Origin of the sequence: Kitasatospora sp. NPDC101183, from assembly GCF_044767945.1 — a bacterium.
Classification (GTDB): domain Bacteria; phylum Actinomycetota; class Actinomycetes; order Streptomycetales; family Streptomycetaceae; genus Kitasatospora.
In genome coordinates this window covers 56,154-111,631 of sequence record NZ_JBIWOW010000010.1, presented here as the reverse complement: position 1 = coordinate 111,631, position 55,478 = coordinate 56,154, and the positions used below count along the sequence as shown (strand labels likewise).

The following is a 55,478-nucleotide window of genomic DNA, read 5'->3' as shown; positions in this document are numbered from 1 at the left end:
CCGCGGCGGCGCGGCGGTCGCGGCGCGGAGTGCGGTTGTAGACCTGGGCGAGGAGGACGTTCTCCTCGGCGGTGCGGTGCGGGAGCAGGTGGAAGGACTGGAAGACGAAGCCGATCCGGGCCCCGCGCAGCGTCGAGCGGTCCCGGTCGCGCAGGGTGCCGGTGTCGATGCCGTCCAGTTCGTAGCGGCCGGTGGTGGGGGTGTCGAGCAGACCGAGCAGGTGCAGCAGGGTGGACTTGCCGGAGCCGGACGGACCGGTGACGGCCAGGTACTCGCCGCGGTGGACGGTCAGGTCGGTGGGGCGCAGCGCGACCACGGGAGGGCGGCCCGGGTGGGTGCGGCCGACGCCGTGCAGGGCGATGACGGGTAGCTCGGTGACGGGCGGTTCGGTGACGGGCGGTTCGGTGAAGGGCGCTGTCACTTGCCGACCACCACCTGGTCGCCGGCCTTGATCACGGCGCCCTCCGCCGGGGTGACGGCCACCAGGCCGTCGACGGTGACGCCGGTGGTGACCCGGATGGTGGTGCGGGTCCCCGCGGCGTCCACCCTGGTGACGGATGTCCGGCCGGCCGCGTCGGTGGAGACGGCGGCGATCGGGACGGCGGTGACGGGGGAGCCCGCCTTGGCCTTCAGGACGGTGAGCCGGACGTTCTTGCCGCTCATCGCGGCGGGCAGCGGGGTGTTCGGGGTGATCGTCACCGGGACGTAACTCTGGCCGCCGGGCTGGTTGTTGGGCGCTCCGCCACCGGCTCCGGCAGCCCCGGGCTGGGGGCCCGCGCCGCCGCCGGCCGCCGAGCCGCCCGCCGCCGAGCCGCCGAGGGTGATCACCTTGCCGGCCGGGGCGGCGGTGGTCGGGGTGCCGACCTCGGCGACGGTGCCGGGGACGGTGGTGTCGGTGTCCTCGGCCAGTAGTTCGACGGCCATGCCCGGCTTCACGCCCGCCGCCTGGGCGGGGGTGAGCTGCCCGGTGGCGGCCAGACCGCCGCTGGTGAGCGACAGCAGGGGCCCGGAGACGGGCGAGCCGACCGCGCCGTTGACGGCGGTGACGGTCGCCGGGAGGGCGGGCAGGAACAGCACGTGGGCGGCCGGGACCATCGGGCCGTTGGCGGCCCGGGCTTTGGTGAGGGCGGCCTGGTCGGTGGCCAACTGCTTCTTCGCGTTGGCGAGTTGCTGGTCTAGGTCGCCGGTGGCGGCGGGCTGTTGGGCAGGCTGTGCCGCGCCCTGGCCGGCCGGGGGTCGAGCGGGGGGCGGCTGCGCGGTGCCCGCCTTCTTCTGGGCGGTGAGGCCGTCCACCGTCTGCTTGTCGGTGTCCACCGCCTTCTGCGCGGTGTCCACGGCCTGTTGGGTGGTGGCGCCGGTGGTCGGAACGGGGTAGCCGAGCGCACGGTAGAAGGCCGACACGGCGGCGGCCGTGCCCGGCCCGTACGAGCCCTTGTCGTCCTCACCGATCCCGTGCCCCAACCCGGCCAGGGCGTCCTGGAGTTCGGCGACGTCGGGGCCGGAGCTGCCCGGCTTGAGGTCACGGTAGGCGGGTACCGGTCCGGGCAGGGCGAACAGGGGCTGCCCGGACACCTCGGCGAGCAGCTTCCCGGCCGTGACGGCGTCCCCCGGCTTCACGGCCAGTTTGGAGACGAACAACTGGGTGACGTCCGCGGAGGCGGGCACCGGGACCACGTTGTACTGCGCCGGCGGGTACACCACCGCGCGGGCCGCGATCGAGGGGGTCAGCACCTGGCTGACCACCGGCGCCGTGAGCAGACTGTTCGGCGGCGGCGCGCTCTGCGCGGCCCGCTCGGCCGGGGACTTCACCAGCGTCGCCGCCCCCACCCCGCCCACCGCCACCAGCGCGGCGGCCAGCGCCACCCCGAGCAGCACCCGCCTGCGCCGCACGACCCGGGAACGCGCGGGCGGCTCCAGGGGGGTCGGTTCGGCGCTCGTACTCGTCGTTGTGGTCAACAAGGCACTCTCCCCGGGGACTTCACTCCGAATAGTGTCATCGCCCGACTGTCGGGGGGATGTAATTGAACGTACCGCCGTCACCCGTTCTGGCCGGCGGCGGCCTGCCCGGCTCTGCGGAGCAGGTCCTCGGTCCGCTGCCGGTAGGCGGCGAGCTCGGCCGTGTTGGCCTCGATGTACTTCTTGTCGTACGCCGTCTGGACCGCGACGACGACCCCGACGGTGTTGTTGGAGAGTTTGCAGTCGATGTCGGCGGTGGCCGTCGCGATCTCCGCCGTGGTCGCGGTCCTGCTGTCGTGCCACCTGGGGTCGCCGATGGCCGCCACCGGGTCCCGGTAGTCGAACCCCTTGCCCTTCATGCAGGTCGACCAGGCGGCGTAAGCCGCCTTCAGCCGGGGGTCGCTCGGCGGAACCTTCGGGCCGCCGTCGGGCAGCGCGGAGTCGTCGATCGAGAACTCGTCGCTCTTGAACGTCTCCCGGGCCTTTCCGTTGCAGCCGCCCGGTGGCACCGGCTTGCCGCCGACGCTGGTCGCCGGCTGGTGGGTGGTCGGATCGTTGCCGGTGAGCGCGCTCTGCTCGTCCTTGGAGAGCGGCACTGCGCCGGCCGGTTCGGGCGGCATCTCCCGGAACCTGTCGTACCCCTTCGCGGAGGCCTTGGCGATGTCGAAGTATCCGTAGACCCCGCTGCGGGTCAGCCTGGTGACGGGCGCCTCGTCCAGTCCGACGGCGATCGTGGGCCGCGCGGTGAACCCGAAGCCCCTCATGCACTCGGCGCTGATGGCGTCCTGACCCGGGTCCGTGATGGTCGGTGTCGGACCGGAGGCGGTGCGGGTGGTGGCGGCGGTGCTGGCGATCGTGCCGGGCCTGCCGTTGGGGGAGCTGGTGCGGAGGTTGGAAGAGCCCGATGGGGGGTGAAGGTTCCGAATACCGTGACTGTGTACAGGCATATGCTCAAGGTGCTCAGCCGGCCCCCTCACCTGGCTCCGGCCCCCTCGACCCAGGAGCAGCATGTCGACCGCCGCCCACCAGGCCTTCTTCGACCGCACGCACAGTGACGACCTGATCGCGTTCCTCGGGACCTCGCCGTCCCCGTACCACGCGGTCGCGAGCGCCGCCGAGCGGCTGGAGAAGGCGGGCTTCCGGCAGGTCGCCGAGACGGATGCCTGGGATGCCGCGCCCGGCGGCCGGTATCTGATCCGCGGGGGCGCGATGATCGCCTGGTACGTGCCCGGGGGCGCGGGCCCGCAGACGCCGTTCCGGGTCGTCGGCACCCACACCGACTCGCCCAACCTGCGGGTGAAGCCGCTGCCGGACACCGGCTCGGCCGGCTGGCGGCAGGTCGCCGTGGAGATCTACGGCGGCGTCCCGCTGAACACCTGGCTCGACCGGGACCTCGGCCTCTCCGGCAGACTCGTGCTGAAGGACGGCACCGCGCGGCTCGTCCAGTTGGACGAGCCGTTGCTGCGCGTGCCGCAGCTCGCCATCCACCTCGACCGCTCGGTCAACGACGGGATGAAGCTCGACCGGCAGCGCCACCTCACCCCGATCTGGGGCCTCGGCCCGGTCGACGAGGGCTCGCTGATCGCCTACGTCGCCGAGCGCGCCGGGCTGGCCGCCGAGGACGTGGCCGGCTGGGACCTCATGACGCACGACGTGCAGCCCGCCTCCTATCTCGGCCGCGACCGCGAGCTGCTGGCCGCCCCGCGCCTGGACAACCTGCTGTCCGTCCACGCCGCCACCGCCGCGCTGGCCGCCGTCGCCACCGAGCCCGGCGCCGCCGACCTGCCGTACATCCCGGTGCTGGCCGCCTTCGACCACGAGGAGACCGGCAGCGAGTCGGACACCGGCGCGCAGAGCCCGCTGCTCGGCAACGTCCTCGACCGGTCGGTCCACGCGCGCGGCGGCGACGCCGAGGACCGCGCCCGGGCGCTGGCCGGCACGATCTGTCTCTCCTCGGACATGGGCCACGCCGTGCACCCCAACTACGTCGAGCGGCACGAGCCGGGCCACCACCCGGTGCCCAACGGCGGGCCGATCCTCAAGGTCAACGTCAACAACCGCTACGCGACGGACGGCGTCGGCCGGGCGGTGTTCGCGGCGGCCTGCGAGAAGGCGGGCGTGCCGTGGCAGACCTTCGTCTCCAACAACGCCGTGGCCTGCGGGACGACGATCGGCCCGATCACGGCGGCGCGCCTGGGCATCAAGACGGTGGACTGCGGCATCGCGGCGCTGTCCATGCACTCGGCGCGCGAGCTGTGCGGGGCGGACGACCCGTACCTGCTGGCGAGCGCGCTCAAGGCCTTCCTGGAGGGCTGAGCCGACGCTGAGGGCCCGGTCGCCGTCGCGGCCGGGCCCTCTCCGTGCGTTCGGGGCCTACTCCATCCCGGCGAGGACCAGCGGCAGGCGCCGGGTGCCGTCGGCCGTCAGCTTCACCGGCACGCCCCAGTCCTGCTGGTGCACGTGGCAGGCCGGGTACTCGATCTCCGGGTCGTCGTCGCAGGAGGCGGCCATCGCCGAGACGTGCAGCACGCCCTCGGCGACCTCGTCGGAGAGCACCAGCTCGCGGGAGAGCGCCGAGTCCGCGCCGGCGCCGGAGACCAGCAGCTCGGGCGGGGTCGCGCTGACCAGCAGGCGGGTGGAGGGGCCGTAGCGCTCGTCCAGCTTCTGGCCGGTGGGCGCCTCGAAGACCACGTCCAGGCGGAAGGAGCCCGGGGCGACCTCGGTGGCCGCGCGCTGGGTGCGGTGCGCCACCGACTCGACGCGGACGGCCTCCTCGGGCAGCCGCAGCCTGGTCAGCCGGTGCCGGGCCGACTCGACGACCACGAGGTCCCCGTCGACCAGCACGGCGCCGGAGGGCTCGCGCAGGTCGGTGGCCAGGGTGCTCACCTCGCCGGTGGCGGGGTCGAAGCGGCGCAGCGCGTGGTTGTAGGTGTCGGCGACGGCCACCGAGCCGTCCGGCAGGACGGTGACGCCCAGGGGGTGCTGGAACAGCGCCTGCTCGGCGGCGCCGTCGCGGTGGCCGAAGTCGAACAGGCCGGTGCCGACGGCGGTGCTGACCGTTCCACGTGAAACCGAACGCAGGGCCGAGGTCTCGGAGTCCGCGACCCAGAGGCGCTCGCCGTCCGCCGAGACGGCCAGGCCGGAGGGCTGGGCGAACCAGGCCTCGCCGACGGGCCCGTCCACCAGGCCCTCGTTGGTGGTGCCGGCCGCGACCCGGACCGTCCCGGTGGCCGGGTCGTACGCCCACAGCTGGTGCACGCCCGCCATCGCGATCCAGACCTCGCCGTCGAACCAGGCGACGTCCCACGGGGAGGAGAGGTCCACCTCCAGGGCCGGGCCCTCGGTGGTGGAGCCCTGCCACCACTGGCGGCCGGTGCCGGCCAGGGTGGTCACGCTGCCGTCGGCCAGCCGGACCCCGCGCAGGGCGTGGTTGACGGTGTCTGCCACCACCACGTCGTACGGGTGCCCGGGCGGCAGCAGCGCCAGGCCCTGCGGCTCGCTGAAGCGGGGCGCGGCGCCGTCGACCAGCCCGCGCTGCCCGTCGCCGATGCGGCGCACCACCGTCTCGCCGTCCTCGGCCAGCTCCAGCAGGCTGTGGTGGCCCGAGTCCGCGACCAGGAAGTGGCCGTCGGGCAGGCGCACCGCCTTGCCGGGGAACTTGAGGTCCCCCGCCGTCGGCTCCGGCGGCACGTACGGGCCGTCGCCCCGGCGCAGCGTGCCCTTCGCGGCGTGCTCCGCCTCCAGCTCCTCCACCAGCCGCCCGATCGCGTGGGCGTGCCCCTCCCCGGCGTGCTGGGCCACCACGTAGCCCTCCGGGTCGATCACCACCAGCGTCGGCCAGGCCCGGACGGCGTACTGCTTCCAGGTGGCCAGCGCCGGGTCGTCCAGCACGGGGTGGTGCACCTCGTACCGGTCCACGGCGTCCACCACCGCCTGGTGGTCCGCCTCGTGGACGAACTTCGGCGAGTGCACCCCGACGATCACCACGGTGTCGCGGTGCTTCTCCTCCAACTCGCGCAGCTCGTCCAGGACGTGCAGGCAGTTGATGCAGCAGAAGGTCCAGAAGTCCAGGACGGTGATCTTGCCCCGGAAGTCGGCGAGGGTCAGCTCCTTGCCGCCGGTGTTCAGCCAGCCGCCTGCGCCGACGAGCTCGGGGGCGCGTACACGTGCACGAGAGGTCATGCCCCAATCCAACCGCATGCCCGGATTGCGCATTCCGGCGGCCGGGAGTGCGCCGGGAGTGCCCTAGCGGGCGAGCGGTTCGGGGACCGCGGCGGCGGGGGTGTCGGCGGAGGGGTCGGAGGTGGCCTGGGCGGGGACGGCGGGGGCGGGGCGCTTGGGGAGGATGCGCTTGATGAGGGTGCGGCCCGCGTTGATCATGGGCTGCTCCAGGCGCCCGTACAGGAAGTCGGCGAGGAGCACGCTGATCAGGACGACGGCCGTCCCGTGGCGCAGGTTGCCGGCGCTGGCCCAGGGGGTGAGGACGGCGGCCAGGCCGGCGGCGACGGCCTGGAAGAGGTAGAGGGCGTAGGAGCGCTCGCCGACGAAGACGAGGGGCTTGAGCGAGAGGAACCACCGGCCGGGGCCCGGGGCGAGCAGGGAGGGCATGACCAGGGCCAGGACGACCGCGTAGAGGAAGATCGGCTTGGGCTGTCCGCCGAAGTGCTCGATCAGGTCGGGGAGCCGCAGGTGCAGGTAGACGAACCCGGCGGCGAGTGCCACGCCGACGAGTGGGTGGGTGAGCGGCCGCATCACGGCGTAGCCGCGCGGCGAGTGCAGCACCAGGGCGAGCAGCGCGCCGATCAGGAGGATCGAGTAGTGCAGGCCCATGCCCGTCCAGGTCTGCGTCCAGGGGACGAGCACGGCGGCGATGGCGGCGACGGCCAGCGGGATGCGCAGCTTCCGGGAGACGGCGCTGACGCCGACCAGCAGGATCGGCCACACCATGTAGAACTTCCACTCGATGCCGATCGTCCACGAGTGCAGGAACGGCTCGTAGCCGTGGAGCTGGTACTCGTTCATGAACAGCAGGTAGTGGGGGAGGTGGCCCATGAGGGCGTTCCAGCCCCAGCCGCTCTGGTACAGGCCGACGGCGGTGACGAAGAGCGCCAGGTAGTACAGCGGCCAGATCCGGAAGATCCGGCGGAGGTAGAACGCGCGGAGGTCTATTCGCCCCGTGCGGTCCTTCTCGCGCAGCATCAGGGTGGTGATCAGGAAGCCCGAGACCACGAAGAAGATGTGCACGCCGATCCAGCCGGAGAGGCCGTCGGCCCAGGGCCTGGCGTAGTGGAAGAAGACGACCATGACGGCTGCGAGCGCGCGCAGCCCGTCCAGGGCGTCGAACCGCCGCAGCGCGAGGAATTCGGTATGGGTCATGGTGCGCATGGGTGGGCTCTCCGGGCGGTCCTGGTAGACAGCGCCCGGATCGCGTGGAAACCGTTGGGCGCGCAGCGGCCGACATTATGGCCGATCGTCATCGGCCTTTTCCAGTCATTCACAGTCGGATTCGATCGTGATCGAAATACGGATGCTCAGGGCTTGCGGTCGATCAGCTTGGTGACCCGGTGGCCGAGCTTCTGGAAGGGCTTCTCGATCCAGCGGTGGGTCAGGTGGCTGAGGGCCAGGACGGTGGCGCAGAAGGCGAAGCCGAGCGCGACGCGCTTGCCGGTGCTGAGCGCGGTGACGGGCTCGGGGCCGATCGCCTTCAGCAGCACGGACAGCAGCACGGGGTGGATCAGGTAGACCGAGTAGCTGATGCCGCCCAGCCAGGTCAGCGGCTTGGGCATCCGGACGTTGCGCAGCGCCATCCCGATGCCGAAGACCCCCCAGACGGAGAGCAGGGTGACCACCCAGATCCACTGGACGGTCGGGTAGCGCTGCCCGTTCTCGCCGAAGTTACTGCCGACGTACATGCCGGCGCCCAGGGCGACCACGAGGCCGATCCCGGTGTACAGCCGGTTGATCTGGCGCTGCTCGGCGCGGTAGATCGCGGTGCCCGCGAACATGGTCGACAGGATCACCAGGCTGAACCAGCCCGGCATCCGGGAGTGGCTCGCGAGCAGGGCGGCCGACATGCCTCCCAGCATCAGCGCGCCCAGGATCGCCAGCGGACGGCGGCGGCTCATGGTGGCGAGCACGCCGAGGGCCATCACGACGGCGGTGACGACGACCAGGCGCTTCTGGCCCTGCGGGGAGTGGAACAGGGTGATCAGCGGCAGGGAGCCGACGGCGGTCGCCGCGGCCACGGCGAGGCCGGCCGATATCTCGGTGCTGCGGCGGTGCAGGCGCAGGACGAAGAGCGAGGCGACCAGCAGGTAGAAGACCATCTCGTAGGAGAGGGTCCACATCACGAAGATCGTCCCGTGGACGCCGGTGAAGTCGTGCAGCATCGTCGCGTTGCCCAGGGCGGCGATGGCCGGGTGCTGCATGGTGAACCAGTTCACCGGCGGCAGCCCCGGCGTGTAGTAGCCGGCCTTCCAGACGATGACACCGGCCGCGACGACCGCCACGCAGAGCGGGTAGATGCGGAAGAGCCGGCTGATCCAGAACGCGCGGACGCTGCCGCGGCGCTCCAGCGAGGCCGGGACGATGTAGCCGCTCACCAGGAAGAACAGGAAGACGCCGAAGGTGCCGAGGTCCAGGTGGGCCGTGACCTTGGGGAACTGCTCCGGCAGGACGAACTGGGTGAAGTGCGCGACCACGATGATCAGCGCAGCCAGACCGCGCAGGGCGTCGAGCCAGCCGAGCCGGGCCTTCGCGGGGGCGGCGGGCGGCTGCTCGCCGTCCGCCTCCGCCGACTGCGGCGGAGGGGTCTGGGAGATGAGAGACATCTGAGGAGGCTAGCGCAGCGCTCGTACGCCTGATCGGGCCCGGTGCCCGTTGGGGCCCGGCCGCATCCCGTCAGTCCGTGCCCGGGGCCGGTCGGAGGGCGGCCTCCCAGCGGGTCTCGCCGTCCACGGTGTGCGGGGTCGGGGTGAGGCCGAGGGTGCGGGCGACGGCGGCGGAGGCGTGGTGGTCGGGGTGGATGTGGGCGACGGCGGTGGGGACGCCGGAGGCGGCGAGGTGGGCGAGGAGGGTGCGGGCCGCCTCGGTGGCGAGGCCACGGCCCTGCCAGGGGGTGCCGACCACCCAGGCGAGTTCGGCGGCCCCGGGGCGCAGGGTGGTCTGGACGTAGCCGACGAGTTCGCCACAGGCGCGCAGGCGCAGGGCCCAGTTGCCCCAGCCCTCGGCGGGGTCGGGGGAGCCGGCGGCGAGGCGGGTGTAGCGGTCGCGCAGCTCCTCGGCGGTGGACGGCGCGCCGCCGGTGAAGGCGTGCAGGGCCGGGTCGTCGAGGGCGGCGGCCATCGCCTCGGCGTGCTCGGGGCCGATCGGGAGCAGGTCGAGGCGGTCGCTGCGCAGGGGGGTGGTGAGGGAGACGTTCACGGGGGTATCGAACCGTACGCCGAGGCGGCGCCCTCCGGCGGGTGCGGTTTCGGAGGTGATCGCCCGAGCTGCGACAAGTGTCGCTCTGGTGCGTGTAGTTGGCGGAATGTCCGGCCGAAATCGCTGCGCAGCGGCGGCCGGGCCGGTAACGTACCGCCATGGCTGACCTTGAAGAACGCGCCAACGTCGTCGCGTCCGGTCCTCGGTGGTCCGGGGAGGTGGCGTCCGTCCGCAGGCGCCGCCCCGACGACCTCGCCGAGTGCGTCCGGGTGCTGGGCGACGTCCACGCCGCCGACCGCTACCCCGCCGACTGGCCCGACCGCCCCGCCGCCTGGCTCACCCCGGACGGCCTGCTCGCCGCCTGGGTCGCCGAGCGGGACGGCCGGATCACCGGCCACATCGGGCTCTGCCGCAGCGTCCCCGGGGACGCCGGCCCCGAGCTGTGGAGCCACCGCACCGGCGGGCGCCCGGAGTTGACCGCCGTGATCGCCCGGCTCTACGTCGCCCCCTCCGATCGCGGCCAGGGCCTCGGTGAGCGGCTGCTCGGCGCCGCCGTGACGCACGCGCGGGTGCTCGGTCTCCACCCCGTCCTCGACGTGCTGCCCACGGACACCGAGGCCGTCGCCCTCTACCGCCGCCTCGGCTGGACCCTCCTCGGCTCCACCACCCAGCACTGGCCCTCCGGCCGCACCGTCGAGGTCCACGGCTACGCCGCCCCGAGGGCGTAGCGGATTTGCTGAGGCGGCAAGAAGGCTTGCCGCCTCGGCGCGGTCGGCCGCAGCCTGGCCGTGGAGGTGAGCGCCATGAGCGAGGCGACGGACACGGTGACGGGTACGGCAACGGACGCGGTGGTGGACACAGCGACGGACACGGCAGCGGACGAGCGCTACGACGCGGTGGTGGTCGGCGCGGGAGCGGCCGGGCTGAACGCGGCCCTCGTGCTGGGCCGGGCCCGGCGCAGGGTCGCGGTGGTGGACGCGGGCGAGCCGCGCAACGCCCCGGCCGCCCACATGTACGGGTTCCTCAGCCGGGACGGCCTGCCGCCGGCCGCGCTGCTGGAGATCGGGCGCGAGGAGGTCGCCCGCTACGGGGTGGACCTGATCGACGCCCGGGTCGAGCACATCGAGCCGGCCGGCGACGGCTACCTCGTCCACCTGGCGGGCGGCCCGGTGCTCCCCGCCCGCCGGATCGTGGTCGCCACCGGCCTGCGCGACGGCCTTCCGGAGCTGCCGGGACTGGCCGAGCGCTGGGGCCGCGACGTGCTGCACTGCCCGTACTGCCACGGCTGGGAGGTCCGCGACCGCCCGCTCGGAGTGCTCGGCACCGGCCCCGGCGCGGTCAACCAGGCGTTGCTGCTGCGCCAGTGGTCGGCGGACGTGGTGCTGCTCGCGCACACCCTCGTACTGACCGGCGCCGACCGCGAGCGCCTCGCCGCCCGGGGCGTCCGGGTGGTCGAGGGCCGGATCGTCCGGCTGGTCTCCGACGGCGGGCGGCTGCGCGGCGTCGAGCTGGACAGCGGGCAGGTGGTGCCGCGCGAGGCGGTGTTCCTCTTCCCGCAGCCGGTGCCCCGGGACGCGCTGCTCTTCGGCCTCGACTGCGAGCGCGGCGAGGACGGCTGGGTCACCACCGACCGGACGGGACGCACCAGCCTGCCCGGCGTCTGGGCCGTCGGCAACGTCGCCGACCCGCGCGCCCAGGTGGTCGTCGCCGCCGGGGCGGGCGCGGCGGCCGCCTTCGCCCTCGACCACGACCTCGCGGCGGAGGACGTCGAGCGGGCCCTCGCCCGCCACCGCGCGTCCGGTCCCGCCGTTCCCGCCGTTCCCGCCGTATCCGCCGTATCCGCCTGAACCGTCACCCGAACCGGAAGGAAACCCCCATGAGCACGCACCAGCACGGCCACGGCCACGGACACCACCACGGCCACGGCGTCCCCGCCGCCGACCTCGACTGGGACGCGCTCGCCGCGCACCTGGAGCGGGAGGCCGACCTGCGCGGCGCCGCCGTCACCGAGGCCGCCCACTGGCTCGCCGGACTGCACGAGGGCGAGGTGCGCCGGGCGCTGGACGTCGGCAGCGGCCCCGGCGTGATCGCCGCGATGATCGCCGAGGTCTTCCCGGCCGCCGAGGTCGTCGCGGTGGACCAGTCGGCCGCCCTCCTGGAGCGCGCCGAGGCCCGCTCCGGCGGCCGGCTGTCCGTCCAGCGGGTGGACCTCCCGGCCGAGTTCGCCGAACTCGGTGAGGAGGAGGCCGACCTGATCTGGTCCGGCAACGCCGTCCACCACCTCGGCGACCAGCAGGCCGCGCTCACCGCCCTCGCCCGGGTGCTGCGCCCCGGCGGGCTGCTCGCCGTCGCCGAGAGCGGCCTGCCGCCGCGCTACCTGCCGCGCGACTTCGGCCTCGGCCGGCCCGGATTCCAGGCCCGGCTGGACGCGGTGCAGGAGGACGGGTTCGCCGCGATGCGCGCCGAACTGCCGGGCGCCGTCGAGGAGGTGGAGGACTGGGCGGCCATGCTGGAGCGCGCCGGGCTGACCCCGAGCGGCACCCGCACCTTCCTGGTCGAGCACCGGGCCCCGCTCGCCCGGCCGGTGCGCGAGTACCTGCACACCCAGCTCGACCGCCGCCGCGAGCAACTCGCCGAGCACCTCGCCCCCGAGGACCGCTCCACCCTGGACGCCCTGCTCGCCGAGGACGCGCCCACCGGCATCCTGAGCCGCCCCGACGCCTTCTACCTCTCCGCGATGACGGTCCACACCGCCCGCAAGGCCTGAGAACGGCAAGGCCCGAGAACGGCAAGGTCTGACAACCGCAAGGCCTGACAACCGCAAGGCCCGAGAACGGCGCAAGGGCTCAGGCGGGCGGGGCGACGTCGAGGAACGCGAGGACCGCCAGCACCCGCCGGTGGTCCTCCTCCGAGGGCGGCAGGTCGAGCTTGAGGAAGATGTTGGCGGTGTGCTTCTTCACGGCCCGCTCGGTGATCACCATCCGCTCGGCGATCGCCCCGTTGGACCGCCCCTCCGCCATCAGCTCCAGCACCTCCCGCTCGCGCGGCGTCAGCCGGTCGAGCGGCTTGGTGCGTTCGGTGTTGCTCACCAGCATGGCGATGACCTGCGGGTCCAGCGCCGTCCCGCCGGCGGCCACCCGCTGGACGGTGGCCACGAACTCGTCGGGGTCGAAGACCCGGTCCTTCAGCAGGTACCCGATCGCCCCGGTGCCGTCGGCGAGCAACTCCTTGGCGTAGAGCTGCTCGACGTACTGGGAGAGCACCAGCACCGGCAGGCCGGGGATCTGTCGGCGGGCCTCCAGGGCGGCCTGGAGGCCCTCGTCGGTGAACGTCGGGGGCAGCCGCACGTCGACGACGGCCACGTCCGGGCGCTCGGTGAGGAGGGCCTGCAGCAGGTCGGGCCCGGTGTCGACGGCGGCCACGACCTCGAAGTCGTACGCCTTCAACATCCGGACCAGACCGTCCCTCAGGAGGAAGAGGTCCTCCGCGAGAACAACTCGCACGGCAGCTCCATCGTCAGCGTCGTGGGGCCGCCGAGCGGGCTGCGGACGGCCAAGATCCCGTCGAAGGTAGCAAGCCGCCGCTCGATGCCCCGCAGGCCGGTGCCGCGGGAGGGGTCGGCGCCGCCGACGCCGTCGTCGGTGACCTGGGCCTTCAGGACGCCGTCCTGGTGCCAGAGTTGGACGTCGACGTGGTCGGCGCCGGAGTACTTGGCCGCATTGGTGAGCGCCTCGGAGACGGCGAAGTAGAGCGCGGACTCGACGGGCGCCTCGGGCCGGCCGGGCAGTTCGGCGGTGACGGTGACGTTCAGCGGGCTGTCCATGCACAGCGCCCGTACGGCGTCGGCCAGTCCACGGTCGGCCAGGACCGGCGGGTGGATGCCGCGCACCAGGTCGCGCAGCTCGCTGAGCGCCGTCGCGGAGGCCTGCCGGGTCTCGGCGAGCAGCTCCTTCGCGGCCTGCGGGTCGCGCTCGACGAGCCGCTCGGCCACGCCCAGGTTCATCCCCATGGCGACGAGCCGGGCCTGCGCCCCGTCGTGCAGGTCCCGCTCGATGCGGCGCAGTTCGGCGGCCTGGGTGGTCAGCGCGTCGCGCCTGGTCTCGGTGAGGTGGGCGACCTTGCGCTCGGCGGCCAGGGCCTCGGCACGGGCCGTCGGGCCGAGCAGGGACTGGGCGAAGAGGCTGTGGCCGCGCAGCACGGCGGGGGCGAGGGCCAGGCCGGCCGCGATCAGCGGCAGCCCGTACAGGGTGCAGTGCAGGGCGCTGCCGTCGCCGGTCACCTTCACCCACAGGTACCAGTCGTTGCCGCCGTTGGAGACGATCGGCTCCCAGACCCAGGGCATGACCAGGCCGAAGAGGCCGTAGGCGATCAGCGAGAGCGGGACGATCGCCAGGGTGAAGCCGAGCACCGAGTCGGCGAGCAGCCAGGTGATGTCCCGCCAGGTGGCCGGGTCGCCGAGGAGGGCCTGGCAGCGCTGCCACAGGCCCCGGAAGCCCGGCTCGGCCTCGGGGGCCGGCAGGTACGGCTCGCGGATCTCGACCTCGGACCAGCGCGCGGCCAACTCCCGCCGCAGCGTGGTGACTCGGCGCACCGCCAGGAAGGTCGGCGGCACGAGCAGCAGGCCGAAGCCCAGCCCCACCAGCGAGGCGGTGACGGAGACGGCCGTCAGCAGCAGCACCTGCGGCAGGATGAACCCGGCCAGCGCGGTGCTGCGCGCCGTGTCCCGCAGGGCCCGCCCGATCCGGCCGAGCAGGCCCGCCCGGCCCCGCCCCGTGCTCCCGATCCCCTTGCCCACTGTGCTCGTCATGCCGTCCGCCCCCTTGTCGTTCGCCTGCTGACGGGGTCAAGACTGCCGCGATCCCCGCTGGAGATCACTGGGCCCAGGACCCCTGTCACGGGTACCTGGGTACACCATCGGATCCACCTCCGGAGTCCATGTCCACGAACTGTTCCCGTCCGTAGCGTTCTCGGTGTCGGGAAGCGGCCCGCTCCACAGCGTCGGAGCTTCCACAATCACCTTGCCATCAACGGGAGTTGCGATGAAGAAGCGCGTCCGGCTGCTGATCGTCCTGGCCGCGATCGGCCTCTTCCTCTACGGCCTCACCCCGGCCCGCGCCGAGGCCGCCACCCCGGGAACGCCGGCCCCGGGAGCATCGGCCCCGGCGCCCTCCGCCCCGCCGTCCCCCGCCCCGCCGTCCCCCGCCGAGGTCAAGAGGCTGATGGACGAGACGATCCCCAAGCTGCTGGCCGAACACCACGTCCCCGGCGCCACGGTGGCGGTGGTCGGCGGCGGCCGCGAGCTGTACGCCGGGGGCTACGGCGTTTCGGACGTGCCGGCCGGGAAGCCGGTCGACCCGGCGCGGACGGCCTTCTTCATGGGCTCGGACGCCAAGCTGTTCACCGCGATCGCCGTCCTCCAGCAGGTCCGGGCAGGGGCGTTGGACCTGAACGCCGACGTCAACCGCTACCTGACCGCCTTCAAGGTCCGCGACACCTACCCGGGCCACCCCGTCACCGTCGAGAACCTGCTCACCCACACCGGCGGCTTCGACGACACCTTCATGGGCCTGGCCCAGGCCGGCCCCGAGCACGTCGGCGCCCTCGGCGCGACCCTCGCCGCCCACCAGCCCGACCGGGTGCGCGCCCCGGGCACCGCCGCCGCGTACGACAACTACGGTGTGGCGCTGGTCGGTTACCTGGTCGAGGTGGTCTCCGGCCGTCCGTACGATCAGTACCTGACCGAGCACGTGCTCCGCCCGCTCGGCATGGACCGCACCACCTTCACCCAGCCCCACCCCGCCCCGATCGACGCCGAACTCGCCCACGGCTACCGCCCCGAGGGCGACGGCCAGACCGGGACCAAGGGCCTCTACGGCCCGCTGACCCCCACCGGCGCCGCCGCCGTCACCACCGCCGGCGACATGTCGAAGCTGCTGCTCGCCCTGCTCGGGAACGGCTCCGTCGACGGCAGGCAGATCCTCGACCCGGCCACCACCGCCCGGCTGCTCGACCGCCACTACGGCCCCGACCCCCGCCTGCCCGGCATGGCGTACCTGCTGGAGCAGCGCGACCGCAACGGCCTGCGCTTCCTGGTCAAGGACGGCGACGTCCCCGGCTTCCACACCAACGTGGCGCTGCTGCCCCAGCAGGGCGTCGGCCTCTACGTGAGCGTCAACGGCGACGGCGAGGACTCCACCGGCGGCTGGACCACCCAGCAGGTCCTCAACGCCTTCCTCGACCGCTTCTACCCGGCCCCGGCCGCCACCAGCCCCGCCCCGCCCGCCCTCACCTCCGGCCTGGACGCCTACACGGGCGACTACCGCTCCACCCGCACCAGCCAGTCCACGCTGACCAGGGCCGCCGCCCTCATGGGCTCCCTGCACGTCACCGCCGACGGCGGCGAGCTCACCGTCTCCGGCCCGCTGAGCCGCGACCCGCAGGTCACCGAGACGCACTGGCGCCAGGTCGAGCCCGGCCTGTTCCAGGAGGTCGGCGGCACCGCGAGGATCGCCTTCCGGACGGACGCGAGCGGCAAGGTCGTCTCCCTGCTCAGCGACGCCGACCCGACCGTCGCCTACGAGCCGCTGGCCTGGTACCAGGCCCCCGGCCTGCACCAGGTCCTGATGCTGGTCAGCGTGTCCGTCCTCGCCCTGAGCCTGATCGGCCGGTCGGTGGCCGCCGCGGTGCGGCTGCTGCGCCGCCGGGGCCGGGCCGGCCGGCCCGCCGTACGGCTGCTCGCCTGGGCCACCACCGCGCTGCTGGTCGCCGCCACCGCCGGCTTCGCGATGCTGACGGCCGACTCCAACGCGCTCAACCAGACGCTGTTCCTGGGCGATTCGCCGCTGTTGACCCTGGTGCCGGTGCTGATCCTCACCGCGCTGGCCCTGGTCGTCCCGATGACGGTCTGCACCGTGCTGGCCTGGATGAAGGGCTGGTGGGGCGTGCTCGGCCGGGTGCACTACACCGGCGTGACGCTCTCGGCGCTGTTCTTCCTGCTGCTCGCCGGGGCGTACGACCTGGCGAACACCGGGGCGCTGGACCTGATCGGCTGAGGAGGCCGGTCAGTGGGGGAGGGGACGACCGCGGGGCCCGGGAGGAGATCCCGGGCCCCGCGGTCGTCCCCCGTGTGCCCTGTCCGCCGGCCTGTTCAGGACTGGCCGAAGTCCCCGTAGCCGTCGAACTCGCCCGCCTTCACCCCACGGACGAAGGCGGCCCACTTGCGCGGCGTCGTCCGCACGATCACCTCGGGCCAGTCCGACTCGCGGATCTCCACCAGCCCGCCCGTCGCCCTGACCTCGACGCACTCTCCCTGCTCGGTGCTGGTCGACGCCTTTCTCCAGGTGCTCATGAGAAGTCTTTCGCCAAGGCCCGGATGAAGTCCCGGGACTCCTCCGCACCGAGCGCGATCGCCGTGGCCTCCTCCTTGACCCGGCGGTAGGTGGCCAGTTCGGCCTCGGCGTGGATGAACTTCGGCCCGTTGGAGAGGTCGGTCTGCACGGTGTCGAGCTCCGGGACGGGGCCGCGGGCGAGGTAGAGGCTGCTCTCGTTGGAGCCCCGGTAGGAGGGGACGCTGAACGGGATCACCCGGATGTCCAGCCCGGGCCGCTCGGACGCCTCCAGCAGCGCGAGCAGCTGCTCGCGCTGGACCTCCGGCCCGCCGAACTGCATGCGCAGCGAGGACTCGTGGAGGATCGCGCAGTACGGCTTGGGCCGGTCGACGAAGATCCGCTGGCGCCGGATCCGGAACTCCGACCGGACGGGCGCGGAATCCCGCAGCTGCGGGGGCAGGCGCTCGAACACCGCCGCCGCGTAGGCGGGGGTCTGCAACAGGCCGGGGATGAAGGTGGTGTTGAGGATGGAGAGCGACTCGGCGTGGTGCTCCATCTCCGCGATGTCGACGATCGGGCCGGGCATCCGGCCGCGGAAGCCGTCCCACCAGTACTTGCGCCGGTCCTGCGTCATGGCGAGCAGGGCGTCGAGGTACGGCCCGTCGGGGCAGTCGCAGGTCCGGGCCCAGATCCTCAGCCGCTCGGCGCTGATGCCGGACTTCCCGTTCTCCATCTGGGAGATCTTGGGCAGGTCGGTGCCGATCGTGGCGGCCAGGTTCTTGGGCGTCACGCCCACGCGTTCGCGCATCTTGCGCAGTTCGATCCCGAGGCGCTGCTGGCGCACGGTGGGCGACAAGCGGGGTGGCATGTCTCTACTCTCCGGATCGCGGGCTTCGGTCGATGCTTCCGGTGAAGTGTGCCGCGCGTAACCGGACGTAGCTACCGAAATGGGGGATACCCCACGATGGAGTGAACGTCCACGGGCTCGGTAGCAAGTCTTGCACCTCGACTCTATGGTCATCCGTGTCACTCGCTGACTTGTTGTCGGCTGAACAGTCCCACCGGTTCCCATCCGTCACAACAGCCCCAACCCGGCTGTGGAACGCACCGGTTGCATGGTCAATGCGCCCGACATCACCGACCGGAGACTCCCGTGCCCCTTGCCGCGCCTCCCCGCGATCCCGTACCCCGGTGAACGCCCTCCTCGTCGGCGGACTGTCCGCCCTCCTCCTCGCCGTCCTCTTCGTCGGCTGGCTGGTCTGGCTGGTCAACATCCAGCCCCGCGAGCGCCGCTCCCCCAACTCCGACTTCCCCGCCCGCCGTTCGAGCCCCGTCGACCGCAAATGACCCGCGACCCCGCGCCCCCTCGCACGCGAATCGTGCGAGGGGGCGCGGGGTCGGTCGGCGGGCCGGCGGCTCAGCCGCGCGAAAGGCGCTCGACGAGACGGGACTTGGCGGCCGGCCACTCCCCGGCGAGCATCCCGAAGAAGGCGGTGTCGCGCCAGGTGCCGTTGTCGCGGTGCTTGTCCCGCCGGTGGACGCCCTCGAACTGCGCGCCGAGGCGCAGGATGGCGTTGCGGGAGCGGTCGTTGAGGGCGTCGGTCTTCCAGGAGACGCGGCCCATGCCGAGGTCCTCGAAGGCGTGGGTGAGCAGCAGCAGCTTGGCCTCGGTGTTCACAGCGGTGCGCCAGACCGAGCGGGCGTACCAGGTGCCGCCGATCTCCAGCAGCTCGTTCTCCGCACTGAAGTCGTAGAAGCCGGTGATGCCGACGGCCCGGCCGCTCGGCAGGTCGACGACGGCGAACTTCACCGCCGTGCCCGCAGCCGCCGCGGCGATGCGCCTGTCGAGGATCACGCCCAGCTCCTCCCGCGTGGTCGGCGGGAGGAAGGGGATCCAGCGCCACACGTCGGGGTCGGGGCCGACGGTGTCCCAGAGGTCGGGCAGGTGGTCCCGGCTCAGCGGCTCCAGCCGGATGTGGTGGCCGGTGAGGGTGACGGGGGCGGGGAGCTTCGCGGTCATGGGGCCGACCGTAGACCCGTATTGCACTAGAGGCAAGTGATATCTGCACTAGTGCAAAACTCCGAATCTGGACACGGCGAAGGCCCGGCGGGAGTCTCCCGCCGGGCCTTCGCCGCAACTATCCGATCAGATGAACGAGTTGATCTCGATCGTCTCGGTCCGGCCGGGGCCGACGCCGATCGCCGAGATCGGGGCGCCGGACATCTCCTCCAGCGCCTTCACGTACGCCTGGGCGTTCTTCGGCAGCTCGGCGAAGGTCTTCGCCTTGCTGATGTCCTCGGTCCAGCCCGGCAGCGTCTCGTAGATCGGCTTGGCGTGGTGGAAGTCGGACTGGTTGTAGGGGAGTTCCTCGACCCGCTTGCCGTCGATCTCGTACGCGACGCAGACCGGGATCTGCTCCCAGCCGGTGAGCACGTCGAGCTTGGTCAGGAAGAAGTCGGTGAGGCCGTTGACGCGGGTCGCGTAGCGGGCGATCACGGCGTCGAACCAGCCGCAGCGGCGGTCGCGGCCGGTGGTCACGCCGCGCTCGCCGCCGATGCGGCGCAGGGCCTCGCCGTCCTCGTCGAGCAACTCGGTCGGGAACGGGCCGGAGCCGACGCGGGTGGTGTACGCCTTGAGGATGCCGATGACCCGGTCGATCTTGGTCGGGCCGATGCCGGAGCCGGTGCAGGCGCCGCCCGAGGTCGGGTTCGACGAGGTCACGAAGGGGTACGTGCCGTGGTCGACGTCGAGCAGGGTGCCCTGGCCGCCCTCCAGCAGGACGACCTTGTTCGCCTTGAGCGCCTCGTCCAGGACGAGGGTGGTGTCGGCGAGGAAGGGCCGGATCTTCTCCGCGTAGCCCAGGTACTCCTCGACCACCAGGTCGGCGGGCATCGCGCGGCGGTTGTACAGCTTGACCAGGATCTGGTTCTTGTCGTGCAGCGCCGCCTCGATCTTCTGGCGCAGGATCGACTCGTCGAAGAGGTCCTGGACCCGGATGCCGATGCGGTTGATCTTGTCCGCGTACGCGGGGCCGATGCCGCGCCCGGTGGTGCCGATCTTGCGCTTGCCGAGGAAGCGCTCGGTCACCTTGTCGATGGTGCGGTGGTACGGGGTGATCAGGTGGGCGTTGCCCGAGATCAGCAGCTTCGAGGTGTCGATGCCGCGCTCGTTCAGGCCGGCCAGCTCGGAGAGCAGCACGCCCGGGTCGATGACCACGCCGTTGCCGATGACCGGCGTGACGTTCGGGCTGAGGATGCCGGAAGGGAGCAGGTGCAGGGCGTACTTCTGGTCGCCGATGACCACCGTGTGACCGGCGTTGTTGCCGCCCTGGTAGCGGACGACGTAGTCGACGGAGCCGCCGAGGAGGTCGGTGGCCTTCCCCTTGCCCTCGTCCCCCCACTGAGCGCCAACGAGCACGAGTGCCGGCACAGGCGTACACCCCTTCCGGTTGGGGCATCCTGCGTAGGCCGCAGTCTGCCCCGAGATAGACGAAGCCCCTGGCGCAGTAGCGCAAGGGGCTCTTGCACCGAGAGATTACCTGAGGAAGGACCGGTCGTGTCGTCCCAGTCCACGCCCGTGAACGGCGGCCCCGAGCCGATCCTGCTGCTCCTCGACCCGGTGGCCCGGCAGGTCGACGGCGAGTCGGTGCGGATCGCGAGGGACGTGCTCTGCGGAGGTACGGACGTCAAGGTGGCCCATCCGGAGAGCCCGTCCGAACTCGACCGGCTGCTTTCGCACCGGGGTCGCAGGCGTCCGGTCGTGATCGGTTCCGACCTCGCCCTCCAGCGGGTGCTCCAGGCCTTGTACCGCCAGCGTGAGCTGGGCGCCGATCCGGTGGGAGTGGTTCCGGTCGGCCGCCCCGAGGAGGTGGCGGCGGCCCGGGCGCTCGGCGTGCCGACGGAGCCGGTGCGGGCCGCGCGGGCGGTGCTCTCGGGCGTGGCCCGCCGGCTCGACCTGCTGGTGGACGACGGCGGCGGGGTGGCGCTCGGCGGGGTGCGGATCACGGGGGCCGGGGTCCGGCGCCCGGGGGGCCGTCCGGGTGGCTGGCGTTCGCTATGGGCGAAACTGGCTGCGGCCGAGCAGGCGAACGCACTCACCTCCGAGGCCGTCGACCACAGCCCCCGCGTCCGGGTCGAGGCGGACGGGCGGCTGCTCGCGGACGTCCACCGGCCGGTCCGGCTGGTCGAGCTGACCCTGCCCGCCGCCGTACCACCCGCGGCGGGGGAGGGCGCGGGCACCACGGGCGCGGCGGCCGGGGTCCTGGAGGTCGTGGTCCGCGCACCCGGCGCGATGGTGCGCGCCCGGGCGGCCAGCGTCTCGGTGGTCGGCCGGGGCTTCGGCTACGAGGCGGACGGCCACCCCGTCGGCCCGGTCCGCGCCCGGACCTGGACGGCCCACCCCGGCGCCTGGGGCCTGCTGCTGCCCGCCGTGTGACGCCCGGACGGTCCCCGGGTGAACGCCGGGTGAGCAGGCTCACGTTCGCCCCCGCCCCGCCGACCCCCGTCGTACGCCCCCGAATCCCCAACAGGCGCGAACCGCAAGGCCAACCGCCCTGCGCGGGAATTCCCCCCACCCGAATTCCCCGCCCCGTAAGGGGTTTTGTCTACGCGCGTCGCCCGTCCCTGACCCCCTGGTCGCGGCATCCCGGGTTCCGGAAGCCCTGGTCAACTGCCCTAGACTCGAAGGCGTGCCACGTGGTGACGGAAGACTCAACCACGATCTTCTTCCCGGTGAGAAAGGCCCCCAGGACGCTTGCGGCGTCTTCGGTGTCTGGGCTCCCGGCGAGGAGGTCGCCAAGCTCACGTTCTTCGGCCTTTACGCCCTGCAGCACCGCGGTCAGGAATCCGCGGGCATCGCAGTGAGCAACGGCTCCCAGATTCTCGTCTTCAAGGACATGGGGCTCGTCTCCCAGGTCTTCGACGAGGCCTCCCTGGGGTCGTTGCACGGGCATATCGCCGTCGGACACGCCCGCTACTCGACCACCGGGTCCTCGGTCTGGGAGAACGCCCAGCCGACCTTCCGCGCGACCGTCCACGGTTCGCTGGCCCTCGGGCACAACGGAAACCTGGTGAACACCGCCGAACTGGCGGCCATGGTCGCCGAACTGCCCGGCGAGGAGCACGTCTCGCGCTCCGGCCGGACGGCCGCGACCAACGACACCGACCTGGTGACCGCCCTCCTGGCCGGCCACCCGGACCTCTCCATCGAGGAGACGGCCAAGGTCGTACTGCCCAAGGTCAAGGGCGCCTTCTCGCTGGTCTTCATGGACGAGCACACCCTCTACGCCGCCCGCGACCCGCAGGGCATCCGCCCGCTGGTCCTCGGCCGGCTGGAGCGCGGCTGGGTCGTGGCCTCCGAGACGGCGGCGCTGGACATCTGCGGCGCCTCCTTCATCCGCGAGGTCGAGCCCGGCGAGCTCATCGCCATCGACGAGAACGGCATGCGCACCAGCCGCTTCGCCGAGGCCAAGCCCAAGGGCTGCGTCTTCGAGTACGTCTACCTCGCCCGCCCCGACACCTCCATCGCCGGCCGCAACGTGCACCTCTCCCGCGTGGAGATGGGCCGCCGCCTGGCGAAGGAGGCCCCCGTCGAGGCCGACCTGGTGATAGCCACCCCCGAGTCCGGCACCCCCGCCGCGATCGGGTACGCCGAGGCCAGCGGCATCCCGTACGGCTCCGGCCTGGTGAAGAACGCCTACGTGGGCCGCACCTTCATCCAGCCGAGCCAGACCATCCGCCAGCTCGGCATCCGCCTCAAGCTCAACCCGCTGCGCGAGGTCATCGCCGGCAAGCGCCTGGTGGTCGTGGACGACTCGATCGTGCGCGGCAACACCCAGCGCGCGCTGGTCAAGATGCTCCGCGAGGCCGGCGCCGCCGAGGTGCACATCCGCATCTCCTCGCCGCCGGTGAAGTGGCCCTGCTTCTTCGGCATCGACTTCGCCACCCGCGCGGAGCTGATCGCCAACGGCATGACCATCGAGGAGATCGGCCGCACCCTGGGCGCCGACTCGCTCTCGTACATCTCGATCGACGGCATGATCGAGGCCACCAAGCAGCCCAAGGACAGGCTCTGCCGGGCCTGCTTCGACGGCGAGTACCCGATGGAGCTGCCGGACCCGGCGCTGCTGGGCAAGCTCCTGCTGGAGGCCGAGATCAAGGGCGGCCAGCAGCAGCCCGCCGTCCGCGGCAAGCCGACCAGCGGCAGCGACCTGGACGGCGTCCAGTCGCTCCTCGGCGGGGCGGGCGCGGCCGACGCGCTGCGCCGCCCGTAAGAACGCACGGTGGGGTCCCGAGAACCGGGGCCCCACCGCTGTTCCACCCGAACCCCCAGACCCGAAAGGGCCGCACCGCAGTGACCTCCAACCAGAACGGCGCCACCTACGCCGCAGCCGGTGTCGACATCGAGGCGGGCGACCGCGCCGTCGAGCTCATGAAGCAGTGGGTGAAGAAGGCCAACCGCCCCGAGGTGGTCGGCGGTCTCGGCGGTTTCGCCGGCCTCTTCGACGTCTCCGCCCTCAAGGACTACGAGCGTCCGCTGCTGGCCTCGGCCACCGACGGCGTGGGGACGAAGGTCGCCATCGCGGCCGCCATGGACAAGCACGACACCATCGGCCACGACCTGGTCGGCATGGTCGTCGACGACATCGTGGTGTGCGGCGCCGAGCCGCTCTTCATGACCGACTACATCTGCGTCGGCAAGGTCGTCCCCGAGCGCGTCGCCTCGATCGTCAAGGGCATCGCCGAGGGCTGCGCCCTGGCCGGCTGCGCCCTGGTCGGCGGCGAGACCGCCGAGCACCCGGGCCTGCTCGGGCCGGACGAGTACGACGTCGCGGGCGCCGGCACCGGCGTGGTGGAGGCCGACGCGCTGCTGGGCGCCGAGCGCGTCCGGGCGGGCGACGTGGTGATCGCCATGGCCGCCTCCGGCCTGCACTCCAACGGCTACTCGCTGGTCCGCCACGTGCTGCTGAACGAGGCCGGCTGGAAGCTGGACCGCAAGGTCGAGGAGTTCGGCCGCACCCTCGGCGAGGAGCTGCTGGAGCCGACCCGGATCTACTCCCTGGACTGCCTGGCGCTGATCCGCGCCACCGAGGTCCACGCCTTCTCGCACGTCACCGGCGGCGGCCTGGCGGCCAACCTGGCCCGGGTCGTCCCCGAGGGCCTGCACGCCCGCCTGGACCGCGGCACCTGGACCCCGCTGCCGGTCTTCCGCACGGTCGCCGAGGTCGGCCAGGTGGCCACCCTGGAGATCGAGAAGACGCTGAACATGGGCGTCGGCATGGTCGCCGTCGTCCCGCCGCACTCGGTGGACGCGGTGCTGTCGATCCTGGAGGACCGCGGCGTCGAGGCCTGGCTGCTGGGCGACATCGTCGACCGCACCGACGAGCACGACGGCGGCGCGGCGCTCTACAACGCCTACGAGGGCTTCGCGACCCGCTGAGGCCCCGGAACGCCAGGTGAGGCCCTTCCGGAACGCTCCGGAGGGGCCTCACCCGTGTGCGGTCGGCCGCGGTGCGCGCGGGAACGCCGAAGACCGGCCCGGCGCCTGGGCGCCCGGACCGGTCCGGCGAAGCTGTGGTTACGAGCGGCTGCGGGCCTGCGACGGCCCGGGGCCCGGCTCGGTGTCGTCCTCGTCGTCGAGGTCGGCGTAGCGGGCGGCGTACTCCGCGTACGGGTCGTCGTCCTCCTCCTCCTCTTCGATCGGCTCCGGCTCGATCGGAGAGGTGGACGGCGATACGCCCAGCTCGTTGGACAGACGGTTAGCGTCGAACCCGCCGCTGTTGTACTTCAGCTCGCGGGCGACCTTCGTCTGCTTGGCCTTGGCCCGGCCGCGCCCCATGGGTCGACCCCCTCAACGATGGGGCTCACGGCCCCGAGTCTGACACGTGTTCATGTTCAGGACCGGCCGCGCCCGAATGGGAGGACCGTCCCTTGGAGCATTAACGGTACCCGTTTCCGCCGCTGGACGGTACGTCGTCAGTGTGACGTGGCGCGCACCGACCGCATCCGCGACCAGGTCTTCCCAGGTCAGCGGAGGTTTTGCGGCGGTTTGCACGCTGTTCGGTGGTGGCTCGGGTCCGTCGTTCCGAGAACGATTATCCCCCCTAGGGGGGCGTGGGATCACCCGTTCGGGCGGGGAAGTGAGAATCCGGTTCCACATCGTGATGCGCGGGAGGCGGGTGGGGGCCGCCTCCCGCGCAACGCGGTGTGGGGATCAGGCGCGGCGGGCGGCCGGGAGCAGGACGGTGCGCAGGGCGCTGATCTCGCGCATCCGCTTCTCGGCGAGGCGGTCGGCGGCGACGGCCGGCGGCACGCCGTCGGAGGCGGCGCGGGTGAAGATCTCCAGGGTGGTGTCGAAGATCTTCGTGGCCTTGTTCTTGGCCCGTTCGAAGTTGAAGCCGTCGATCTCGTCGGCGACCTGGATCACGCCGCCGGAGTTCACCAGGTAGTCCGGGGCGTAGAGGATGCCGCGGTCGGCGAGGTCCTTCTCGACGCCCGGGTGGGACAGCTGGTTGTTGGCCGCGCCGCAGACCACGGAGGTGCCGAACCCGCCCAGCGCCGCGACGGTCTCGTCCGTCAGCGCGCCGCCGAGGGCGCAGGGGGCGTAGACGTCCAGCTCGGCCTGGAACAGGGCGGCGGTGTCGGCGACGACCTCCACCTCCGGGTGGGCGGCGCGGACGCGGTTGACGGCCGCCTCGAAGGGGTCGGTGACGACGACGGTGGCGCCGTCGGCGACCAGGTGGCCGACCAGGTAGTGGCCGACCTTGCCGACGCCCGCGACGCCGACGCGCTTGCCGCGCAGGGTCGGCTGGCCCCAGCGGGCCTGGGCGGAGGCGCGCATGCCCTGGAAGACGCCGAAGGCGGTCAGGATGGACGAGTCGCCGGCGCCGCCGTGCTCGGGCGAACGACCCGTCACGAACTCGGACTCGCGGGCGATGACGTCCATGTCCTGGACGTAGGTGCCCACGTCGCAGGCGGTGATGTAGCGGCCGCGCAGGGACTCGACGAAGCGCCCGTACGCGCGGAGCATCGCCTCGTTCTTGTCCTTGTTCGGGTCGCCGATGATGACGGCCTTGCCGCCGCCGAGGTCGAGGCCCGCCAGCGCGTTCTTGTAGGACATGCCGCGGGAGAGGTTGAGCGCGTCCTCCAGCGCCGCCTCCTCGGAGGCGTAGGGGAAGAAGCGGGTGCCGCCGAGGGCCGGGCCGAGGGCGGTGGAGTGGATGGCGATGATCGCCTTGAGCCCGGAGCTGCGGTCGTGGCAGAGGACGACCTGCTCGTGGCCGTCGCCGGGGGCGCCGTCCTGCTCGGTGCGGAAGATCCTGCTGAGCACGCCGGGTGCGGGGTGCGAGGCGGGGGTCTGTACGTCGGTCACGGTGGTGACTCCAGTAGTCGCGAAGGCCCGCTGCTGTGGTGCGGGCGTCTACCGCGAAGCGTAGTCGCGCGGGGGTGGCCGATCCCGGCTTCCGTCCGAGGTGGGGGCGGTTGTCCGAGGAGTGAGACGCGAGGGGGTGCGGGGTGCGGGCGCGAACGGTTCGGGCCCGCGCCCTCCCCGGTGTGGGCGGTGCGTGCGACCATGCAGGACGTGACCGTCGTGCGCACGTCCGTCCAGCCGCCCTACGCCGCCCACCTGCGGGTGTACGAGCCGCTGGCGGCCTATCCGGAGCCCGAGCGGACGCACTGGCAGGCCTACGCCGCCGAGCACGGGCCGGACGCGACGGGCGCCGGGCAGCCGGTGGCCCAGGCGGTGCTGGAGGAGCAGCGGGAGGCGCTCGCGGAGCTGGCCGCCCGCACGCCGAGGGCGCTGCCGGAGCGGGAGAGCGGGCGGGCGTTCCTGCGGGTGCTGGACGGCGTTCTCTACGTCTGCCCGTGGGCGACCCGGCTGCGCAGCTGGCAGGCGCTGGAGGGGATGCGCACGGCGGCGCCGGTGGCGCTGCTGGAGACCGCCCTGCCGGCCGCGGCGCGGGAGGCCGCCGAGGCGGACCGGGAGCGCTGGAAGGCCGAGCACCCGGACGCGCGGCCGTGGATCCTCACGAGCCGGTGGGAGGTGCCGGTGCGGTGGTTCCTGCCGTTCGGGGACGAGGACCGCTGCTTCCTGCCGCCGGAGAGCGCGGACGGGCGGACGCGGGCGGCGGCCCTGTACTACCTGGTGCCGATGGCGCAGGCGCGCCGCCGGGTGGCCCGGGCGTACCGGGCGCTGCGCGAGGGGGTGCCGGAGGGGGAGCTGGTGCGGGGCGCCGAGCGGATCGGGCGGTGGCTGGAGGAGTTCCACCCGCGCTCGCTGGTGGAGTTGGACTACGGGGGCCTGGTGCACCTGCTGGGGCCCGAGCGGTTGTCGACGGACCGTTCGGCGGGGGAGCTGGAGGAGGGGCTGCGGGCGCTGCGGGCCGGGGACACCGCCGAGGCGCTGCGCGCGTACGGGGAACTGACGGTGCGCTGGCGCGGGGTGCTGGCCCTGCGGCACGCGAACTGACGTCCGAGCAGGCGTGTTTGACTGTAAGGGCCCTACGTCCTCCGGAGGCGATGACCAAGGTCCCGGTTCGGGTCAATACCTCTCGAACGTGACACTACTCACCGTTGACGCGAACTTACCCCTATGTGCAAAAATGGGACAACCAGCCCAACTTCACGTGAGCGTGCCCACTTTTGGGTGGTTCTGGAGTTGATGCGCGCTTTGCGGGGAAACGGTGGGTCTGGTCCCCTCGTAACCGGACGTCATCGCTGAGTGACTGTCCGTTATGGGGTGGTCCATTGCCATCCGTCAGCCTTGAACCCGTGAGGGGTCAATTTTGGCGGTTTGGTCGATAGGGCTGGACGGATGGTGTAGTTGTAGACACCAGGACAAGCCGTTCGTCCTATAACCGACTCGGCCCGTCTATGCCATTTCGGGCATCGCGGGCCAAGGTGCAGAATTTGAAGGATAGAACCGCCCTGGTTCGGTTCTCCCGAGGAGGCCGCTCATGACCGCTCGTACCCCTGATGCTGAGCCCCTGCTGACGCCGGCAGAGGTTGCCACCATGTTCCGCGTTGACCCCAAGACGGTCACCCGCTGGGCCAAGGCGGGCAAGCTGACGTCGATCCGCACGCTCGGTGGTCACCGCCGTTACCGCGAGGCGGAGGTGCGTGCCCTGCTGGCCGGTATTCCGGCTCAGCGCACCGAGGCCTGATCGGCCAAAGGCTCTTTAAAGGGGCTGCTTACCGGACTCCGCCGGGTCCGGTAAGCAGCCCCTTTGTCATGCCTGGCATGTCGGAATGTTGAACTCCGGATAACGATTTGGTGGGCCTGGTGCGGGGGGCTTTTACAGTGAATATCTGTACAATTTTACATATTAAATTAACGAGGCCTTGGAAGGGGCTGAAGACACCCTTTTTCGGGCGGGGCCGGGTGACGACCGTCACGCGCGTCAACCCTTGTGGTCTAGACCTAGTCCGGGGTACAAGCCGGCCTGTCAAAAGCGAGAGGCCCGGAACCTGACGGTTCCGGGCCTCTCACATCTACGGCGATCCTGACGGGACTTGAACCCGCGACCTCCACCTTGACAGGGTGGCGAGCTAACCAACTGCTCCACAGGACCAGAGTGTTCTGATCTCGTTCACTCGCTTGCCGCGCTGCGAACAAGACAGATCGTAGCCCATGACGGGCCTCCAGGTCGAACCGGCTCCTGGCCGGCCCCCGGAGGCCCGTCCGCAGATCAGAGCGCTGCCCGGGCCGCCTCCATCGCCTTCATGATCCGCTTCTCCGAGACGGGGCTCGGCGTCCCCAGCCCCTGGGCGAAGAAGCTGACCCGCAACTCCTCGATCATCCAGCGGATCGCCCGCACCTCCTCGGAGGGCTGCCGGCCCGCCGGAACGGCCGCCAGCAGCTCCCCGTAGGCCTGCTGGACCTGCTGGACCTTCAGCAGGTTCTGGGCGTCGCGCTGCGGGTGGTTGGGCAGCGCCTCCAGGCGGCGGTCCACCGCCAGCAGGTAGCGCTTGACGTCCGGCAGCCGCTGCCAGCCCGTGGCCGTCACGAAGCCCGGGTGCACCAGGGAGGCCAGGTGCAGCCGGACGTCGTTCACCGCGTTCAGCAGCACCGGGCTGCTCACCGACTTCAGCCGGGTCGAGGCCTTGTGGAAGGCGATCAGCGCGGTCGCCGTCTTCAGGGTGGTGTCGGCGGACAGGTCGTAGAGGTCCGTGCGCACCTTGTCGTGGAGCTTGCCGAAGGCCGTCTCGTCCCAGGCGGGGCCGCCGGCCAGGGCCGTCAGCCGGTCCGTCGCGGCCGCGACGACGTCCTCGAACAGGGCCGCGATCGAGCCGTGCGGGCTGTGCGAGAGCGCCAGCTTGGCCTGGTTGCCCAGGCGGCCCTGGATGGACTTCGCGGGGGAGGTGGTGGTCAGCATCAGCAGCCGCCGGGTGCCCTCCCACATCGCCTGCGCCTGGGCCTCCGGGGTGTCGAACAGCTTGACGCCCACCGACGCGCCCTCGTCCACCAGCGCCGGGTAGGCGCGCAGCGAATGGCCCTTGGAGCGCTGCTCGAAGGTGCGCTGGAGCACCGGCAGCGAGGCCGGCCAGGCCGTCAGCCCGCTCTGCTCGATGCCCCGGCCCGAAGCGGCCGAGGAGAGCGTCTCCTTGAGCTTGGGCTTGAGCCTGAGCCGCAGCTCCTCCAGGTCCTTGGACTCGGCGAGCTTCCGCTTGCCGTCCACCACCCGGAAGGTCACCTTGAGGTGGTCCGGCACCCGCTCGTCGTCCCAGGCCTCCGGGGGCACGGTGATCGCGGTCAGGCGCTTGAGGGCGTGCTCCAGGGCCGGGAGCAGAGGCTCCTGGCGGTCCTTCACCGCGCGCAGCGCCGCCTTGGCGAAGTCCGGCGCGGGGACGAAGTTGCGGCGGACCGCCTTGGGCAGCGACTTGATGTACGCGGTGACCAGCTCCTCCCGCAGGCCCGGGATCTGCCAGTCGAAGCCCTCCGCGGTGACCTGGTTGAGCACCGGCAGCGGGATGTGGACGGTCACGCCGTCCGCGTCGCTGCCCGGCTCGAACTGGTACGTCAGCTGGAAGCGCAGCTTGCCCTGCTGCCAGGTGTCCGGGTAGTCGGCCTCGGTGACGCCGCCGGCGGCGTCGTTGATCAGCATCGACTTCTCGAAGTTCAGCAGGTCCGGCTGCTCGTGCCGGGCCTTCTTCCACCAGGAGTCGAAGTGCCGGGTGGAGACGATCTCCTCGGGCAGCCGGGAGTCGTAGAAGTCGAAGAGGGTCTGGTCGTCCACCATGATGTCGCGGCGGCGGGCCCGGTTCTCCAGCTCCTCGACCTCGCCGAGGAGCGTGCGGTTCTCGGCGAAGAACCGGTGGTGGGTCTCCCAGTCGCCCTCGACCAGGGCGTTGCGGATGAAGAGCTCGCGGCACAGCTCCGCGTCGATCCGCCCGTAGTTGACCTTGCGCTGGGCGACGACCGGCATCCCGTAGAGGGTGACCTTCTCGTACGCGAGGACGGCGCCGGCCTTCTTCTCCCAGTGCGGCTCGCTGTAGCTGCGCTTGATCAGGTGGCCGGCCAGCGGCTCCACCCACTCGGGCTCGATCTTCGCGTTGATCCGCGCCCAGAGCCGGGAGGTCTCGACCAGCTCGGCGGACATCACCCAGCGCGGCGGCTTCTTGAACAGGCCCGAGCCGGGGAACACCGCGAAGCGGGCGCCTCGGGCGCCGCCGTACTCGCGCTTCTCCACGTCGAACAGGCCGATGTGGGAGAGCAGTCCGGCCAGCAGGGACTGGTGGATGCGGTCCGCGTCCGGCTCGGCGTCCGGGTGGGGCTCCTCGATGGTGACGCCCAACTGCTTCGCCACCGTGCGGAGTTGGGTGTAGATGTCCTGCCACTCCCGTATCCGGAGGTAGTTCAGGAACTCCGTCTTGCACATCCGGCGGAAGGCCGAGGAGGACAACTCCTTCTGCTGCTCGCGCACGTAGCGCCACATCGCGAGGAAGGAGAGGAAGTCCGAGGTCTCCGAGGTGAAGCGGCGGTGCCGTTCGTCGGCGGCCTGGCGCTTCTCGGCCGGGCGCTCGCGCGGGTCCTGGATGGAGAGCGCGGCGGCGATCACCATGACGTCCCGCACGCAGCCGTTCTTGTCCGCCTCCAGCACCATGCGGGCCATCCGCGGGTCCACCGGGAGCTGGGCCAGCTTGCGGCCGAGGCCGGTCAGGCGCTTGCGCGGGTCCTTCTCCTCGGGGTCGAGGGCGCCCAGTTCGTGCAGCAGGTGGACGCCGTCCTTGATGTTGCGCGAGTCCGGCGGGTCCAGGAACGGGAAGGCGGAGATGTCGCCGAGGCCGGCGGCCGTCATCTGCAGGATCACCGAGGCCAGGTTGGTGCGCAGGATCTCGGCGTCGGTGAACTCGGGGCGGGAGAGGAAGTCCTCCTCCGAGTACAGCCGGATGCAGATGCCGTCCGAGGTGCGGCCGCAGCGGCCCTTGCGCTGGTTGGCGCTGGCCTGGCTGATCGCCTCGATCGGCAGCCGCTGCACCTTGGTGCGGTGGCTGTAGCGGGAGATGCGGGCCGTGCCCGGGTCGATCACGTACTTGATGCCGGGGACGGTCAGCGAGGTCTCGGCCACGTTGGTGGCCAGGACGATCCGGCGGCTGGTGGAGCGCTGGAACACCCGGTGCTGCTCGGCGGAGCTGAGGCGGGCGTACAGGGGGAGGATCTCGGTGTTCTTGAGCCTGAGCTTCGTGAGGGCGTCGGCGGTGTCGCGGATCTCCCGCTCGCCGGAGAGGAAGACCAGGATGTCGCCCGGGCCCTCGGCCTGGAGCTCCTCGGCGGCCTCGCAGATCGCCTGGACCTGGTCGCGGTCGCGGTCGGTGTCGTCGGCCTCGCCGTCCTCGTCCTCGTCGACGATCGGCTGGTAGCGGACCTCCACCGGGTACGTACGGCCGGAGACCTCGACGATCGGGGCGTCGCCGAAGTGGCGGGAGAAGCGCTCCGGGTCGATGGTCGCGGAGGTGATCACGACCTTGAGGTCGGGGCGGCGGGGGAGCAGCTGCTTGAGGTAGCCGAGCAGGAAGTCGATGTTGAGGCTGCGCTCGTGGGCCTCGTCGATGATCAGGGTGTCGTACTGGTGCAGATCGCGGTCCGTCTGGATCTCCGCCAGCAGGATGCCGTCCGTCATCAGCTTCACCAGCGTCTGCTGGCCGACCTGGTCGGTGAACCGGACCTTCCAGCCGACCGCCTCGCCGAGCGGGGTGTTCAGCTCCTCCGCGACGCGGTCGGCCACCGTGCGGGCCGCGATCCGGCGCGGCTGGGTGTGGCCCACCAGGCCCCGTACGCCCCGGCCCAGCTCCAGACAGATCTTCGGGATCTGCGTCGTCTTCCCGGAGCCGGTCTCGCCCGCGACGATCACCACCTGGTGGTCGCGGATCGCCTCCAGGATCTCGTCCTTCTTCTGGCTGACCGGCAGTTCGGCCGGATAGGAGATCTTCGGCACGGCGCTGCGGCGCTGCTCCACCAGCAGCTCGGCGCGGTCGATCTCGGCGGCCAGCTCGGCCGCGACCTTCTGCCGGGCCTCCGGCTTGCGGACCCTGCGGGCCCCCTCCAGCCGGCGCCCGATCCGCACCTGGTCGCGCAGGGTCAGCTCGGGCAGACGGGCGGCCAGCTCACCGATGCCGGGCCCGGCGGGGGTGTCGGCGGCGGTGGACTGGGCTGCGGGAGAACTCACTGCGGGCATCCCTCTAGGTTCGCAAGGAGGCACGGCGGCGCGCACCTCGGTTTTCGAGCCCCTCCAGTGTCACAGCCCCGGGCGGACGATCGCGAACGCCGGGGCGGGGGCGTTCGCGGGACCGTGCAACGGGCCGGGGCGCTTCCGGGGTGGACGGCGGCTCGAAGCCGTCCCTCGACCGGTCCCGCCCCCGGTCCCGTGCCCGCCCCCGGTCCCGCCCCCGGCCCGGGCACGGAGAAGGAGTTCTACCGCGCGGCCGGGCCGGAGAAGAGGGTGCGCTCGGCGTGCTGGGTGTCCGTGTACTCGCGGACGGCGGTGATCCTGCCGTCCCGGACGGTGAAGACGCCCAGGCAGGCGTTGTCGTAGCGGTGGCCGTGGAGGGTGGTGCCCTTCGAGGTCCACTCGGCGACGACCTGGTCGCCGTCGGCGATCACGTGGGTCAGCTGGATCTCGACCGGGGTGCCGGGGGCGAAGAGGCCGCCGGCCTGGCCGAGGAAGTCCTCGAGGATGGCCGTCCGGCCGCGCCACACGCCGGTCAGGGGGAGGTCGCCCGGGTACGTCCAGACGGCGTCCTCGGCGAAGGCGGCGGTCATGGCGTCGAGGTCGCCCCGGGCGACGGCCTCGACGTAGTCGACGACGACGGTGCGGGGGTCGGTGGTGGTCATGTCGTGCTCCCTGTCGGTGAGTTGGGTGGTGACGAAAGTTACGAAAGGGTCAGGACGGCGTTGCCGCGGACGCGGCGCTCGCGCAGGTCGTCGAGGACCTCGGCGGTGCGGCTCCAGTCCTCGACCCGGCCGATCTCGGGGTGGAGCCGGCCCTCGGCGACCAGCCGGACCAGCGTCTCCAGGTCGGCGGCGTACGGCTGGTCGCCGTCGGCGTAGCTGAAGTGCCGCACCGTCGCGGAGACCGGGCCGGCGAAGAAGGAGAAGAAGTCCAGCTCGACGGGCTTCCGGCTGGCCTGGCCGAACCAGATCAGCTCGCCGCGCGGCGCCAGCCGGGCCAGGGCGAGCGGGAGGTCTGCCCCGCCGGTGGACTCCAGGACGAGGTCGAAGGGGCCCGGCGCGTCCTCGACCCGGTGGACGACGGAGGCCGCCCCGAGCTCCGCCAGCCGGGCGCCGCGTTCGGCGGAGGAGGTCACCGCCGTCACCAGGGCCCCCGCGGCGGCGGCGAGTTCGACGAGGTAGTGGCCGACTCCGCCGGAGGCCCCGGTGAGCAGGAGGCGGCGCCCGGCGAGGCTCCCCGCCGCCCGCAGCAGGCGCAGCGCGGTGATCCCGGCCAGCGGCAGGGCGGCGGCCCGGGCCGTGGACACCTGCTCGGGCAGCCGGGCCAGCGCATCGGTCGGCACGGCGACGTACTCGGCCCAGCCCCCGGCGGGCGGGTGGGCCACCACCCGCTGCCCGACCGCCGGACCGGAGCCGTCCGCCGCGGCCTGGACGACCAGCCCGGCGACGTCCTTGCCCGGCCGCCAGTCGGGCGGCGGGTTCTCCAACTGGAAGGTCTCGCCCCGGTTCACGGAGTACGCGTCGACCTTCACCAGGACCTCGCCGCTCCTCGGCTCGGGGACGCCCACCTCGGCGAACTCCACCGACCGGCCGTCCCGGCCGTCCCGTCCGGCCTGTTTGGCCACAACCGCCCTCATGTCCACGGCCCTTCGCTCGGTCCTTCGCTCAGTCCTTCGCCGGTCTCTCCCGGCCGACCACCAGCAAAGCGCCGGGCGGCGGCCGGCCGCCAACAACCGCGATCCCCTTTCGACAGCCGTCGGTTGTCGAGGAGGATGGCGCCCGTGGACCTCGATCTCGCCCAGGTGCGCGCCTTCCTGGCCGCCGCCGAGCACCTGCACTTCGGCCGCGCGGCCGCGTCGCTGTCGCTCACCCAGCAGGGGCTGTCCAAGCGCGTCGCCCGGCTGGAGGAGGCCCTCGGCGTCCGGCTCCTCGAACGCGACCGCAGCGGTGTCCGACTCACCGCGGAGGGGGCCCGGTTCCTCGCCCCGGCCCGCGCCGCGCTCGACGCGGGGGCGGCGGCGGTGGAGGCGGTGCGCCCGGCCGGCCGGGCGACCAGGATCGACGTCTGGGGGCACCTGTACGCGCCGCTGCGCACCGTGCGCGAGGCGCTGGACGCGGGCGGCGGGGCGCCGCACGTCGAGGTCGGGCCGGGGCGGGACCTGCCCGCCGTGGCGGCGGCCCTGGCGCGCGGGGAGGTCGGCGCCGGGTTCGGCCGGTTCCACGCCTTCGGCGACGGCCTCGACGAGGGCCTCGCGCACCGGCTCGTCCGGCTGGAACCGGTGGACGCGGTGCTCGCCTCCGACCACCCGCTGGCGGCCGAGCCCGAACTGCGGCCCGCCCGGCTCGCGGCCCTGCGGCTGGTCCTCCCGGCGGCGGCCGGACGGCTGGACTTCCTGGGGCGCTTCGCCGAGCAGTTCGGCGTGCCCGTCCTGCCGGGCGAGGCCAACCTGGGCCTGGAACACCTGCTGGAGCGGGTCCGCACCACCCCGGGCGGCTTCACCCTGCTGCCCTCGGAGCTGCCGCTGGCCCCCGGCGCCGGCCTCACCGTCGTCCCCCTGGCCGACCCGACCCCGCTCTACGCCTGGTCCCTGGTCTGGCGCCGCGACCGCCCCGACCCCGGCGTCCCCGCCCTCCTCCACGCCTTCGCCACCGCCGGCCGCACCCGCCGCTGGCTGGAGTACGACCCCGCCCGTGACTGGCTCCCCGAGGCCGACGCCACCGAGGCCCTGGCGCCCTGACACAGCGCAAAGGCCCCGGAGAGCGAACTCTCCGGGGCCTTTCCGATCTGTGGCCAGGGCCGGGGTCGAACCGGCGACCTTCCGCTTTTCAGGCCGCGTGAGGGGCCCCGGCTGCCCTGGAACGGCTTGGATCCGAGTGCGGGGAGGTCTCGCGCCGTCCAGTGTTGTACGCCGCTGTTGGCGTACGGGTTGGAGTACGCCCGCACGGCGCTGACTAGGCCGTGACACGCACGGTTCGGTCGGTGAACCCGTGCTCCGCCGGGCCAGCAGCGCGCTGGGCCAGCCAGCCCGACACGCGAGGGCCGCCGTTCACGGCGCCGCCTTCAAGCTCCGTCCGCACGTGGGTGAACCCGTGCTCCAGGTAGTACCGCTGGAGGGGCTCATTGGTGGTCCAGGCGTCCAGCCGGAGCCACACGGCGCCCTCGTTAGCCGCGCGCTCGCCAGCCCAATTCAGCAGGCGTCCACCGAGGTCATGACCGGCGTAGGCCCGTGACACGGTCAGCTTGTTGATGAACCGCGACGGCTCGGCGAGTTCGCCGGGGCTCCAGAGCCCCGGCTCGGCTTCCGGCGTGACGGTTATCGTCCCGGCCGTCTCGGCACCGTCTCGCAGCATGAAGACCGTGCCGGCCTCGATGGTGGCCAGCAGCTTGTCGGCGGGGTAGTCACGGCTCCACTGGTCGCTGCCCAGAGTCTGAAGCCAGGTGGCTGCTTCGCGGCGGAAGGCGAGCAGATGCTCAAGGTCGGCAGGCGTGGCGGTTTCGATGATCACAGTTCGCCGTCCAGAGCGTTCAGGTTGCCGATCTCGTAGTTCATTTCGTTCAGGTCTCCACGGAGCGTCGTGACCGTGTGACGGACCGGCTTGTCCAGGGAGTAGCCAGTGCGATGCCAGACGAGCACGGGAACGCCGTCGCCGGTCTGAAGCAACCTGCTCTCCTCGGGCGTAGGCATCCGGGTCGAGATGGAATCGAAGTAGCCCACCTGCTCGACCCCGATTCCGGCCAGGTACCGCGTCGTCCCCTCGTCGATGTCGCCGGGTTCGGCCAAGCGTGGAGCCCTCTCGACCAGCCACATCGGGTAGTTCGTGGCCTGGGTCGACCACGGCACCCCGTCGACGTAGCGGTGACAGAACCGTAGGACCGTCGTCGCACCCTCCTCGATGTGGAGCTGCCTAGCCGCCTTGGCCGGTGCGGGCTGCATCTCGACGCGGAACTCCTGATGCGGCCGGCGCCCGGCCTGCGTGACGTCGGTGTTGTAGGCGTCCCCGTTCTGGGGGAAGGTCAGGTTCTCGAAGCGCGAGGCGTTCAGCGTGAAGACCTCGTGTGACCTGACCTCGTAGCCCAGCCCCTGGCTAGGTGCGACAAGGCCCTCGGATACGAGCACCTTCAGGCCATTGCGGACGGTGTTCCGGGAGGCGTCGAAGCGGTCGCATAGGTCGCGCTCGGACGGCAGCCGGGCACCAGGTGCGAAGGCTCCGGAGCTGATCTCGCTCCGGAGGGCGTCGGCCACGCGACGGTACAGCGGCGGGGTGCTCATGCCTCAATGATGACGCATCCAGGCAACTGGTTCCTACATGTTGAACCAATGGGCTTGACGATTGCGCTCCGTGAGTGCAGAGTCATGTTCAGCAGCTTGTACCTACCAGTTGAGCCAGCGGCTCAATGGGGACAAGATGCCCGTGCTGAGTCACGCCTAAAGCGGGTGTGACCTGCGCGGATGCGACCCGCAGGTGTCGGGGGAAGGCGGCTCAGCCGCGCGTCCTACGGCCTGCGCGGATCGCAGTTCTTTGAGAACTCAACAGTGTGCTGATCAAGAACGAGTGTCTTTGGTCCCCGATCCGTGCCGCCTGAGGCGGGTCGGGGGTCATGGCTGCTCGTGACATGACGAGTGGCTGAGCCCGCATGAGTCGGGCCGCCGCGCTCCGGCCAAGGAACGCGCGGCGGCCCTCGGGCTCACTCACCAACGATGAAGAGGTGAACCCGTGAAGTCGATTGTTGCAGGCCAACGGGCCGTTTCGGCCCTGGAGTACACCGAGCTGGCGCTCGGCATCGACAGTGCGCCGTTCGACGCGTTGTTCGGTGGCGTGGTCGGCGAGAGCATGGCCCAGTACGCCGCCCGCACGGACGTGGCGCGTGAGGTGCTGGCGGAGCTGTGGGAGTCGGACCCGGAGTCGGCGGAGGTCGCGGCGGAGCTGCTGCGGACCGCCCCGGTTCCGCTGCACCGTCCGCGCCCGGCTGGCCGCCGCAGCCGCTCGGGGGTGGCGGCGTGACGGCCGAGGCCCGCGCGGAGATCGAGCGGGCCACCGCTGCTGCGGAAGCCGCCCGGATCGCCGCCGCGACTGCTGCCGAAGCCGCCCGCGCCACTCGCGAAGCCGCACAGTCCCTCGTCGCTGCCGGAGCCCCGGGAGCTGCGCGGTGATCGCGGACATGGTGGGTGCTGGCTGGCACCACGACTGGGACACGGGGCTGACGTCCCGCAACCCGGTGCCGGAGATCTACGAGGACACCGACTCCGAGCGGCTCATGGGCCTGCCGGAGGGGCAGTTGCGCATGGGTACGGCGGTGCACGAGGCGGCCCACGCGGTGGTCATGCTCCACTTCGGCCTGCCCTTCGTGGAGGTCGGCGTGGGGAACATGGGCGGCGGCCCGAACCAGGCGGGCGCCGTCATCCGGGAGTCCGGAACGGTCCAGGCCAACCACTACCTGTACACGCTGGCCGCCGGGGAGCGGGCCCAGGACCGGTGGCTGCGGCTGGCCAACCTGTGGACGCCGACCCGGGGCTGGGTCGTCGAGAGCGGGGCCTTCGGCGACCGGCGGGAGATCGCCCGCGTGGTGAAGCAGGTGACCGGCGCCGATCTCACCTTCGGCGTGACCGACACCCCGGACACGGACCTCGCCGCGCTGCACGCCGTTGCCGACGAGATCCTGACCTTCCTCTGGGGCCGCGTCACCGCCCTCGCCGAAGCCCTGCACCACCACGGCCGACTGACCGAAGCCGAAGCCGCTGCGGCGGCCGGACTCGCGGCGCTTTCCGCCGGGGGTGCGCGATGAGCAGGGCCGGGAAGTTCTGGCTCATCGCGGGCCTGCTGGCCGTCGCCGCGATGGCGTTCCGCGTCTCGTGGAACGCTCTGCGCGACGTCGCGGCGGCGATCGGGGCCGACCCGACCGCCGCCACCGTCTACCCGCTGGTCGTGGACGGGCTGATGGCGCTGGCGCTGGTCGTCGCGCTGGTCCTGTCCGACGCCGACCGCAGGTTCGCCCTGCGGGTACTGGCCGGGTACACGGCCGCGTCGCTGGTGCTCAACTACGTGCACGGCCTGGTGCCGACTCTGCACGGCGGCGGGCGGACCCGACTGGCCGAGTGGGCGCCCGCGCACTGGGCCCTGGTCCTGCTCGCGTCGTCGCTTCCGGTCGGCTCGATCTACTTCGGCTCGGACCTGGTCGCCAAGGTCCTGCACGCCCGCCCCAAGGCCGACAAAACAGACCAGACCATGACGAATCGGTCGGGGTCTGACCAGGGTGAACCCGAGACGGGCGAACCGGACTGGCCGCTGTACGAGTCGGCCGACCAGGTGCCCGCCCCGGCCCCGACCGCCCCGGACATCGAGCCGACCGAGGACCCGACCGAGCAGGCACCCACGGCGCCGGTCCGCAAGCCGACCACCCCGGCGGCGGCCCGGACGCGTCGGGCGACCGGCACCGTCCCGCAGTCGGCCCGCACCACCCGACCCAAGCGCACGGACACCGAACTGCTCGACGAGGCGAGGTCGGCCACGGCCGGTTGGCCCGACGCCGACCTGACCGCCGACCGCATCCGCACCACGGTCCGCACCTCCGCCGAACGCGCCCGCATCCTGCGCGACACCCTCACCGCCGAACGCGCCACCCCGGCCGCCGCCGCCGAGCCGGAGCGGCCCGCGCTGCACGCCGTGCCCACGCCCACCCCGCCTGTCGACGAGGTAGGCGCCATCACCGAAGTCCCCAACTCCACCGAGGAGAAGGCATCGTGACCACCGCCATCCGGTCGAAGTGCCTGCCCGTCGTCCGTGACTGCCGCCTCGTCGCCCTGACGGACGGCGTGAAGGGCAGCACCCGCCACCTGTCCGTCTACGAGGCCCGCACCGCCGTGCGGGGCTGGCGCCGCGACGGCGAGAGCGTGCACACATACCGCACCACCGATCGCGACGGCGCCGACATGGTCGTCGCCAACGTGCAGATCGCCCCCGGCCGCTGGAGCGGCGTCACCCGGGTCAACTTCGTCTACGAGATCCCCGTCGAGTCCCTGCTCGACCTCTGACCAGGGGCGACACCCCCGCACAACACCCCGGGACGGCCGTGCTTGCTTGCCGGCGCGTCCGACCGTCCCGGGGCCCCTTTCCGCACCACAACCAGCAGTGAGGAAGGAAGCCCCAGTGAACCACCACAGCCCCGGCGACGACGCCGAGAACGAGCTGTTCGAGCGCCTGGCCGCCGAGATGGCCGAGGACGGCGTGGTCGACCTCGCCAAGGCCCGTGCCGAACGACGCACCACCACCGCCACCCTCGACGACGACGAGGACGGCGGAAGCGTCTACGTCGACCAGCGGCTCACCGCGCCGATGCCGCTGCCGGTGCCGGAGGGCACCCGCCGCCCGATCCTCCCGGCCTGGCTGCTGTCCAGGGCCGAGCTTCGGACCCAACTCGCCTACGTGGCCGGGCGGATGGGCCACACGGTCGCCTACCACGCGATCCGCGCACCGCTCTACGCCGCCCGCCTCGCCGTGCGCTCGCCGCGCGGCGCCGCGCGGGTGCTGAACTTCCTGGGCCGGTGGACCTCGGACGCCGAGGGTCAGCCCCTGCGGGCGGCGGCGGCCCGGCGCGAGGACGCCGAGCTGTACCTCAAGCTCACCCGCCAGCGCGACAACCGCGTCAAGCTCCGGAGCTTGGTCTCCCTGCTCGGCTCCGTGTTCGGCCTTACCGCCGTGATCGTGCTGTGGGTGCTGACCAGCACCGCCACCCTGCTCGCCCTCGCCTCCGCCGTCGTCCTCGCCCTGGGCGTGGCCGGGGCGCCGGCGGACGAGCCGCTCATCGGTCGCGCGGTGGTCAAGGCCAAGGCGCCCAAGCTCACCTCGGACATGGTGGTGCGGGCCCTGGAGTCCCTGGGGATCGGCGGCATCACCTCCGCCAGGACCAAGGGCAGCAGCATCACCTTCCCGGCCCCGATCATGCGGGATGGGCCCGGGTGGCGGGCAGACGTCGAACTGCCCCACGGCGTCACCGTCGCGGACGTGATGGGCAAGCGCGGCCAGCTCGCCTCCGGCCTGCGCCGCCCGCTGGGGACCGTGTGGCCGGAACAGGCACCGGGCGAGCACCCCGGCCGCCTGGTCCTGTGGGTCGGCGACCAGGACATGGCCAAGGCCAAGAAGCCCGCCTGGCCGCTCGCCACCAGGGGCACGGTCGACCTGTTCGACCCGGTCGGGTTCGCCACCGACCAGCGCGGCGCCTGGGTGAACGTCACCCTGATGTTCGTCGCCGGGATCATCGGCGCTGTCCCCCGCATGGGCAAGACCTTCCTGCTCAGGTTGCTGCTGCTGATCGCCGCGCTCGACCCCCGGGCCGAGCTGCACACCTACGACCTCAAGGGCACCGGCGACCTCGACCCGGTCGGCGAGAAGGTGTCCCACCGTCACCGGGCCGGCGACGACGAGGAGGACATCGAGTACGCCATCGCCGACATGCGCGAGCTGCAGGCCGAACTGCGGCGCCGCACCAAGGTGATCCGCTCCCTGCCCAGGGACGTGTGCCCGGAGTCGAAGGTCACCAGCAAGCTCGCCGACAACAAGTCCCTGCGCCTGCACCCCATCGTCGTCGGCGTCGACGAGTGCCAGCGCTGGTTCGAGCACCCCAAGTACGGCGGTGAGCTGGAGGAGATCTGCACCGACCTCGTCAAGCGCGGCCCCGCCACCGGCATCGTGCTGCTGCTGGCCACCCAGCGCCCCGACTCCAGGTCCCTGCCCACCGGCATCAGCGCCAACGCCGTCCTGCGCCTGTGCCTCAAGGTCATGGGCCAGATCGAGAACGACATGGTGCTCGGAACCTCCGCCTACAAGAGCGGCATCCGGGCCACCACCTTCACCTCCGCCGACAAGGGCCTGGCCTACTTCATCGGCGGCGAAGGCGCCGACGCCCAGATCATCAGCGCCGTGTTCGTCAACGCCCCCGGCGCCGAAGCCATCGCCGAACGCGGCCGACAGGCCCGCGAACAGGCCGGACTCCTGACCGGCCACGCCGCCGGCAACGCCGACACCACCCCGGCGGCGGCCCCCGCGTACGACCTGCTCGCCGACCTCCTCGCCGTCATGAGCCCGGATGAGCCCAAGCTCTGGTCGGAGACGATCGTCACCCGCCTCGCCGAGCTGCGGCCCGACGCATACGGCCCGTGGGGCGCCCTGGAGGGCCGGGCGAAAGCCGACCAGTTGGTGACCGCGCTCAAGCCGCACGGCATCGCCACCGGCCAGGTGTGGGGCACCACCGAGGACGGCAGGGGCGCCAACCGGCGCGGCATCACCCGCACCGACGTCCTCAAGGCCGTCACCGAGCGCGACAAGAAGCGCGACGCCGGATAGTCCCGGACAGCCCAGCACGGGTGCTAGGTCTAGCGGCCACCCCCGCTAGACCTAGCACCCCCGCTAGCGGCCCGCACATGCCCTGATCAGCGCGCTAGCCCCTAGCGCGCTGCCCCCGCGCACCCCAGAAACCGCCCCGGAGGCACCCATGACCCTCCTGATACTCGCCGCTATGGCCGCCGCCCTGCTGGTCGCCCTCGTTTACGCAGCGTTGTGCGCCGCCAGCCCGTTCGGCGACTGCCGCAAGTGCGGCGGCTTCGGCTTCAAGGTCGTCACCGACCGCAAGGGCAAGGCCAAGCGGGGCAAGCAGTGCCGCCGCTGTCGGGGCGTCGGCAAGCGCGTCCGCGTCGGCCGCCACCTCTACAACGTCGGCAAGCGCACCTGGTCCGCCGGCACCAACTAGCCCACCGCCCGCCTCGACACAGCCCCGGGAGAACCGCATGAACGTCACCGTCTCGGTCGCCCTCGTGACCGGCGTCGTCACCGTCGTCCTCGTGTGGACCAAGCGCGTCGGCACCGGCACCGCCCTCATCGTCTGGCTGTCCGGCCTCACCGCCGCCTCCACCGGCCTGGCCGGGCCCGTCAACGACATGCTCGGCGCCCTCGCCGCCGCCGTCAGCACCCACTGACCGGCCGCCCGCGATGACCGCCCCCGCCGCGATCCGGCCGCTCGCCGCCGTCCACCTGCGCGAAGCCCTGACCGCCGCCGCCGACCACCGCCCGGCCGCCGCCCTCGCCGCGCTCATGCACATCGACCCGCAGTCCTGGACCGCGATCGAGCAGCGCGCCGCCCTGCTCGGCGCCGACCTCGTCGACCTGCTCGCCCACGCCGCTCGCACCGGAGGAACCCCGTGAGCACCACCACCGACGCCATCACCGCTGCCGCACTCTTCGGTCCCGGTGCCCTGCTCGGCGCCGCCGCCCTCATCAGCCAGCGCGGTGCCAAGGGCGACTCCGCCGCCGTCCGGCGGGTCCTCGCCGAGTCCGCCGCCGAACGGGCGGCCCGCTCGGCGGCCGGGGCGGACATGGCCCCGCCGGACGGGGGCGAGGGCGCCCCGGCCCCGGCCGCCGAGCAGTCCGCTCGCCTCGCCACCGTCCACCAGTTCCCCGGCGCGCGCGGGCGCCGGGCCGCCTGACCATCCCGGAGGTAATCGTGGCCCGCAAGGTCCGCCTGGTTGAGGACATGTTCCCCGGCATGCCCGACCTGCTGCCCAAAGCCCCGCCGAAGGCGAGCGATGGCGAGCACGTCGCGCTGACGCTGGACGAGGCGATCGCCCGCTCGCACGCCATCCTGGATGAGGCCCTGGCCACCTACCCGGTGATCGAGGGTGTCTACGGGCTGTTCTCGGGTGGCAACGACTCCGTCAACCTCATGCACCTGATGCGCGAGCGCTACCAGGCGATCCTGCACGTCAACACCGGTACCGGCATCAAGGAGACCACCCAGCACGTGCGGGACGTCGCCGCCGCCTGGAAGACCCCCCTGCATGAGTTGCACCCTAAGCACTCCTACGCCGACCTCGTCATGGGCCGCGTCATCGCTTCCACCGGCCCCAACGCCGGTGTCCGCCCCGTGTGGAAGGGCTTTCCTGGTCCGGCCGGGCACAAGGTGATGTACCGCCACCTCAAGGACGAACCGCTGATGCGCTTTCGGCGCAGCATCATCGGCAACCAGGGCCGCACCCGCAAGATCGCCTACCTCGGCGGGATGCGCTGGGCCGAGTCCGAGCGGCGGTTCCGCAACGCCGAGGCGATCGACCGGGACGGCGCGATCGTGTGGATCTCCCCGCTCGTGCACTGGACCGACGCCCACATGCGCGAGTACCGCCACCGGCACCGCTGCCACCTCGACCACCAGCACGCCCCCCACCGGCTCTGCCACCCTGGCGCGCTGCCGCTCAACGAGGTCACCGAACACCTCCACATGTCGGGCGAGTGCCTGTGCGGCGCGTTCGCCAAGCCCGGCGAGCTGGACGAGGTCGGCTTCTTCTACCCCGACGCGGCCGCGCCGCTGCGGGACCTGGAGACCGAAGCCAAGGCCGCCGGCATCCCTGCCTGCCGGTGGGGCGTCAAGCCCCCCACCGGTAAGGACAGCGCTCGCCCGGCCGGGCGACTGTGCTCCACCTGCACCATCCCCCAACTCGCCGGCCAGGCCGACCTGTTGGACGAGTGGAGGGACGCTGGCCTACTCACGACGGACCAGCACGCGGCGCTGACCGACCGCGCCGCCTAGCCCGTTGCCCGGCCGGGATCAGCCATGACCGCCCTGGACTGGCGCGACGCCCGCCACTACGACCGCACCGGCGACCGCCCCTGTCGCTGGTGCGGTCGTCCCACCCCGCTGCGAGATGAGCAGCGCAGGCCCTCGCACAAGGTCTGCGCCGAGCAGCACACCACCCAGAGCACACCGGAACCGGCCGCGCCCGCAGACCCCCCGCCCCGGCTCCCCTCCGCACCACCAACACCCATGCCTCTCAAGGAGGTTGTAAACGTGAGCGACTGGACCCAGGCCCTCAAGGCCGCACAGTTCGCCGCCCGCCGTGGCCTGTTCGTCTTCCCCCTGGCCCGCAGCAAGCGCCCCGCGATCTCCACCCCGCACGCCGACCTCGCCTCCCGGAACTGCCGGGGCGAGTGCGGGCAGCTCGGGCACGGCGTCCACGACGCCGCCAACGACCCCGAGTGGACGCGTGAGCTGTTCGAAGCCGCCCCCTGGGCCACCGCCTACGGCATCGCCTGCGGCCGGGCCCCTCACCACCTCGTCGGCATCGACCTCGACGTCAAGCACGGCATCGACGGGCCCACCAACCTCAAGGCCCTCGCCGCCGAGCACGGCTTCGACATCCCGCCCACCGCCACCGTCGCCACCCCCTCCGGCGGGCTGCACCTGTGGTTCACCGCCCCGCCCCAGGCCCAGATCCTCAACTCCCAGAGCAAGCTGGCCCCCGGGATCGACGTGCGGGGAAGCGCCGGGTACCTCGTCGGGCCGTACTCCCGCACCCACGCCGGCCTTTACACCTTCGCACCCGGCACCGACCCGAACACCATCGCCGAGGTGCCCGAGGCCCTGCTCGCCCTCCTCACCCGGCCCGCCGAAGCCCCGACCATGGCGCCGCAGCCGGAGGGCCTGCGCGAGCGCGTCCACCACCAGAGCGCCTACGTGCGGGCCGTCCTCGACGGCGAGGACGCCAAGGTCCGCGCCCAGACCAAGCCCGGACGCAAGAACCGCCTGTGGGCCAGCGCCGCCGCCATCGGACGCCTCGTCGGCGACGGCACCGTCCCCGAGCCGCTGGCCTTCGACGTGCTGCTGAGCGCGGGCCTGGCCACCGGCCTGGACCAGCGCACAGTCGAGCGCACCATCCGCAGCGGCTTCGCCAGGGCCACCACCGGCCGCGCGGCCTGACCTGCGGCCCCGTGCCGATGCGCGGGCGGAAAAGCGCTTCTCCGCCCGCGCATCGCCCAGCCCTTCACCGCGACGCCTGGGCCCGCACGGCCCCTGCCTGAACCCCGACCACACGAAGGAGAGCACGTGACCATCCCCGCCGCGAGCCCCGGCGAGCCGTACGACAACGTCAGCCCGCTGTTCCCCGAAGGCTGGGACCAGGCGGAGCCGCCCGCCGAGCCGGTCGACGTGTGGGACAGCCCGATCCCGCTCGGCCAGGCCCACAACCTCCCGCCCTTCCCCACCAAGGCCCTGCCCGGGTGGCTGGGCGACATGGTCGGCGCCGTCGCCGAGGAGACGCAGACCCCCGCCGACCTCGCCGGCGGAATGGGGCTCGCGGCCCTGTCCACGGCCTGTGGAGGACGGGCCGTCATCGCCGTGCGCGGGCGCTGGCGCGAGCCCGTGAACCTCTACATCGTCATCGCCCTGCCCCCGGGCAACCGCAAGTCCGCCGTGGTCGCCGAGATGACCCGCCCCATGCTGACCGTTGAGAAGACCCTGATCGAAACCAACGTCAAGGTACGGGCGGAAGCCGAGACCACGGCCAAGCTCGCCAAGACCGCCGCCGAGAAGGCCGCCGCCAAGGCCGCCAACGCAAGCGGCGACGAGCGCGCCAAACTCACCGCCGAGGCCATCGACCTCGCCCAGGCTGCGGAGAACGTGCAGATCCCCGCCCGCCCGCAGCTCATCGCCGACGACGTCACCCCCGAGGGCCTGGCCAGCCTCCTCGCCGAGCAGGGCGGACGCATGGCCGTCATCTCCGCCGAGGGCGGCATCTTCGACATCATCGCCGGCCGCTACTCCGGCACCCCCAACCTGGAGGTGTTCCTCAAGGGCCACGCCGCCGACCTGCTGCGCGTCAACCGCCAGGGCCGCGACCCGCAGTTCCTCGAAGCCCCCGCGCTGACCATGGGCCTGGCCGTCCAGCCGTCCGTGTTCCGCGACATCGCCAAGTCCAAGGGATTCAGCGACCGGGGCCTTCTCGCCCGCTTCCTGTACGCGCTGCCCAAGTCCATGGTCGGCTACCGCAACATCAAGCCCGACCTCATCCCCGACACGGTCGCCAACGCCTACGCGGAGAACCTGAAAGACCTCGTCACCACCATGGCCGAGTGGACCGACCCGGCCGTCCTCACCCTCAGCCCCGATGCCAACGATGTCCTGCTCGCCCACCAGGACCGCACCGAGAAGGCCCAGCGCCCCGGCGCCGCCCTCTCGGGCATGGACCTCGACAAGTGGGCGCCCAAGCTCGACGGCACCGTGTGCCGCATCGCCGGACTGCTCCACCTCGCCACCCACTCCGCCGCCGGCATCACCACCCCGATCTCCGGCGAGACCATGACCAGCGCCGCCGCCATCGGCGCCTACTACACCGCCCACGCCCTCGCAGTCTTCGACGCCATGGGCAGTGACGCCCACCTTGCCAAGGCCCGCACCGCCCTCGCCTGGCTGGTCGCCAACCCCCGCGACAACATCAGCCGCCGCGAGCTGTTCAACGCCCTGCCCCGCGCCGACTTCCCCACCGTCGCCGACCTCGACCCCGCCCTGACCCTGCTCGAAGACCACGGCTGGATCCGTGAACTCCCCACCCCGGTCCCCTCCCGTAAGGGCGGCCGGCCCAAGTCCCCCCGCTACCAGACCCACCCCGCCGCCCGGCAGCTCACCTCCTGACCCCGCCCAACCCCCGCCGCAGAACCCGCAGAACCTGCAAAACCTCCCGCCACCCCGCCTGACCAGCCCAAACGCGCATCCCCGCCGCTCCCGCAAAACCTCCGGAAACCCCAGCAAAACCCCGACCACTCAGGAGCACCCCGAGCGGCCGCCGAGGTTTCGCGGAGTTTCCGGAGGTTTTGCGGAAACCAAGATCGTCCACAAACCCGCAGCTCAGAACCCTCATCGGGAGGTTTTGCAGGTTTTGCGGGTTCTGCGGTGCCACCCTCCCCCTCCACCGCCCAGGGAGCGCACGTGACCACCATCCCGCCCCTCGTCCTGGAAGTCCCCGAGGTCATGGAGGCCCTGCGGATGAGCCGCAGCAAGGTCTACGACCTCATCCGCTCCGGCACCCTCGCCAGCTTCAAGGAAGGCGGCTCCCGCCGCATCCCCGTCACCGCCCTGCACGACTACATCCGCATCAAGATGAGGGAGGCCGCCTAATGGCCAAGCGCGCCAACGGCGACGGCAGCATCAGCCGCATGACGAACCGCGACCTCTACCACGGCCGTGTCTACGTGACCACCACGTCCGGGAAGGTCAAGCGCATCTCCGTGTACGGCAAGACCCGTGACGAGGTGCGCGACAAGATCACGGAGCTTCAGGCTCAGAACAACCAGGGAATCCCGACGCCCGACACCAACGCCAAGATGGAGGAGTACCTGACCTACTGGCTGGCCACGGTCGTGAAGGTGAACCGCCGGCCGAAGACCTACCAGGGCTACGAGAGCGTGGTTCGGGTGCACCTGGTCCCCGGGCTCGGCACCAAGAAGCTCCGGACCCTTCGGGCCGCCGACGTCCGGAAGTGGCTGGCCGATGTCGCCAGCGCCTGCCAGTGCTGCAAGAACGGGTGGGACGCTGCCCGGTCGAAGCCGGAGTGCTGTGCGGCGGGGGAGTGCTGCGAGACCAAGCTCTCTCGCCGCATGGTGCAGTCGATCCACGCCGTCCTACGGAACGCCCTGGAGAGCGCCGTACGGGAGGAGCTGATCCTGAGGAACGTCGCCAAGCTCGTGCAGGTGCCCACACCCGACTACAGCACCGGGAAGGGGCTCACTGTGCCGCAGGCCCGCCTGCTCCTGAAGACGGCCAGCGCGGACCGGCTGCATGGCCTTTACGTCCTGGCCCTGGCGATGGGGCTCCGGCGTGGGGAGCTGCTGGGCCTGCATTGGGCGGCGGTGGACCTGGAGCGCGGGACGCTCATCGTGTCCAGCAACCTTCAGCGGGTGGACGGCGCCCTTCAACTCGGCCCGACCAAGACGGCATCCTCGCTGCGGACGCTGCCCCTCCCACCGCTCGTTCTGGAGGCTCTGCGGGCCCACCGGGAGCGGCAGGCTCAGGAGCGGGTGGCGGCTGGTGAGCGGTGGAAGGACACGGGTCTGGTGTTCACCAGCAGGGTCGGGACGCCGATCGAGCCGGACAACCTCCGGCGTAGCTGGTACCCGCTCCGGGATCGGCTCGGGCTCTCGCTCCGGTTCCACGACCTCCGCCACACCTGCGTGACCCTGCTGCTGGACCTCGGTGTGCCGCCGCACATCGTCCGGCAGATCGCCGGCCACAGCGACATCGGCGTGACGATGAAGGTCTACGCCCACGCGTCGCTGGACGAGCAGCGGAAGGCCCTCGGGTCGCTCAGCGACAAGCTCACCTGAGCCGTTGGCGTACGGGTAGGCGTACCAGGGCAAGCAAACGGCCCCGGAGAGGATCTCTCCGGGGCCGTTTTGCCTTTTCAGGCGCCTGTGGCCAGGGCCGGGGTCGAACCGGCGACCTTCCGCTTTTCAGGCGGACGCTCGTACCAACTGAGCTACCTGGCCGTACTGCACCGTCTCTTGCGAGACGAGCGATCCCGACGGGACTTGAACCCGCGACCTCCACCTTGACAGGGTGGCGAGCTAACCAACTGCTCCACGGGACCTAGAGGTGGTGGGTACCACTCAGGTCTTGCGGCACTGCATTTTTACCACGGTACTACGTGCCCCCAACGGGATTCGAACCCGTGCTACCGCCTTGAAAGGGCGGCGTCCTGGGCCACTAGACGATGAGGGCTTGCGGCCGTTCCTTTGCCGTTTCCGGCGTTCGGGGACGTCGAGAAGCATATGGGATGCCGGGCGGAACGCCAAAACGTGTTTCGGCCGGGTGGGGGCAACAGGGGTCGGGAGGGGTCGGGAGGGGTCAGGACCAGCCGAGCTCGTCGAGCTCGTGGTCGTCGAAGCCGAAGTGGTGGGCGACCTCGTGGATGACGGTGGTGCGGACCTCCTCGACCACCTGCTCCCGGGTCTCGCACAGGCGCAGGGTCGGGCCGCGGTAGACCAGGATGCGGTCGGGCAGGACGCCGGCGTACCACTCGCCGCGCTCCGTGAGCGGGGTGCCCTCGTAGAGGCCGAGGAGCTCCGGGTCGCCGGGGTCGGGTTCGTCCTCGACGAAGATCGCGACGTTGTCCATCATCGCCGCGAGCTGCGGCGGAATCTGGTCCAGGGCGTCGCTGACCAGCGTCTCGAACTCTTCCCGGGTCATCTCCACCGGATCATTGTCGGGTCTGGGATGACGGTGTGCCAGGCGGTGGGGGCCGGTGTTTGATGGGGCTGTGACGACCTCGGAGGACGTGGTGGAGCGGGCGGCGGGGCGGCGGCCGCCGGGCGTGCTGGGCGGGCAGGGGCCGGCGGTGGCGGTGATCGCCCTCGGCGGGGCGATCGGGGCGCTCGCGCGGTACGGGGCCGGGCTGCTGTGGGCGGCGGCGCCCGAGGCGTTCCCGTGGACGACGCTGCTGGTCAACGTGGTCGGCTGCGCGGTGATCGGGGTGTTCCTGGTGCTGATCACCGAGGGCCGCCCGGCGCATCCGCTGCTGCGGCCGTTCTTCGGGACCGGGGTGCTGGGCGGGTTCACGACCTTCTCCACGTACGCGGTGGACATCCGCCGGCTGCTGGAGGCCGGGCGGCTCGGGCCGGGGCTCGCGTACCTGGGGCTCACGCTGCTCGGCGCGCTCGGCGCGGTGTGGGCGGCGGCGGCGCTGACCAGGCGTTGGCTGAACCGGGGAGGCGCGCGGTGAGTCGGCTCGGCGGGCCGGCGCTGAAGCTGACGGTGCTGGTGGGCGAGAGCGACACCTGGCACCACCGGCCGCTGTACGGCGAGGTCGTGCACCGGGCGCGGGCGGCCGGGCTGGCCGGGGCGAGCGTGTTCCGGGGGGTCGAGGGGTTCGGGGCCTCGTCGGTGCTGCACACGGCGCGGCTGCTGTCGCTGAGCGAGGACCTGCCGGTGGCGGTGGTGATCGTGGACGAGGAGGAGCGGGTGCGGGCGTTCCTGCCGCAGCTGGACGGGCTGGTGGCGGAGGGGCTGGTGCTGCTGGAGCGGTGCGAGGTCGTCCGGTACGCGGGGCGCGGCGGGGGAGCGGGGGCCGGGGAGTGAACTGGCTGCTGGTGGTGGCGGGCGCGGTGGTCGGCGCTCCGCTGCGGTACCTGACCGACCGGGCGGTGCAGTCCCGGCACGACTCGGCGTTCCCGTGGGGGACGTTCACGGTGAACGTGTTCGGCTGCCTGGTGCTCGGCACGCTGACCGGGGCGGTGGCGGCCGGGGCGGCCTCCTCGCACGTCCAACTGCTGGTCGGGACGGGGTTCTGCGGGGCGCTGACGACGTACTCGACGTTCTCGTACGAGACGCTGCGGCTGGCCGAGTCGGGGGCCGGGCGGTACGCGGCGGCGAACGCGGTCGGGAGCGTGGTGGCGGGGTTGGCGGCGGTGTACGCGGGGGCGGAGCTGGCCTCGGCGCTCTGGGGCTGAGCGCGGGGCCTGCGGGCGTCCGGTTCGGGAGCGTCACGAGCGGCGGTCCGGAGGAACCTTCCTGCCGTCCGTACCCGTGTCCCGCGGGGGTGGGCGCGCGTTGGGCACCGAAAGCGGCCGCGCCTCGGGCGGGCCCGGGCGGGGCGTTCAGAGAGGGAACTCGGTGGCTTCGGTGCGTGTGGTGCGGGCGGTCCGGTCGGTTCGGGCGGCGCGGGCGGGTCGGCCCGGTCTGTCGGGTCTGTCGGGCCGTCCGGGACGGGCGCTGCGGGCGGCCGCGGTGCTGGCGGTGGCGGGGCTCGGGCTGACCGGCTGCATGTCGGTGGGCGCCGGCGCGGAGGAGAAGCACGGCGTGGCGCCCGTCGGGCAGGCCGGTCCGGCGGGCCGCCCCGGGGCGTCGGGCGGGTCCTCCGTCTCGCCGGGGGCCGGGCACTCCGGTGGTGCGGCCGGGCGTACGGAGCACCAGGGGGGCTTGCAGGCCGAGAGCGCGCCGGTAGCGGGCGTACCCGGCGCACCGGGCGAGGGCGCGCCGGGCGCGATGACCGGCGTGGTGCCGGTGCCGGGGGCGGGCGCCCCCGACGGCGCGCCGGGCGGAGGAGCGGGCGGCGGCGCGAACGCCAGCCCCGCGCCCCACCCCGGCGGCACCACGACCGGGTCCGGCGGCTCCGGCGGTGCGGGCGGCACGGGGGCCCCGGGTGGCGCCGGAGGCACGCCCTCGGCGGGCCCGACCGGCCACCCGTCCGGCTCCCCCGAGCCCGAGCACACCCCGCCGGCCCCGACCAGCCCCGGAACCGCGGAGCCCACCACGGGAAGCTCCGGTTCCTCGGCCCCCAGCCCGCGAGCGGGTGGCCATTAGGGAGCTGGCCAGGGCATTTGCCTCTGATCTGGAGGTTCGTCTATGGTGGTAGATCGTTCGTTTGATCCATTTGACTGGCGCCCTACATCCATCTGGCGCCCTTGGCGCGTTCCGGCGATCCGTGGCTGACCGCATAGAGGCGGTTGTGAAACAGAACCCCGGACTTTGGCGCGTGCCACTTCCGGAAGGTTTTACATGTCTCTCGTTGACGACGCCCGCTTCGCCATGCCCGCGAACGAGGCCGCCGCCGATGTCACCGACACCGCCGCCGACACCACCGAGACCCCCGCCGAGATCGTCGAGACCGCCGTCGAGGCCGTCGAGGCCCTCGCCGACACCGCCGTCGAGGCCGAGGAGGACTCCGCCGAGACCGCCGAGGAGCCGGCCGAGCCGACCATCACCTTCGGCGACCTGGGCCTGCACGACGACGTCGTGCGCGCCCTCGCCAAGCGCGGCGTCACCACCCCGTTCCCGATCCAGGCCGCGACCATCCCGGACGCCCTGGCCGGCAAGGACGTGCTGGGCCGTGGCCGCACCGGCTCCGGCAAGACCCTCAGCTTCGGCCTGCCGCTGCTGACCCGCCTCGCCGACGGCGAGCGCACCAAGCCCAAGCACCCGCGCGGCCTGATCCTCGTCCCGACCCGCGAGCTGGCCATGCAGGTCGCCGACGCCCTGGAGCCCTTCGGCTCGGTGCTCGGCCTCAAGCTCAAGGTCGTCTGCGGCGGCACCTCGATGTCCAACCAGATCTACGCGCTGGAGCGCGGCGTCGACATCCTCGTCGCCACCCCCGGCCGTCTGCGCGACCTGCTCAACCGCGGCTCCGCCAAGCTGGCCGACGTCAAGACCGTCGTCCTCGACGAGGCCGACCAGATGGCCGACATGGGCTTCCTGCCCGAGGTCACCGAGATCCTCGACCAGGTGCCGGCCGGCGGCCAGCGCCTGCTGTTCTCCGCCACCCTGGAGAACGAGATCGACACCCTGGTCAAGCGCTACCTGAAGAACCCGGTCACCCACGAGGTCGACCCGTCGGCCGGCGCCGTCACCACCATGACCCACCACATCCTCGTGGTGAAGCCCAAGGACAAGGCGCCGATCACCAACGCGATCGCCGCCCGCAAGGGCCGCACGATCATCTTCGTCCGCACCCAGATGGGCGCCGACCGCGTCGCCGAGCAGCTCATCGAGGCCGGCGTGAAGGCCGACGCGCTGCACGGCGGCATGACCCAGGGCGCCCGCACCCGCGTCCTCGGCGACTTCAAGGACGGCTACGTCAACGTCGTCGTCGCCACCGACGTCGCCGCCCGAGGCATCCACGTCGACGGCATCGACCTGGTCCTCAACGTGGACCCGGCCGGTGACCACAAGGACTACCTTCACCGCTCCGGCCGCACCGCCCGTGCCGGCCGCTCCGGCGCCGTCGTCACCCTCGTGCTGCCGCACCAGCGCCGCGGCGTCTTCCGCCTGATGGAGGACGCGGGCGTCGACGCCAGCCGCCACATCCTGGACCACGCCTTCGACGCCGAGGTCGCCAAGATCACCGGCGCCCGCTCGCTGACCGAGGTCCAGGCCGAGAGCGCCGCCAACATCGCCGGTGCCGCCGAGCGCGAGCTCGCCGACATGACCCGCCAGCTGGAGCGCGCGCAGCGCCGCGCCACCGAGCTGCGGGACGAGGCCGACCGCCTCGCCGCCCGTGCGGCGCGCGAGCGGGCCGACCTGGGCATCGTGGACGAGGAGCCGGCCGCGTCGGAGGAGGCCGCGCAGGAGGGCGCCGAGCAGGCTCCGGCCGCCGCCGCCCCGGTCGCCGCCGCGCCGCAGGCCGAGGAGCGCACGCCGGCGTACCGCGAGGCGCGCACCGAGCGTCCGGCCTTCGGCCGCGACCGGGACCGTGGCGACCGCGGTGACCGTGGCGACGACCGCCGCTCCGGTGGTTTCAACCGTGACCGTGGTGACGACCGTCGCTCGGGTGGTTTCAACCGTGGCGACCGTGACGACCGCCGTACCGGTGGTTTCAACCGCGACCGCGACGACCGTGGTGGCTTCAACCGTGACCGTGGTGACGACCGTCGCACCGGTGGTTTCAACCGTGACCGTGGCGACGACCGCCGCACCGGTGGTGGTTTCAACCGCGACCGCGACGACCGTGGTGGCTTCAACCGTGACCGTGGTGACGACCGTCGCACCGGTGGTTTCAACCGTGACCGTGGCGACGACCGCCGCACCGGTGGTGGCTTCAACCGCGACCGCGACGACCGTGGCGCCCGCTCCTTCGGCGACCGTCCGGCCCGTTCGTTCGGCGACCGCCCGTCCTTCGGTGACCGCCCCTCCTTCGGCCGTGACCGCGACGAGCGCGGCGGCAGCAGCCGTCCGTTCTCGCGCCGCGACGACCACCGCTCCGGTGGCCGCCCGCAGGCCGGTGGCTTCGGCCGCGACCGCGACGACCGTGGCGGCTTCAACCGCGACCGTGGTGACGACCGTCGCACCGGTGGTTTCAACCGCGACGACCGCAAGCCGCGCTGGAAGAACTGACGCTGGAACCGGTCGCCGTCGAACGGTGACCGGTGACCGGTGATCGGCAACACGAAGGGCCCGCTCCGTACGTACGGAGCGGGCCCTTCGTGTTCCCCCGATTCCCCCCGAACCGCGCCCCCGCTGCTCGACGAGGCGTTGTTCTGGAAGTGAGAATAACCTGTGGCGCGGGGGAGCGGAAGTCCCGTAGCGTCGCGGCCATGAGCAGCGGACTGCACGATGTGGCGAGGGCGAACGAGAAGGTCGCCGAGCAGGGGAGCTACCGGATCGGCGACGGCGAACCCGTGCAGGTGGGCGAGGCGTTGGCGGCGGCGCGGGCCGGCACGGTGTCGTACGCGCCGGCCGACCTCGACGCGCTGCTGCGCACCGGGGAGCCCGGCCCGGGGCCGCTCGGCGAGGGGCGGGTCGAGGTGACGGCCGAGGGCAGCATCGAGGCCGCCCGGCGGCTGGTCGAGGCCGGGGCCGGCCCGGTCGGGGTGCTGAACTTCGCCTCCGCGCGCAATCCCGGCGGCGGGTACCTGCGCGGCGCCCGCGCCCAGGAGGAGGACCTGTGCCGCAGCGCGCTGCTGTACACCTGCCTGCTGGAGGCGCCCGACTACTACGAGGCCCACCGCGCCTCGACGGACCTGCGGTACAGCCACCGGGTCGTCGTCTCGCCCGGCGTGCCGGTGATCCGGGGCGGGCGCGGCGAGCTGCTGGAGCGGCCGTACCCCGTCACCTTCCTGACCTCGCCCGCCCCCAACGCCGGTCAGCTGGAACGGCGTTCACCCGGGGCGGACGTGCGCGGCGTGCTCGCCGAGCGGGCGCTGCGGGTCCTGGCCGCCGCCGCCCGGCACGAGGTGCGCGCGCTGGTGCTCGGGGCCTGGGGCTGCGGGGTGTTCCGCAACGACCCGGCCCAGGTCGCCGAGGCGTTCGAGGGCGCGCTGGGCCGGTACGGGGCGGCCTTCGAGCGGGTGGTGTTCGCGGTCTGGGACCGCACTCCGGTGTCCGCCAACCGGGCCGCGTTCGAGGCCCGGTTCGGCGCGTAGGCCCGGTTCGGGGCGTAGCCCCGGCTACCGCCTGCGGGCGGAGAGCGCCGTCGCCGCCGTCGAGGCCGCCGCGACCACGCCGGTGACGGCGAGGACGGACGGCCAGGCGCCGATCCGCTTCGCCAGCGGGTGCGAGCCGCCGAAGGCCGCCACGTACAGGCCCGTCAGCGCCGCCGCGGTGGCCGGGCCCGTCGTCCGGTGCCACTGCGCGGCCGCGCCCGCACCGGCCACCGCCAGTACGGCGCCGCCGAGTTCGCGCCGGCCGCTCCATCGGGCGACGCCGTAGCCGCCGACCAGGCCGCTCGCGGCGGTCAGGGCGGCGGGCGCGGCGGATGCGAGCAGGTTGGGGGCCTTCGCCATCGTCGACTCCACTCCTCGGGAAGGGGTTACCGTCCTTCGACCCTAACCCCGCTCACGGGTGTCCTCGGGTGCGAGGCCCT

53 protein-coding genes and 5 tRNA genes (1 of these 58 only partly in view) are annotated in these 55,478 nt (G+C 72.4%); 31 read left to right on the top strand and 27 right to left on the bottom strand.

Annotation, left to right across the window (positions count from 1 at the left end; all coding sequences use genetic code 11):
• The 3 genes from ACIRRS_RS16310 to ACIRRS_RS16300 form a co-directional block, all read right to left on the bottom strand.
• Nucleotides 1-421: the 5' portion of an ABC transporter ATP-binding protein gene (locus tag ACIRRS_RS16310; RefSeq protein ID WP_402970747.1), read on the bottom strand. 314 nt of this gene lie to the left of the window's left edge; 421 of the gene's 735 nt are visible here — the first part of the coding sequence; it begins with the start codon at nucleotides 419-421; the stop codon falls past the left edge of the window.
• Nucleotides 418-1,956, bottom strand: coding sequence for a peptidoglycan-binding protein (locus ACIRRS_RS16305; protein ID WP_402970745.1), 1,539 nt, complete (start codon nucleotides 1,954-1,956; stop codon nucleotides 418-420). The genes ACIRRS_RS16310 and ACIRRS_RS16305 overlap by 4 nt, the downstream gene beginning before the upstream one ends.
• Nucleotides 1,957-2,036: 80 nt before the next feature.
• Nucleotides 2,037-2,720 (bottom strand): hypothetical protein, encoded by a 684-nt coding sequence (locus ACIRRS_RS16300; RefSeq protein ID WP_402970742.1) that lies wholly within the window; start codon nucleotides 2,718-2,720, stop codon nucleotides 2,037-2,039.
• 244 nt (nucleotides 2,721-2,964) lie between these two features.
• Between ACIRRS_RS16300 and ACIRRS_RS16295 the strand changes: the two genes are divergently transcribed.
• Nucleotides 2,965-4,272 carry a M18 family aminopeptidase gene (locus ACIRRS_RS16295; RefSeq protein ID WP_402970739.1) on the top strand — a complete coding sequence of 436 codons (1,308 nt, stop codon included), beginning with the start codon at nucleotides 2,965-2,967 and terminating at the stop codon, nucleotides 4,270-4,272.
• Nucleotides 4,273-4,329: 57 nt separating this feature from the next.
• Here ACIRRS_RS16295 and ACIRRS_RS16290 read toward each other — a convergent pair whose 3' ends face one another.
• From ACIRRS_RS16290 to ACIRRS_RS16275, 4 genes are all read right to left on the bottom strand, one after another.
• On the bottom strand, nucleotides 4,330-6,138 hold the full coding sequence (locus ACIRRS_RS16290) for an NHL domain-containing thioredoxin family protein (protein ID WP_402970736.1): 1,809 nt from the start codon (nucleotides 6,136-6,138) through the stop codon (nucleotides 4,330-4,332).
• Between the two features lie 63 nt (nucleotides 6,139-6,201).
• Nucleotides 6,202-7,332 (bottom strand): acyltransferase family protein, encoded by a 1,131-nt coding sequence (locus tag ACIRRS_RS16285; RefSeq protein WP_402970733.1) that lies wholly within the window; start codon nucleotides 7,330-7,332, stop codon nucleotides 6,202-6,204.
• 155 nt (nucleotides 7,333-7,487) lie between these two features.
• Nucleotides 7,488-8,786: an acyltransferase family protein gene (locus tag ACIRRS_RS16280; RefSeq protein WP_402970730.1), complete on the bottom strand. Its 1,299-nt coding sequence runs from the start codon at nucleotides 8,784-8,786 to the stop codon at nucleotides 7,488-7,490.
• A 70-nt stretch (nucleotides 8,787-8,856) separates the two neighbouring features.
• On the bottom strand, nucleotides 8,857-9,378 hold the full coding sequence (locus ACIRRS_RS16275; RefSeq protein ID WP_402970727.1) for a GNAT family N-acetyltransferase: 522 nt from the start codon (nucleotides 9,376-9,378) through the stop codon (nucleotides 8,857-8,859).
• Between the two features lie 158 nt (nucleotides 9,379-9,536).
• Between ACIRRS_RS16275 and ACIRRS_RS16270 the strand changes: the two genes are divergently transcribed.
• The 3 genes from ACIRRS_RS16270 (at nucleotide 9,537) to ACIRRS_RS16260 (ending at nucleotide 12,145) form a co-directional block, all read left to right on the top strand.
• The gene (locus tag ACIRRS_RS16270) at nucleotides 9,537-10,106 is read left to right on the top strand and encodes a GNAT family N-acetyltransferase (protein ID WP_402970724.1); all 570 of its coding nucleotides are present in this window, start codon (nucleotides 9,537-9,539) and stop codon (nucleotides 10,104-10,106) included.
• Nucleotides 10,107-10,181: 75 nt separating this feature from the next.
• Nucleotides 10,182-11,225, top strand: a complete 1,044-nt coding sequence (locus ACIRRS_RS16265; protein WP_402970721.1) for an NAD(P)/FAD-dependent oxidoreductase — start codon at nucleotides 10,182-10,184, stop codon at nucleotides 11,223-11,225.
• A gap of 29 nt (nucleotides 11,226-11,254) precedes the next feature.
• A complete protein-coding gene (locus ACIRRS_RS16260; protein ID WP_402970719.1) occupies nucleotides 11,255-12,145 on the top strand; it encodes a class I SAM-dependent methyltransferase in 891 nt (296 codons plus the stop codon).
• 79 nt (nucleotides 12,146-12,224) lie between these two features.
• On the opposite strand, the gene ACIRRS_RS16255 is transcribed toward ACIRRS_RS16260, so the two are convergent.
• Complete coding sequence (locus ACIRRS_RS16255; protein WP_402970716.1) at nucleotides 12,225-12,881, bottom strand: LuxR C-terminal-related transcriptional regulator; 657 nt, start codon at nucleotides 12,879-12,881, stop codon at nucleotides 12,225-12,227.
• Entirely contained in the window at nucleotides 12,845-14,185 is a 1,341-nt protein-coding gene (locus tag ACIRRS_RS16250; RefSeq protein ID WP_402970713.1) for a sensor histidine kinase, read from the bottom strand. The genes ACIRRS_RS16255 and ACIRRS_RS16250 overlap by 37 nt, the downstream gene beginning before the upstream one ends.
• A 232-nt stretch (nucleotides 14,186-14,417) precedes the next feature.
• Here ACIRRS_RS16250 and ACIRRS_RS16245 point away from each other — a divergent pair, with 232 nt between their 5' ends.
• The gene (locus ACIRRS_RS16245) at nucleotides 14,418-16,430 is read left to right on the top strand and encodes a serine hydrolase domain-containing protein (protein ID WP_402970710.1); all 2,013 of its coding nucleotides are present in this window, start codon (nucleotides 14,418-14,420) and stop codon (nucleotides 16,428-16,430) included.
• 95 nt (nucleotides 16,431-16,525) lie between these two features.
• Here the strand turns inward: ACIRRS_RS16245 and ACIRRS_RS16240 are convergent, their stop codons facing one another.
• Entirely contained in the window at nucleotides 16,526-16,726 is a 201-nt protein-coding gene (locus ACIRRS_RS16240) for a DUF397 domain-containing protein (RefSeq protein ID WP_402970707.1), read from the bottom strand.
• Entirely contained in the window at nucleotides 16,723-17,574 is an 852-nt protein-coding gene (locus tag ACIRRS_RS16235) for a helix-turn-helix domain-containing protein (RefSeq protein WP_402970705.1), read from the bottom strand. Before ACIRRS_RS16235 ends, ACIRRS_RS16240 begins: the two co-directional genes overlap by 4 nt.
• Before the next feature lie 323 nt (nucleotides 17,575-17,897).
• On the opposite strand from ACIRRS_RS16235, the gene ACIRRS_RS16230 reads away from it, so the two are divergent.
• Nucleotides 17,898-18,053 (top strand): hypothetical protein, encoded by a 156-nt coding sequence (locus tag ACIRRS_RS16230; protein WP_402970702.1) that lies wholly within the window; start codon nucleotides 17,898-17,900, stop codon nucleotides 18,051-18,053.
• Between the two features lie 70 nt (nucleotides 18,054-18,123).
• On the opposite strand, the gene ACIRRS_RS16225 is transcribed toward ACIRRS_RS16230, so the two are convergent.
• Nucleotides 18,124-18,726, bottom strand: a complete 603-nt coding sequence (locus ACIRRS_RS16225; RefSeq protein ID WP_402970700.1) for a GNAT family N-acetyltransferase — start codon at nucleotides 18,724-18,726, stop codon at nucleotides 18,124-18,126.
• 126 nt (nucleotides 18,727-18,852) lie between these two features.
• Nucleotides 18,853-20,136 (bottom strand): adenylosuccinate synthase, encoded by a 1,284-nt coding sequence (locus tag ACIRRS_RS16220; RefSeq protein ID WP_402970697.1) that lies wholly within the window; start codon nucleotides 20,134-20,136, stop codon nucleotides 18,853-18,855.
• A 126-nt stretch (nucleotides 20,137-20,262) separates the two neighbouring features.
• Here ACIRRS_RS16220 and ACIRRS_RS16215 point away from each other — a divergent pair, with 126 nt between their 5' ends.
• The 3 genes from ACIRRS_RS16215 (at nucleotide 20,263) to purM (ending at nucleotide 24,144) form a co-directional block, all read left to right on the top strand.
• The gene (locus ACIRRS_RS16215) at nucleotides 20,263-21,141 is read left to right on the top strand and encodes a diacylglycerol kinase (protein WP_402970695.1); all 879 of its coding nucleotides are present in this window, start codon (nucleotides 20,263-20,265) and stop codon (nucleotides 21,139-21,141) included.
• 253 nt (nucleotides 21,142-21,394) lie between these two features.
• On the top strand, nucleotides 21,395-22,978 hold the full coding sequence (gene purF / locus ACIRRS_RS16210; protein WP_402970692.1) for an amidophosphoribosyltransferase: 1,584 nt from the start codon (nucleotides 21,395-21,397) through the stop codon (nucleotides 22,976-22,978).
• Between the two features lie 80 nt (nucleotides 22,979-23,058).
• Complete coding sequence (gene purM, locus ACIRRS_RS16205) at nucleotides 23,059-24,144, top strand: phosphoribosylformylglycinamidine cyclo-ligase (protein WP_402970689.1); 1,086 nt, start codon at nucleotides 23,059-23,061, stop codon at nucleotides 24,142-24,144.
• Nucleotides 24,145-24,282: 138 nt separating this feature from the next.
• Here the strand turns inward: purM and ACIRRS_RS16200 are convergent, their stop codons facing one another.
• On the bottom strand, nucleotides 24,283-24,543 hold the full coding sequence (locus ACIRRS_RS16200; RefSeq protein WP_402970686.1) for a DUF3073 domain-containing protein: 261 nt from the start codon (nucleotides 24,541-24,543) through the stop codon (nucleotides 24,283-24,285).
• Between the two features lie 375 nt (nucleotides 24,544-24,918).
• The gene (locus ACIRRS_RS16195) at nucleotides 24,919-26,076 is read right to left on the bottom strand and encodes a Glu/Leu/Phe/Val dehydrogenase dimerization domain-containing protein (protein ID WP_402970684.1); all 1,158 of its coding nucleotides are present in this window, start codon (nucleotides 26,074-26,076) and stop codon (nucleotides 24,919-24,921) included.
• 201 nt (nucleotides 26,077-26,277) lie between these two features.
• Between ACIRRS_RS16195 and ACIRRS_RS16190 the strand changes: the two genes are divergently transcribed.
• On the top strand, nucleotides 26,278-27,174 hold the full coding sequence (locus tag ACIRRS_RS16190) for a hypothetical protein (RefSeq protein WP_402970681.1): 897 nt from the start codon (nucleotides 26,278-26,280) through the stop codon (nucleotides 27,172-27,174).
• 487 nt (nucleotides 27,175-27,661) lie between these two features.
• Complete coding sequence (gene bldC / locus ACIRRS_RS16185) at nucleotides 27,662-27,868, top strand: developmental transcriptional regulator BldC (RefSeq protein ID WP_014137253.1); 207 nt, start codon at nucleotides 27,662-27,664, stop codon at nucleotides 27,866-27,868.
• 334 nt (nucleotides 27,869-28,202) lie between these two features.
• Here bldC and ACIRRS_RS16180 read toward each other — a convergent pair.
• From ACIRRS_RS16180 to ACIRRS_RS16165, 4 genes are all read right to left on the bottom strand, one after another.
• A tRNA-Asp gene (locus ACIRRS_RS16180) sits at nucleotides 28,203-28,276 on the bottom strand.
• A gap of 117 nt (nucleotides 28,277-28,393) precedes the next feature.
• Nucleotides 28,394-32,380, bottom strand: a complete 3,987-nt coding sequence (hrpA, locus tag ACIRRS_RS16175) for an ATP-dependent RNA helicase HrpA (protein ID WP_402970678.1) — start codon at nucleotides 32,378-32,380, stop codon at nucleotides 28,394-28,396.
• Between the two features lie 236 nt (nucleotides 32,381-32,616).
• Nucleotides 32,617-33,036 (bottom strand): nuclear transport factor 2 family protein, encoded by a 420-nt coding sequence (locus tag ACIRRS_RS16170; protein ID WP_402970675.1) that lies wholly within the window; start codon nucleotides 33,034-33,036, stop codon nucleotides 32,617-32,619.
• A gap of 38 nt (nucleotides 33,037-33,074) precedes the next feature.
• The gene (locus ACIRRS_RS16165) at nucleotides 33,075-34,010 is read right to left on the bottom strand and encodes a zinc-binding dehydrogenase (protein ID WP_402970672.1); all 936 of its coding nucleotides are present in this window, start codon (nucleotides 34,008-34,010) and stop codon (nucleotides 33,075-33,077) included.
• Nucleotides 34,011-34,145: 135 nt separating this feature from the next.
• Here ACIRRS_RS16165 and ACIRRS_RS16160 point away from each other — a divergent pair, with 135 nt between their 5' ends.
• The gene (locus ACIRRS_RS16160; RefSeq protein ID WP_402970669.1) at nucleotides 34,146-35,111 is read left to right on the top strand and encodes a LysR family transcriptional regulator; all 966 of its coding nucleotides are present in this window, start codon (nucleotides 34,146-34,148) and stop codon (nucleotides 35,109-35,111) included.
• Nucleotides 35,112-35,161: 50 nt separating this feature from the next.
• Here ACIRRS_RS16160 and ACIRRS_RS16155 read toward each other — a convergent pair.
• From ACIRRS_RS16155 to ACIRRS_RS16145, 3 genes are all read right to left on the bottom strand, one after another.
• Nucleotides 35,162-35,229 (bottom strand) — tRNA-Phe (locus tag ACIRRS_RS16155).
• A gap of 96 nt (nucleotides 35,230-35,325) precedes the next feature.
• On the bottom strand, nucleotides 35,326-35,880 hold the full coding sequence (locus ACIRRS_RS16150) for a GNAT family N-acetyltransferase (RefSeq protein WP_402970666.1): 555 nt from the start codon (nucleotides 35,878-35,880) through the stop codon (nucleotides 35,326-35,328).
• Nucleotides 35,877-36,644: a GntR family transcriptional regulator gene (locus tag ACIRRS_RS16145; RefSeq protein WP_402970663.1), complete on the bottom strand. Its 768-nt coding sequence runs from the start codon at nucleotides 36,642-36,644 to the stop codon at nucleotides 35,877-35,879. Before ACIRRS_RS16145 ends, ACIRRS_RS16150 begins: the two co-directional genes overlap by 4 nt.
• 445 nt (nucleotides 36,645-37,089) lie before the next feature.
• Here ACIRRS_RS16145 and ACIRRS_RS16140 point away from each other — a divergent pair, with 445 nt between their 5' ends.
• The 14 genes from ACIRRS_RS16140 to xerC all read left to right on the top strand — a co-directional run bounded on the left by ACIRRS_RS16140 (nucleotide 37,090) and on the right by xerC (nucleotide 48,510).
• On the top strand, nucleotides 37,090-37,377 hold the full coding sequence (locus ACIRRS_RS16140; protein ID WP_402970661.1) for a hypothetical protein: 288 nt from the start codon (nucleotides 37,090-37,092) through the stop codon (nucleotides 37,375-37,377).
• 145 nt (nucleotides 37,378-37,522) lie between these two features.
• Nucleotides 37,523-38,158, top strand: a complete 636-nt coding sequence (locus ACIRRS_RS16135; protein WP_402970658.1) for a hypothetical protein — start codon at nucleotides 37,523-37,525, stop codon at nucleotides 38,156-38,158.
• Entirely contained in the window at nucleotides 38,155-39,117 is a 963-nt protein-coding gene (locus ACIRRS_RS16130) for a DUF2637 domain-containing protein (protein ID WP_402970656.1), read from the top strand. Before ACIRRS_RS16135 ends, ACIRRS_RS16130 begins: the two co-directional genes overlap by 4 nt.
• The gene (locus ACIRRS_RS16125) at nucleotides 39,114-39,404 is read left to right on the top strand and encodes a hypothetical protein (RefSeq protein WP_402970653.1); all 291 of its coding nucleotides are present in this window, start codon (nucleotides 39,114-39,116) and stop codon (nucleotides 39,402-39,404) included. The genes ACIRRS_RS16130 and ACIRRS_RS16125 overlap by 4 nt, the downstream gene beginning before the upstream one ends.
• 115 nt (nucleotides 39,405-39,519) lie before the next feature.
• The gene (locus tag ACIRRS_RS16120) at nucleotides 39,520-41,712 is read left to right on the top strand and encodes a cell division protein FtsK (protein ID WP_402970650.1); all 2,193 of its coding nucleotides are present in this window, start codon (nucleotides 39,520-39,522) and stop codon (nucleotides 41,710-41,712) included.
• 148 nt (nucleotides 41,713-41,860) lie between these two features.
• Nucleotides 41,861-42,115: a hypothetical protein gene (locus tag ACIRRS_RS16115; protein ID WP_402970648.1), complete on the top strand. Its 255-nt coding sequence runs from the start codon at nucleotides 41,861-41,863 to the stop codon at nucleotides 42,113-42,115.
• A gap of 37 nt (nucleotides 42,116-42,152) precedes the next feature.
• Nucleotides 42,153-42,341, top strand: a complete 189-nt coding sequence (locus tag ACIRRS_RS16110) for a hypothetical protein (RefSeq protein ID WP_402970646.1) — start codon at nucleotides 42,153-42,155, stop codon at nucleotides 42,339-42,341.
• Between the two features lie 13 nt (nucleotides 42,342-42,354).
• Nucleotides 42,355-42,567, top strand: coding sequence for a hypothetical protein (locus ACIRRS_RS16105; protein ID WP_402970643.1), 213 nt, complete (start codon nucleotides 42,355-42,357; stop codon nucleotides 42,565-42,567).
• Nucleotides 42,564-42,848, top strand: a complete 285-nt coding sequence (locus tag ACIRRS_RS16100) for a hypothetical protein (protein WP_402970640.1) — start codon at nucleotides 42,564-42,566, stop codon at nucleotides 42,846-42,848. The genes ACIRRS_RS16105 and ACIRRS_RS16100 overlap by 4 nt, the downstream gene beginning before the upstream one ends.
• 17 nt (nucleotides 42,849-42,865) lie before the next feature.
• Nucleotides 42,866-43,945 (top strand): hypothetical protein, encoded by a 1,080-nt coding sequence (locus tag ACIRRS_RS16095; protein ID WP_402970638.1) that lies wholly within the window; start codon nucleotides 42,866-42,868, stop codon nucleotides 43,943-43,945.
• 258 nt (nucleotides 43,946-44,203) lie between these two features.
• Nucleotides 44,204-45,112, top strand: a complete 909-nt coding sequence (locus tag ACIRRS_RS16090) for a bifunctional DNA primase/polymerase (protein WP_402970635.1) — start codon at nucleotides 44,204-44,206, stop codon at nucleotides 45,110-45,112.
• A gap of 126 nt (nucleotides 45,113-45,238) precedes the next feature.
• Nucleotides 45,239-46,822: a YfjI family protein gene (locus ACIRRS_RS16085; protein WP_402970633.1), complete on the top strand. Its 1,584-nt coding sequence runs from the start codon at nucleotides 45,239-45,241 to the stop codon at nucleotides 46,820-46,822.
• 294 nt (nucleotides 46,823-47,116) lie between these two features.
• Nucleotides 47,117-47,305, top strand: coding sequence for a helix-turn-helix domain-containing protein (locus ACIRRS_RS16080; protein WP_402970630.1), 189 nt, complete (start codon nucleotides 47,117-47,119; stop codon nucleotides 47,303-47,305).
• Complete coding sequence (gene xerC, locus ACIRRS_RS16075) at nucleotides 47,305-48,510, top strand: tyrosine recombinase XerC (protein ID WP_402970628.1); 1,206 nt, start codon at nucleotides 47,305-47,307, stop codon at nucleotides 48,508-48,510. The genes ACIRRS_RS16080 and xerC overlap by 1 nt, the downstream gene beginning before the upstream one ends.
• Before the next feature lie 88 nt (nucleotides 48,511-48,598).
• Here xerC and ACIRRS_RS16070 read toward each other — a convergent pair.
• From ACIRRS_RS16070 to ACIRRS_RS16055, 4 genes are all read right to left on the bottom strand, one after another.
• A tRNA-Phe gene (locus tag ACIRRS_RS16070) sits at nucleotides 48,599-48,672 on the bottom strand.
• Between the two features lie 27 nt (nucleotides 48,673-48,699).
• A tRNA-Asp gene (locus tag ACIRRS_RS16065) sits at nucleotides 48,700-48,773 on the bottom strand.
• A 58-nt stretch (nucleotides 48,774-48,831) separates the two neighbouring features.
• A tRNA-Glu gene (locus tag ACIRRS_RS16060) sits at nucleotides 48,832-48,904 on the bottom strand.
• A 126-nt stretch (nucleotides 48,905-49,030) separates the two neighbouring features.
• Nucleotides 49,031-49,372: a metallopeptidase family protein gene (locus ACIRRS_RS16055; protein ID WP_402970625.1), complete on the bottom strand. Its 342-nt coding sequence runs from the start codon at nucleotides 49,370-49,372 to the stop codon at nucleotides 49,031-49,033.
• A gap of 70 nt (nucleotides 49,373-49,442) precedes the next feature.
• Here ACIRRS_RS16055 and crcB (ACIRRS_RS16050) point away from each other — a divergent pair, with 70 nt between their 5' ends.
• The 5 genes from crcB (ACIRRS_RS16050) to ACIRRS_RS16030 all read left to right on the top strand — a co-directional run bounded on the left by crcB (ACIRRS_RS16050) (nucleotide 49,443) and on the right by ACIRRS_RS16030 (nucleotide 55,038).
• On the top strand, nucleotides 49,443-49,904 hold the full coding sequence (gene crcB, locus ACIRRS_RS16050; RefSeq protein WP_402970622.1) for a fluoride efflux transporter CrcB: 462 nt from the start codon (nucleotides 49,443-49,445) through the stop codon (nucleotides 49,902-49,904).
• Nucleotides 49,901-50,260 (top strand): DUF190 domain-containing protein, encoded by a 360-nt coding sequence (locus ACIRRS_RS16045; protein WP_402970619.1) that lies wholly within the window; start codon nucleotides 49,901-49,903, stop codon nucleotides 50,258-50,260. Before crcB (ACIRRS_RS16050) ends, ACIRRS_RS16045 begins: the two co-directional genes overlap by 4 nt.
• Nucleotides 50,257-50,631, top strand: a complete 375-nt coding sequence (gene crcB, locus ACIRRS_RS16040) for a fluoride efflux transporter CrcB (RefSeq protein ID WP_402970616.1) — start codon at nucleotides 50,257-50,259, stop codon at nucleotides 50,629-50,631. Before ACIRRS_RS16045 ends, crcB (ACIRRS_RS16040) begins: the two co-directional genes overlap by 4 nt.
• 1,048 nt (nucleotides 50,632-51,679) lie before the next feature.
• Nucleotides 51,680-54,010 carry a DEAD/DEAH box helicase gene (locus tag ACIRRS_RS16035; protein ID WP_402970614.1) on the top strand — a complete coding sequence of 777 codons (2,331 nt, stop codon included), beginning with the start codon at nucleotides 51,680-51,682 and terminating at the stop codon, nucleotides 54,008-54,010.
• A gap of 200 nt (nucleotides 54,011-54,210) precedes the next feature.
• The gene (locus tag ACIRRS_RS16030; RefSeq protein WP_402970611.1) at nucleotides 54,211-55,038 is read left to right on the top strand and encodes a TIGR02452 family protein; all 828 of its coding nucleotides are present in this window, start codon (nucleotides 54,211-54,213) and stop codon (nucleotides 55,036-55,038) included.
• Nucleotides 55,039-55,062: 24 nt separating this feature from the next.
• Here the strand turns inward: ACIRRS_RS16030 and ACIRRS_RS16025 are convergent, their stop codons facing one another.
• Entirely contained in the window at nucleotides 55,063-55,398 is a 336-nt protein-coding gene (locus ACIRRS_RS16025) for a hypothetical protein (protein ID WP_402970608.1), read from the bottom strand.
• Nucleotides 55,399-55,478: the final 80 nt, after the last annotated feature.

Coding starts and splice junctions, on each gene's coding strand:
- ACIRRS_RS16110 (WP_402970646.1), top strand. CDS start 42,153: ATGAACGTCACCGTCTCGGTCGCCCTCGTGACCGGCGTCGTCACCGTC.
- ACIRRS_RS16035 (WP_402970614.1), top strand. CDS start 51,680: ATGTCTCTCGTTGACGACGCCCGCTTCGCCATGCCCGCGAACGAGGCC.
- ACIRRS_RS16280 (WP_402970730.1), bottom strand. CDS start 8,786: ATGTCTCTCATCTCCCAGACCCCTCCGCCGCAGTCGGCGGAGGCGGAC.
- bldC (WP_014137253.1), top strand. CDS start 27,662: ATGACCGCTCGTACCCCTGATGCTGAGCCCCTGCTGACGCCGGCAGAG.
- ACIRRS_RS16170 (WP_402970675.1), bottom strand. CDS start 33,036: ATGACCACCACCGACCCCCGCACCGTCGTCGTCGACTACGTCGAGGCC.
- ACIRRS_RS16290 (WP_402970736.1), bottom strand. CDS start 6,138: ATGACCTCTCGTGCACGTGTACGCGCCCCCGAGCTCGTCGGCGCAGGC.
- ACIRRS_RS16025 (WP_402970608.1), bottom strand. CDS start 55,398: ATGGCGAAGGCCCCCAACCTGCTCGCATCCGCCGCGCCCGCCGCCCTG.
- ACIRRS_RS16115 (WP_402970648.1), top strand. CDS start 41,861: ATGACCCTCCTGATACTCGCCGCTATGGCCGCCGCCCTGCTGGTCGCC.
- ACIRRS_RS16245 (WP_402970710.1), top strand. CDS start 14,418: ATGAAGAAGCGCGTCCGGCTGCTGATCGTCCTGGCCGCGATCGGCCTC.
- ACIRRS_RS16235 (WP_402970705.1), bottom strand. CDS start 17,574: ATGCCACCCCGCTTGTCGCCCACCGTGCGCCAGCAGCGCCTCGGGATC.
- ACIRRS_RS16265 (WP_402970721.1), top strand. CDS start 10,182: ATGAGCGAGGCGACGGACACGGTGACGGGTACGGCAACGGACGCGGTG.
- xerC (WP_402970628.1), top strand. CDS start 47,305: ATGGCCAAGCGCGCCAACGGCGACGGCAGCATCAGCCGCATGACGAAC.
- ACIRRS_RS16130 (WP_402970656.1), top strand. CDS start 38,155: ATGAGCAGGGCCGGGAAGTTCTGGCTCATCGCGGGCCTGCTGGCCGTC.
- ACIRRS_RS16300 (WP_402970742.1), bottom strand. CDS start 2,720: ATGAGGGGCTTCGGGTTCACCGCGCGGCCCACGATCGCCGTCGGACTG.
- ACIRRS_RS16295 (WP_402970739.1), top strand. CDS start 2,965: ATGTCGACCGCCGCCCACCAGGCCTTCTTCGACCGCACGCACAGTGAC.
- ACIRRS_RS16285 (WP_402970733.1), bottom strand. CDS start 7,332: ATGACCCATACCGAATTCCTCGCGCTGCGGCGGTTCGACGCCCTGGAC.
- ACIRRS_RS16270 (WP_402970724.1), top strand. CDS start 9,537: ATGGCTGACCTTGAAGAACGCGCCAACGTCGTCGCGTCCGGTCCTCGG.
- ACIRRS_RS16030 (WP_402970611.1), top strand. CDS start 54,211: ATGAGCAGCGGACTGCACGATGTGGCGAGGGCGAACGAGAAGGTCGCC.
- ACIRRS_RS16160 (WP_402970669.1), top strand. CDS start 34,146: ATGGCGCCCGTGGACCTCGATCTCGCCCAGGTGCGCGCCTTCCTGGCC.
- ACIRRS_RS16145 (WP_402970663.1), bottom strand. CDS start 36,644: ATGAGCACCCCGCCGCTGTACCGTCGCGTGGCCGACGCCCTCCGGAGC.
- ACIRRS_RS16165 (WP_402970672.1), bottom strand. CDS start 34,010: ATGAGGGCGGTTGTGGCCAAACAGGCCGGACGGGACGGCCGGGACGGC.
- ACIRRS_RS16105 (WP_402970643.1), top strand. CDS start 42,355: ATGACCGCCCCCGCCGCGATCCGGCCGCTCGCCGCCGTCCACCTGCGC.
- ACIRRS_RS16055 (WP_402970625.1), bottom strand. CDS start 49,372: ATGACCCGGGAAGAGTTCGAGACGCTGGTCAGCGACGCCCTGGACCAG.
- hrpA (WP_402970678.1), bottom strand. CDS start 32,380: ATGCCCGCAGTGAGTTCTCCCGCAGCCCAGTCCACCGCCGCCGACACC.
- ACIRRS_RS16260 (WP_402970719.1), top strand. CDS start 11,255: ATGAGCACGCACCAGCACGGCCACGGCCACGGACACCACCACGGCCAC.
- ACIRRS_RS16240 (WP_402970707.1), bottom strand. CDS start 16,726: ATGAGCACCTGGAGAAAGGCGTCGACCAGCACCGAGCAGGGAGAGTGC.
- ACIRRS_RS16250 (WP_402970713.1), bottom strand. CDS start 14,185: ATGACGAGCACAGTGGGCAAGGGGATCGGGAGCACGGGGCGGGGCCGG.
- ACIRRS_RS16200 (WP_402970686.1), bottom strand. CDS start 24,543: ATGGGGCGCGGCCGGGCCAAGGCCAAGCAGACGAAGGTCGCCCGCGAG.
- ACIRRS_RS16225 (WP_402970700.1), bottom strand. CDS start 18,726: ATGACCGCGAAGCTCCCCGCCCCCGTCACCCTCACCGGCCACCACATC.
- ACIRRS_RS16190 (WP_402970681.1), top strand. CDS start 26,278: ATGCAGGACGTGACCGTCGTGCGCACGTCCGTCCAGCCGCCCTACGCC.